At 66.1% G+C, this 55614-nt stretch carries 57 protein-coding genes, 1 tRNA gene and 1 riboswitch (2 of these 59 running past the window's edge); of the genes, 29 read left to right on the forward strand and 29 right to left on the reverse strand.

The genetic code is table 11. The annotated features are described in order from the left end of the window. The 5 genes from paaG to HNS34_RS14955 form a co-directional block, all read left to right on the forward strand. Window positions 1-421, forward strand: the 3' portion of a protein-coding gene (gene paaG / locus HNS34_RS14935; protein ID WP_172320900.1) for a 2-(1,2-epoxy-1,2-dihydrophenyl)acetyl-CoA isomerase PaaG. It extends 365 nt beyond the left edge of the window; 421 of the gene's 786 nt are visible here — the last part of the coding sequence; the start codon falls outside the window, past its left edge; the stop codon is at window positions 419-421. After that, window positions 418-846: a hydroxyphenylacetyl-CoA thioesterase PaaI gene (gene paaI / locus HNS34_RS14940; protein ID WP_172320901.1), complete on the forward strand. Its 429-nt coding sequence runs from the start codon at window positions 418-420 to the stop codon at window positions 844-846. The genes paaG and paaI overlap by 4 nt, the downstream gene beginning before the upstream one ends. Before the next feature lie 3 nt (window positions 847-849). Then, a complete protein-coding gene (gene paaK, locus HNS34_RS14945) occupies window positions 850-2160 on the forward strand; it encodes a phenylacetate--CoA ligase PaaK (RefSeq protein ID WP_172320902.1) in 1311 nt (436 codons plus the stop codon). Window positions 2161-2165: 5 nt separating this feature from the next. Beyond that, window positions 2166-2762, forward strand: a complete 597-nt coding sequence (locus HNS34_RS14950) for a TetR/AcrR family transcriptional regulator (protein WP_172320903.1) — start codon at window positions 2166-2168, stop codon at window positions 2760-2762. 69 nt (window positions 2763-2831) lie between these two features. After that, window positions 2832-3749 carry a DMT family transporter gene (locus HNS34_RS14955; RefSeq protein WP_172320904.1) on the forward strand — a complete coding sequence of 306 codons (918 nt, stop codon included), beginning with the start codon at window positions 2832-2834 and terminating at the stop codon, window positions 3747-3749. Here HNS34_RS14955 and HNS34_RS14960 read toward each other — a convergent pair. Next, window positions 3688-4077, reverse strand: a complete 390-nt coding sequence (locus tag HNS34_RS14960; protein WP_172320905.1) for a hypothetical protein — start codon at window positions 4075-4077, stop codon at window positions 3688-3690. The genes HNS34_RS14955 and HNS34_RS14960 overlap by 62 nt on opposite strands. 50 nt (window positions 4078-4127) lie before the next feature. Continuing rightward, window positions 4128-7010, reverse strand: a complete 2883-nt coding sequence (locus HNS34_RS14965; protein ID WP_172320906.1) for a Tn3 family transposase — start codon at window positions 7008-7010, stop codon at window positions 4128-4130. 120 nt (window positions 7011-7130) lie between these two features. On the opposite strand from HNS34_RS14965, the gene HNS34_RS14970 reads away from it, so the two are divergent. Next, the gene (locus HNS34_RS14970; protein WP_172320907.1) at window positions 7131-7742 is read left to right on the forward strand and encodes a recombinase family protein; all 612 of its coding nucleotides are present in this window, start codon (window positions 7131-7133) and stop codon (window positions 7740-7742) included. Here HNS34_RS14970 and HNS34_RS14975 read toward each other — a convergent pair. The 16 genes from HNS34_RS14975 to cobO form a co-directional block, all read right to left on the reverse strand. Continuing rightward, window positions 7739-8122, reverse strand: coding sequence for an alpha/beta fold hydrolase domain-containing protein (locus HNS34_RS14975; RefSeq protein ID WP_172320908.1), 384 nt, complete (start codon window positions 8120-8122; stop codon window positions 7739-7741). The genes HNS34_RS14970 and HNS34_RS14975 overlap by 4 nt on opposite strands. Before the next feature lie 5 nt (window positions 8123-8127). Further along, entirely contained in the window at window positions 8128-8721 is a 594-nt protein-coding gene (locus tag HNS34_RS14980; protein WP_172320909.1) for a GNAT family N-acetyltransferase, read from the reverse strand. A 311-nt stretch (window positions 8722-9032) separates the two neighbouring features. Further along, entirely contained in the window at window positions 9033-9785 is a 753-nt protein-coding gene (locus tag HNS34_RS14985; RefSeq protein ID WP_172320910.1) for a Phenylacetic acid catabolic protein, read from the reverse strand. Window positions 9786-9798: 13 nt separating this feature from the next. Beyond that, the gene (locus HNS34_RS14990) at window positions 9799-10866 is read right to left on the reverse strand and encodes a 2Fe-2S iron-sulfur cluster-binding protein (RefSeq protein ID WP_172320911.1); all 1068 of its coding nucleotides are present in this window, start codon (window positions 10864-10866) and stop codon (window positions 9799-9801) included. A 13-nt stretch (window positions 10867-10879) separates the two neighbouring features. After that, entirely contained in the window at window positions 10880-11341 is a 462-nt protein-coding gene (gene paaD, locus HNS34_RS14995) for a 1,2-phenylacetyl-CoA epoxidase subunit PaaD (protein ID WP_172320912.1), read from the reverse strand. Window positions 11342-11343: 2 nt separating this feature from the next. After that, window positions 11344-12105, reverse strand: coding sequence for a 1,2-phenylacetyl-CoA epoxidase subunit PaaC (gene paaC, locus HNS34_RS15000; protein ID WP_172320913.1), 762 nt, complete (start codon window positions 12103-12105; stop codon window positions 11344-11346). Next, a complete protein-coding gene (gene paaB / locus HNS34_RS15005) occupies window positions 12105-12389 on the reverse strand; it encodes a 1,2-phenylacetyl-CoA epoxidase subunit PaaB (RefSeq protein ID WP_172320914.1) in 285 nt (94 codons plus the stop codon). Before paaB ends, paaC begins: the two co-directional genes overlap by 1 nt. A gap of 12 nt (window positions 12390-12401) precedes the next feature. Beyond that, a complete protein-coding gene (paaA, locus tag HNS34_RS15010; protein WP_172320915.1) occupies window positions 12402-13394 on the reverse strand; it encodes a 1,2-phenylacetyl-CoA epoxidase subunit PaaA in 993 nt (330 codons plus the stop codon). 69 nt (window positions 13395-13463) lie between these two features. After that, window positions 13464-14666 (reverse strand): 3-oxoadipyl-CoA thiolase, encoded by a 1203-nt coding sequence (pcaF, locus tag HNS34_RS15015; RefSeq protein WP_172320916.1) that lies wholly within the window; start codon window positions 14664-14666, stop codon window positions 13464-13466. A gap of 173 nt (window positions 14667-14839) precedes the next feature. Then, a complete protein-coding gene (fahA, locus tag HNS34_RS15020; protein ID WP_172320917.1) occupies window positions 14840-16099 on the reverse strand; it encodes a fumarylacetoacetase in 1260 nt (419 codons plus the stop codon). Window positions 16100-16110: 11 nt separating this feature from the next. Then, window positions 16111-16743, reverse strand: coding sequence for a maleylacetoacetate isomerase (maiA, locus tag HNS34_RS15025; protein ID WP_172320918.1), 633 nt, complete (start codon window positions 16741-16743; stop codon window positions 16111-16113). Window positions 16744-16812: 69 nt separating this feature from the next. Continuing rightward, complete coding sequence (locus HNS34_RS15030) at window positions 16813-17334, reverse strand: DinB family protein (protein WP_235952751.1); 522 nt, start codon at window positions 17332-17334, stop codon at window positions 16813-16815. Between the two features lie 59 nt (window positions 17335-17393). Beyond that, a complete protein-coding gene (locus HNS34_RS15035) occupies window positions 17394-18839 on the reverse strand; it encodes a cobyric acid synthase (RefSeq protein ID WP_172320919.1) in 1446 nt (481 codons plus the stop codon). 136 nt (window positions 18840-18975) lie between these two features. Then, window positions 18976-19338 carry a Lin0512 family protein gene (locus HNS34_RS15040; RefSeq protein WP_172320920.1) on the reverse strand — a complete coding sequence of 121 codons (363 nt, stop codon included), beginning with the start codon at window positions 19336-19338 and terminating at the stop codon, window positions 18976-18978. Beyond that, window positions 19338-19682 carry a Lin0512 family protein gene (locus tag HNS34_RS15045; protein ID WP_172320921.1) on the reverse strand — a complete coding sequence of 115 codons (345 nt, stop codon included), beginning with the start codon at window positions 19680-19682 and terminating at the stop codon, window positions 19338-19340. The genes HNS34_RS15040 and HNS34_RS15045 overlap by 1 nt, the downstream gene beginning before the upstream one ends. A 315-nt stretch (window positions 19683-19997) precedes the next feature. After that, complete coding sequence (gene cobO, locus HNS34_RS15050; RefSeq protein ID WP_172320922.1) at window positions 19998-20618, reverse strand: cob(I)yrinic acid a,c-diamide adenosyltransferase; 621 nt, start codon at window positions 20616-20618, stop codon at window positions 19998-20000. A 42-nt stretch (window positions 20619-20660) separates the two neighbouring features. Beyond that, window positions 20661-20886: riboswitch (cobalamin riboswitch) on the forward strand. A gap of 108 nt (window positions 20887-20994) precedes the next feature. On the opposite strand from cobO, the gene HNS34_RS15055 reads away from it, so the two are divergent. From HNS34_RS15055 to cobJ, 7 genes are all read left to right on the forward strand, one after another. Beyond that, the gene (locus HNS34_RS15055; protein WP_172320923.1) at window positions 20995-21366 is read left to right on the forward strand and encodes a DUF1636 family protein; all 372 of its coding nucleotides are present in this window, start codon (window positions 20995-20997) and stop codon (window positions 21364-21366) included. Window positions 21367-21370: 4 nt separating this feature from the next. Continuing rightward, a complete protein-coding gene (gene cobW, locus HNS34_RS15060; protein WP_172320924.1) occupies window positions 21371-22405 on the forward strand; it encodes a cobalamin biosynthesis protein CobW in 1035 nt (344 codons plus the stop codon). A gap of 104 nt (window positions 22406-22509) precedes the next feature. Then, window positions 22510-25761, forward strand: coding sequence for a cobaltochelatase subunit CobN (gene cobN, locus HNS34_RS15065; protein WP_172320925.1), 3252 nt, complete (start codon window positions 22510-22512; stop codon window positions 25759-25761). Then, on the forward strand, window positions 25758-26909 hold the full coding sequence (gene cobG, locus HNS34_RS15070; RefSeq protein WP_172320926.1) for a precorrin-3B synthase: 1152 nt from the start codon (window positions 25758-25760) through the stop codon (window positions 26907-26909). The genes cobN and cobG overlap by 4 nt, the downstream gene beginning before the upstream one ends. Next, window positions 26899-27528, forward strand: coding sequence for a precorrin-8X methylmutase (locus HNS34_RS15075; RefSeq protein ID WP_172320927.1), 630 nt, complete (start codon window positions 26899-26901; stop codon window positions 27526-27528). The genes cobG and HNS34_RS15075 overlap by 11 nt, the downstream gene beginning before the upstream one ends. Continuing rightward, complete coding sequence (gene cobI, locus HNS34_RS15080) at window positions 27528-28244, forward strand: precorrin-2 C(20)-methyltransferase (RefSeq protein WP_172320928.1); 717 nt, start codon at window positions 27528-27530, stop codon at window positions 28242-28244. Before HNS34_RS15075 ends, cobI begins: the two co-directional genes overlap by 1 nt. Next, entirely contained in the window at window positions 28241-28978 is a 738-nt protein-coding gene (cobJ, locus tag HNS34_RS15085; protein ID WP_172320929.1) for a precorrin-3B C(17)-methyltransferase, read from the forward strand. Before cobI ends, cobJ begins: the two co-directional genes overlap by 4 nt. Here the strand turns inward: cobJ and HNS34_RS15090 are convergent. Beyond that, window positions 28954-29703, reverse strand: a complete 750-nt coding sequence (locus HNS34_RS15090; RefSeq protein WP_172320930.1) for a cobalt-precorrin-6A reductase — start codon at window positions 29701-29703, stop codon at window positions 28954-28956. The two genes, cobJ and HNS34_RS15090, sit on opposite strands and share 25 nt — an antisense overlap. Between HNS34_RS15090 and cbiT the strand changes: the two genes are divergently transcribed. The 7 genes from cbiT to HNS34_RS15125 all read left to right on the forward strand — a co-directional run bounded on the left by cbiT (window position 29702) and on the right by HNS34_RS15125 (window position 36246). Continuing rightward, the gene (gene cbiT / locus HNS34_RS15095; RefSeq protein ID WP_172320931.1) at window positions 29702-30889 is read left to right on the forward strand and encodes a precorrin-6Y C5,15-methyltransferase (decarboxylating) subunit CbiT; all 1188 of its coding nucleotides are present in this window, start codon (window positions 29702-29704) and stop codon (window positions 30887-30889) included. The genes HNS34_RS15090 and cbiT overlap by 2 nt on opposite strands. Next, on the forward strand, window positions 30871-31254 hold the full coding sequence (locus HNS34_RS15100) for a cobalamin biosynthesis protein (RefSeq protein ID WP_235952752.1): 384 nt from the start codon (window positions 30871-30873) through the stop codon (window positions 31252-31254). The genes cbiT and HNS34_RS15100 overlap by 19 nt, the downstream gene beginning before the upstream one ends. Next, window positions 31251-32036, forward strand: coding sequence for a precorrin-4 C(11)-methyltransferase (cobM, locus tag HNS34_RS15105; protein WP_172320932.1), 786 nt, complete (start codon window positions 31251-31253; stop codon window positions 32034-32036). Before HNS34_RS15100 ends, cobM begins: the two co-directional genes overlap by 4 nt. Further along, complete coding sequence (locus tag HNS34_RS15110) at window positions 32033-33340, forward strand: cobyrinic acid a,c-diamide synthase CobB (protein ID WP_172320933.1); 1308 nt, start codon at window positions 32033-32035, stop codon at window positions 33338-33340. Before cobM ends, HNS34_RS15110 begins: the two co-directional genes overlap by 4 nt. Next, window positions 33337-34065 carry a uroporphyrinogen-III C-methyltransferase gene (cobA, locus tag HNS34_RS15115; RefSeq protein WP_172320934.1) on the forward strand — a complete coding sequence of 243 codons (729 nt, stop codon included), beginning with the start codon at window positions 33337-33339 and terminating at the stop codon, window positions 34063-34065. The genes HNS34_RS15110 and cobA overlap by 4 nt, the downstream gene beginning before the upstream one ends. Further along, entirely contained in the window at window positions 34062-34820 is a 759-nt protein-coding gene (gene cobF, locus HNS34_RS15120; RefSeq protein WP_172320935.1) for a precorrin-6A synthase (deacetylating), read from the forward strand. Before cobA ends, cobF begins: the two co-directional genes overlap by 4 nt. A gap of 64 nt (window positions 34821-34884) precedes the next feature. Next, window positions 34885-36246: an MmgE/PrpD family protein gene (locus HNS34_RS15125; protein ID WP_172320936.1), complete on the forward strand. Its 1362-nt coding sequence runs from the start codon at window positions 34885-34887 to the stop codon at window positions 36244-36246. Here HNS34_RS15125 and HNS34_RS15130 read toward each other — a convergent pair. Together HNS34_RS15130 and HNS34_RS15135 are read right to left on the reverse strand one after the other, a co-directional pair. Continuing rightward, on the reverse strand, window positions 36243-37772 hold the full coding sequence (locus tag HNS34_RS15130) for a malonate--CoA ligase (protein WP_172320937.1): 1530 nt from the start codon (window positions 37770-37772) through the stop codon (window positions 36243-36245). The genes HNS34_RS15125 and HNS34_RS15130 overlap by 4 nt on opposite strands. Before the next feature lie 35 nt (window positions 37773-37807). Beyond that, window positions 37808-39247 (reverse strand): amidase, encoded by a 1440-nt coding sequence (locus HNS34_RS15135; RefSeq protein ID WP_172320938.1) that lies wholly within the window; start codon window positions 39245-39247, stop codon window positions 37808-37810. Between the two features lie 121 nt (window positions 39248-39368). Between HNS34_RS15135 and HNS34_RS15140 the strand changes: the two genes are divergently transcribed. From HNS34_RS15140 to brnA, 6 genes are all read left to right on the forward strand, one after another. Further along, window positions 39369-41171, forward strand: coding sequence for a sensor histidine kinase (locus HNS34_RS15140; protein ID WP_235952753.1), 1803 nt, complete (start codon window positions 39369-39371; stop codon window positions 41169-41171). Further along, window positions 41168-42505, forward strand: a complete 1338-nt coding sequence (locus tag HNS34_RS15145; RefSeq protein WP_172320940.1) for a sigma-54-dependent transcriptional regulator — start codon at window positions 41168-41170, stop codon at window positions 42503-42505. The genes HNS34_RS15140 and HNS34_RS15145 overlap by 4 nt, the downstream gene beginning before the upstream one ends. A 197-nt stretch (window positions 42506-42702) precedes the next feature. Continuing rightward, window positions 42703-43698 (forward strand): TAXI family TRAP transporter solute-binding subunit, encoded by a 996-nt coding sequence (locus HNS34_RS15150; RefSeq protein WP_172320941.1) that lies wholly within the window; start codon window positions 42703-42705, stop codon window positions 43696-43698. A gap of 116 nt (window positions 43699-43814) precedes the next feature. Continuing rightward, on the forward strand, window positions 43815-46079 hold the full coding sequence (locus HNS34_RS15155; RefSeq protein WP_172320942.1) for a TRAP transporter permease: 2265 nt from the start codon (window positions 43815-43817) through the stop codon (window positions 46077-46079). An 86-nt stretch (window positions 46080-46165) separates the two neighbouring features. Continuing rightward, window positions 46166-46435, forward strand: coding sequence for a BrnT family toxin (locus HNS34_RS15160; protein ID WP_235952754.1), 270 nt, complete (start codon window positions 46166-46168; stop codon window positions 46433-46435). Continuing rightward, window positions 46422-46637: a type II toxin-antitoxin system BrnA family antitoxin gene (gene brnA / locus HNS34_RS15165; protein ID WP_172320943.1), complete on the forward strand. Its 216-nt coding sequence runs from the start codon at window positions 46422-46424 to the stop codon at window positions 46635-46637. Before HNS34_RS15160 ends, brnA begins: the two co-directional genes overlap by 14 nt. A 72-nt stretch (window positions 46638-46709) precedes the next feature. Here the strand turns inward: brnA and HNS34_RS15170 are convergent, their stop codons facing one another. Next, a complete protein-coding gene (locus HNS34_RS15170; protein ID WP_172320944.1) occupies window positions 46710-47021 on the reverse strand; it encodes a DUF6280 family protein in 312 nt (103 codons plus the stop codon). A 212-nt stretch (window positions 47022-47233) separates the two neighbouring features. Here HNS34_RS15170 and efp point away from each other — a divergent pair, with 212 nt between their 5' ends. Continuing rightward, window positions 47234-47797 (forward strand): elongation factor P, encoded by a 564-nt coding sequence (efp, locus tag HNS34_RS15175; RefSeq protein WP_172320945.1) that lies wholly within the window; start codon window positions 47234-47236, stop codon window positions 47795-47797. A gap of 67 nt (window positions 47798-47864) precedes the next feature. On the opposite strand, the gene HNS34_RS15180 is transcribed toward efp, so the two are convergent. The 4 genes from HNS34_RS15180 to HNS34_RS15195 all read right to left on the reverse strand — a co-directional run bounded on the left by HNS34_RS15180 (window position 47865) and on the right by HNS34_RS15195 (window position 52033). Then, complete coding sequence (locus tag HNS34_RS15180; RefSeq protein WP_172320946.1) at window positions 47865-48698, reverse strand: rhomboid family intramembrane serine protease; 834 nt, start codon at window positions 48696-48698, stop codon at window positions 47865-47867. Window positions 48699-48756: 58 nt separating this feature from the next. Further along, complete coding sequence (locus HNS34_RS15185) at window positions 48757-49812, reverse strand: hypothetical protein (RefSeq protein ID WP_172320947.1); 1056 nt, start codon at window positions 49810-49812, stop codon at window positions 48757-48759. 125 nt (window positions 49813-49937) lie between these two features. Then, entirely contained in the window at window positions 49938-51323 is a 1386-nt protein-coding gene (locus HNS34_RS15190) for a TolC family outer membrane protein (protein ID WP_172320948.1), read from the reverse strand. 56 nt (window positions 51324-51379) lie between these two features. Beyond that, window positions 51380-52033 (reverse strand): protein-L-isoaspartate O-methyltransferase family protein, encoded by a 654-nt coding sequence (locus HNS34_RS15195; RefSeq protein WP_172320949.1) that lies wholly within the window; start codon window positions 52031-52033, stop codon window positions 51380-51382. 175 nt (window positions 52034-52208) lie between these two features. On the opposite strand from HNS34_RS15195, the gene HNS34_RS15200 reads away from it, so the two are divergent. Continuing rightward, window positions 52209-52282, forward strand: a tRNA-Cys gene (locus HNS34_RS15200). Window positions 52283-52487: 205 nt separating this feature from the next. Further along, window positions 52488-53414 (forward strand): hypothetical protein, encoded by a 927-nt coding sequence (locus HNS34_RS15205; RefSeq protein WP_172320950.1) that lies wholly within the window; start codon window positions 52488-52490, stop codon window positions 53412-53414. A 3-nt stretch (window positions 53415-53417) separates the two neighbouring features. On the opposite strand, the gene tnpC is transcribed toward HNS34_RS15205, so the two are convergent. The 3 genes in view from tnpC to tnpA are tightly spaced (at most 38 nt apart) and all read right to left on the reverse strand, a layout consistent with a single transcriptional unit that may run on beyond the window. Beyond that, the gene (gene tnpC / locus HNS34_RS15210) at window positions 53418-54947 is read right to left on the reverse strand and encodes an IS66 family transposase (protein ID WP_172320951.1); all 1530 of its coding nucleotides are present in this window, start codon (window positions 54945-54947) and stop codon (window positions 53418-53420) included. A gap of 38 nt (window positions 54948-54985) precedes the next feature. Next, window positions 54986-55357 (reverse strand): IS66 family insertion sequence element accessory protein TnpB, encoded by a 372-nt coding sequence (tnpB, locus tag HNS34_RS15215; protein WP_172320952.1) that lies wholly within the window; start codon window positions 55355-55357, stop codon window positions 54986-54988. Beyond that, on the reverse strand, window positions 55354-55614 hold the 3' portion of the coding sequence (tnpA, locus tag HNS34_RS15220; protein WP_172320953.1) for an IS66-like element accessory protein TnpA. The gene runs 147 nt beyond the window's last position; 261 of the gene's 408 nt are visible here — the last part of the coding sequence; its start codon lies beyond the right edge, outside the window; the stop codon is at window positions 55354-55356. Before tnpA ends, tnpB begins: the two co-directional genes overlap by 4 nt.

Genomic DNA, 55614 nt, shown 5'->3' on the forward strand with positions numbered 1-55614 from the left:
TGTGCTGGCTGCCGAGAGCGCGAAATTTATCCAGTCTTTTGCGAAGGTTGGCCTGATCCCCGATACAGGCGGAAGCTGGCATTTACCCCACCTGATCGGCGAGGCACGCGCCAAGGGCTTGGCGATGACCGCGATGCCCCTGCCCGCCCGCAAGGCCGCCGATTGGGGGCTGATCTGGGATGTTCACGCCAACGACATGCTGATGGAGGAGGCCCGCGCGCTGACCGCGAGCCTCGCCGCCGGCCCGACCTTCGGACTTGCGCAGACCAAGGCCTGCATCCAGGCCGCCGCGACCCATGACCTGTCCGATCACCTCGACATGGAGGCCGACGCCATGAAGCTCTGCGGTGAAAGCGCGGACTATGCCGAAGGGGTCAGCGCCTTCTTGCAAAAACGTCCGGCGGAGTTTCAAGGCAAATGACCCCCGAGACCCGCGCCAGCCGCGCCGCCCGTGCCATGTGGGAGGGCGATGAAGCCTCCAAGTGGTTGGGAATGAAGATCATTTCCGTCACCGAAGGCTGCGCCGAGCTGTCCCTGAGGGTCGAGCGCCACCACGCCAACGGCCACGGCATCTGTCACGGCGGCATCACCTTCGCGCTGGCCGACAGCGCCTTCGCCTTCGCCTGCAACAGCCGCAATCAATCCACCGTCGCGCAGATGAACGCCATCACCTACCTGGCCCCGGCCCATGTCGGCGACACGCTGACCGCCCATGCCCGTGAGGTCAGCCTGAGTGGGCGCAGCGGCATCTATGACGTCACCGTCACCAGCCAGGCCGGAACGAGGATCGCCGAGTTCCGCGGCCATTCCCGCGCCATTCGCGGCCAGCTTTTCGAGGAGGAATAGACCATGAAAGACCTGACCCCCGCCAAGGACAGCCTCGACGCGATCGAGATCGCCTCGCTGGACGAAATCCGCGCGCTGCAACTGGACCGGCTGCAATGGTCCCTCAACCATGCCTATGAAAACGTGGCGATGTATCGCAAACGGTTCGACGATGCGGGCGTGCATCCTGCCGACCTCAAGTCCCTGTCAGACCTTGCGAAATTCCCCTTCACCTACAAGACCGACCTGCGCGACAACTATCCCTTCGGCCTCTTCGCCGTCCCGCGTGAGCAGATCGCGCGGATCCATGCCTCCTCGGGCACGACGGGCAAGCCGACAGTGGTGGGCTATACCAGGAACGACCTCTCGAACTGGGCCGACCTCGTCGCGCGGTCGATGCGCGCCAGCGGCACGCGGCCCGGCGACATCGTGCATGTGGCCTATGGTTACGGGCTTTTCACCGGCGGGCTCGGCGCGCATTTCGGGGCCGAGCGGCTTGGCTGCACGGTGGTGCCGATCTCGGGCGGAATGACGGAACGCCAGGTCACACTGATCAACGATTTCAAGCCCGGCACGATCATGGTCACGCCCTCCTACATGCTCAATATCCTGGAAGGGTTCCGCAAGGCGGGGCTCGATCCGCGCGCGTGTTCGCTCGATGTCGGCATCTTCGGGGCCGAGCCCTGGACCAACGCGATGCGGACCGAGGTTGAGGCGGCCTTCGACATGCACGCCGTTGATATCTATGGCCTTTCCGAAATCATGGGGCCGGGTGTCGCGAATGAATGCGTCGAGACCAAGGACGGCTTGCATATCTGGGAGGATCACTTCCTGCCCGAGATCATCGACCCCGAAACCGGCGATGTCCTGCCCGATGGCGAGATGGGCGAGCTTGTCTTCACCACGCTCACCAAGGAAGGGCTGCCGATGATCCGCTACCGCACCCGCGACCTGACGCGGCTTTTGCCCGGCACGGCGCGGTCGATGCGGCGGATGGAGAAGATCACCGGACGTTCCGACGACATGATCATCCTGCGCGGCGTCAATGTCTTCCCGACCCAGATCGAGGAACAGGTGCTGGCCACCGGCGGCCTTGCCTCGCATTTCCAGATCGAGCTTTACAAGGCGGGCCGGATGGACGCGATGCGCGTCCATGTCGAGGCCACGCTGGATGCCGCCGACGAACTGAGCCGAACCGCCGCGACCCGGATGCTGGTCAAGCGGATCAAGGATGTGGTCGGCATCTCGACCGAGGTGATCGTGGGCGATCCCGGCGCGGTGGAGCGCAGCCAGGGCAAGGCCCGCCGCGTCGTCGACAACCGGGACAAGGGGTAAGCCACATGGCCCGCACCATCGCCAAGGACCATGACCAGAAGCGCGAGTTGATCCTGCAATCGGCCGCCCGCATCTTTGCGACCGACGGTTTCGACCGCGCCTCGATGGCGCAACTGGCGCGCGAATGCGGGATCTCCAAGGCCAATATCTACCACTATTACGACAGCAAGGATGCGCTGCTCTACGATATCCTGGACAATTACCTGTCCACCCTGCGCGACCGGATCCTGGGCACGAATGTCGAGGGGCTGGACCCGGAGGCGCGGCTGCATGAGGTGATCCGCCAGATCCTGCGCGCCTACCAGGGGGCCGATCACGAGCATCAGGTGCAACTGAATGCGCTCGGCGCCCTGCCCGAGGATCAGCAGGCGCAGATGCGCGGCTATCAGCGTGACATGGTGCGGTTCCTCTCCGACACCATCGCCGCAGCCGCGCCCGAGGTCCTCGCGGATGACAAGCCAAAGCTGCGCGCCACGACCATGTCCGTCTTCGGGATGCTGAACTGGTATTACATGTGGAATACCGGGGCGGGGACAGAGGCGCGCGAAGACTATGCGCGGCTGGTCACCAACCTGACCCTGCGCGGGGTCGGCGGGCTCTAGGGCTTGCGGCCCGGCCCCACAGCGGCCAAAGTCGCGCCCGCCACCCTTGCCGCACCTCGAAAGCCGCCCATGCCCCGCCTGTCCGAGATCGCCCGCCATACCGGGGCCGCCGCCATCGGCCTCGCCATCGGCGGCGCGTTCTGGGGCCTTTACTGGGTGCCGCTGCGCTGGCTGGCGGGGCTTGGCATGGGGGGCGCCTGGCCCGGCGCGGTGATCTTTGCGGGCGCGGGCGTGATCCTCTCGCCGCTGATCTGGCGCTACCGGGCGCAGATCCGGGCCAACTGGTGGGCGCTGGTCAGTTGCGGGATGCTGACGGGCGCGGCGTTCTCGCTCTTTTCTACCGCGATCCTGATGACGGATGTGATCCGCGCCATCCTGCTCTTTTATCTCACCCCGGTCTGGAGCACCGGGCTTGGCCTGCTGTTCCTGGGCGAACGCCTGACCGTGGCGCGGGGCAGCGCGCTGGCGCTTGGGCTCATGGGCCTTCTGATCATGCTCGGGCTTGGCGCGGGCTGGCCGGTGCCGAGGTCGCTTGGCGACGGGCTGGCGCTGGCCTCGGGCGTGGTCTGGGCCGTGGGGTCGCTGAGGCTCTACCAGGGGGGCCATATCGCGGTGCCGTTGCAGGTGATCGGGTTTGTGGGCGGCGGGCTGGTGGTGACGCTGGCCACAATCGCGCTTGGCGGCGCAGCGATGAACCCGCTGGCGGGGGCGGTCGCGCTGACCGCCGCGATTGGCCCCGTGCTGATCCTGTCGGCGCTGATCGTGGTGCCGGTCCTGTTCCTGACGGTCTGGCCAGCGACGGTCCTGCCGCCCGCGCGCGTCGGGCTGATCCTGATGACCGAGATCGTGGCGGGCGTCGTCACCGCGGCCCTGTTCGCGGGCGAGCCCTTTGGCTGGCGTGAAGCCATCGGCAGCGTCGTGATCGTCAGCGCGGGCCTGGTCGAGGTTTTGGGCCACCGGATTTCGGTGCGCGCAGTTCGGCCTTGAAGGGGCTGGTTGCGTTCAACCAGGCAAGGCTGAACCGCCCCTCGAAACAGGCCGCGATGATCGGGTTCAAGACGCCCGTGCGCTTGAGATGCTTCGCCACCCCGTGACCGAGATCGGAAAAGAGGACGTTCGAGATATTGGGCGCCTCGGGAAAACGCCGCCATTGCCGCCAATCCGGCCCCTTGCGCCCGGAGAAGAGGAAATACTCGGTCTCGGGCGAAAACCGGTCCTGAAGGCTGGAATAGCGCCAGTCTGAAATGGCTGCGCGGTATTCGCTCCACCGCGCCTCCTTGGGGATCACCTTGGGCCGGACGCTGAATTGCGGCACGAAGGGGTCTGATGCCGGAGAGTGCAGAATCCTACGCTAAGGCGGTTTGATCATCTTTTGGGCCATCTGTATTCGCCAGTGAGCAGGATGTGGGCCCACCCGAGGGGTGAAATATGCGCCAGAAGGTCTGGTAAGCAATTCAATCCATCGTGGCGGCGGCTGGCGACAGCCTGACCGAGGTGCTTGGTGTTCCAGTAGATGATGATGGCTGTGAGCAGGTTCAGCCCGGCCATCCTGAAATGTTGTCCTTCAGTTGTTCGGTCGCGAATTTCACCTTGGCGGCCAATGCGCAGTGCATTCTTGAGGGCATGATGTGCTTCGCCCTTGTTTAACCCGATCTGGGCGCGACGTTGCATATCGGCGTCCAGCAGCCAATCGATGATGAACAGCGTCCGTTCGACCCGTCCGATTTCGCGCAATGCGACCGCAAGCTCGTGTTGTCTGGGATAGGACGCAAATTTCCGCAAGAGTTGGCTTGGGGGCATTGCGCCCGCCACCATGGTGGCCACGCTGCGCAGGATATCTGGCCAATTTGAGCTGATAACGTGTTCCCTGACCTTGCCGCCGATCAAACCTTTCAGTTCTTTCGGGCAGGATGCTGGATCGAAGAGGTAGAGGCGCTTGGATGGCAGATCCCGGATGCGGGGGATGAACTGAAAGCCCAGAAGGGCAGTGACGGCGAATACGTGGTCGGTAAAGCCGCCGGTGTCGGCATACTGTTCGCGGATTTTCTGGCCTGCGTGTGTCATCAACAGGCCGTCCAGGATGTAAGGGGCCTCGTTCACCGTAGCCGGGATGGTCTGGGTGGCGAAAGGGCCGAACTGGTCGGAGACATGGGTATAGGCTTTCAGACCGGGTTCATTGCCGTATTTGGCGTTGATCAGGTTCATCGCCTCGCCCTGGCGCGTGGTCGGGAAGAATTGTCCGTCGCTCGAAGCGGTCTGCCCTGCGCCCCAGAACCGGGCCATCGGCAAGGCGGATTGGCCTTCGATCACCATGGCCAGGGCGCGCGCCATCGCCTCGCTTTCGACATGCCACCGCGACAGGCGCGACAGTTGGAAATAATCATGGGTATTCGTGGCCCCAGCCATCTTGCTGAGGCCGAGATTCAGCCCTTCAGCCAACAATACATTCAGCATGCCAACTCTGTCTTTGCAGGGGGCGCCGGTGCGCAGATGGGTGAAGGCCTCGGTAAAGCCGATCTCGTCATCCACTTCGAGCAGGAGGTCTGTGATCCTGATCTCCGGCAGGCGGTTGTAAAGATCGAGCACCATGGCATCGGCCTCTTCGGGGACAGCGGCCGTCAGACGGTCGATCTTGAGCACGCCATCTTCGATAGAACCTCCCGGAATGGCACCCGCCCTGGCGGCGCGGGCCAGTCGTTCCAAGCCATCCGCTAGGCGAGATTTTCGCTCCGCGAGCCAGAGCTCCGGTTCAAACGGCATGGCCAGTTTTGGCGTGGCCCTGGCAACTTCTGTCGGAACCAGCGCGTCCTTGAGATCGCCATACCGGCGGGAATGTTCGAGCCAGATGTCGCCCGCCCGGAATGCGTCGCGCAGGTGGCACAGGACCGCCACCTCCCAAAGCCGGTTCCCATCGTCGTTGTTCAAGTGCCGGTGCCATTTCGAGGTGCGGCGCAAAAAGGTCAGTGGCCGGGTAGTCGTCGTTTCCGTACCCGCAACGACACCGGCAGCGGCCAGCAACGGTTCGGCCACTGGGGCCGCCTGAATATCGAGCGCCCGGAGCATGCGCGGCGCATAGCGTCGGAAGCGATGATGCCCGTGAACAACATGTGCCAGTGGATCGGCGGCCAATGTGTCGGTCAGTTGGGCGGCGGTGGAAACAAGCCCCCTGAGCGATGACCAGCCTCCGGCGTTTTGGACGGCCTCCATCAGGGACGCCTGATCTTCATGCGCTTCCAGCAGTGCCGATCCAAAATTTGAGAAGCCCTGCAAGGTGTCTTTCAAAGCAGCCTTGGCGTCATCCGCCCGAGCATCGCGTACGCGTTTCGCCTCGCGCCACGTCTTCCCCACAATCCGGTCATGGGTCTCGACCACTGCATCGGCAATGGCACTACGCCATTCCAAAGCGCAGACTGCGAGGATGGCAAGGCGGCGGTCGCCTGAAATATCCCGCAGATCACCGGCGAAATATCGTTCCCCTTGCCGTCGGAGGCGCGCGATACGGTAGGGCGGCACACCCGACAGGACGGTGCGGTCCACGGCCATGGCCTGCAAGAATTCCAACCGGTCGAGCAGCCGGTTCATGTCGGCCGAGTTCTGGCCCACCTCAAACTGGCGCAGCCAGACAAAGCGGGTGACAGAGCCGTCCGCCGTTTCCGTCAGCAAGGCGTCAAGTTGGCTGCACATCTCATCATCCAGCCGGTCGGCAATCCGAGCGTCGATCCGTCGCTCTGCAGCGACGAGTGCATCCGCGCAAAGACGTTCGATAACCGTGATCCCCGGTAGAATGGTCTGGGCCGCCCGGCATTGTTCCACGAAACGCCGCGCCAAATCCTCGTTCGATCGGGCAGTTTCGGCTGTTGTCTCCAGCCAGGCCTTCAGGTCGCGCGATCCTCGGCCAGTGAACATCTTGTAGCCATAGAGAACCCGCAGGGCCGCCAGGTGTTCATGACGCGTTTCTTCGCGGCTTGCGTATCCAGCCAGATCGTCTGACTTCAGCCCAAGCTGCGCTGCCAGGAAACGCGTGACCTCCATTGGAATGACCTCGCCCGGGGTCAACAACCGACCGGGATAGCGCAATGCGCAAAGCTGGAGAGCGAACCCAAAACGATTGTGGGGGCGGCGGCGGGCGCGGATGATTTCCAGATCGTCGTCCGCAAGGGTGTAGTGGCGCAACATCGCCGTCTCATCGGTCGGAAGATCAAAAAGTACTGAGCGCTGACGCTCGGTGAGGATAGTACGATGCGCCATGTTTCTTTTGCTTTCTACATATGGTTTGCGTATTGATGATTAAGATACTGAATAAGGAATTGTTCGGATGGCCGAAAGCGCGTCGTTTTCCAGATCGTCTCAAACGAACGTTTGTGAAACATGCTGATCGGCTATGCACGGGTCTCGAAAGCCGACGGCAGCCAGTCCCTCGATTTACAGCGAGACGCCTTGATCGGAGCAGGGGTCGAAGAAGGCCAGATCTATTCGGACCTGGCATCTGGAAAGAAGGATGACCGATCCGGTCTTGAGGCCTGCCTCAAGGCATTGCGCAAGGGCGATGTTCTGGTCGTGTGGAAGCTCGACCGCATGGGTCGCAGCCTCCACCACCTTGTCAAAACCGTTAGCATGCTGTCCGAGCGTGGCGTCGGCCTCAAGGTTCTCACTGGGCAAGGCGCGCAGATTGACACAACGACTGCGGCAGGACGACTTTCATTCGGCATCTTTGCCGCTCTCGCCGAATTCGAAAGCGAGCTGATCCGCGAACGCACAATGGCGGGGCTCCAAGCGGCCCGCGCCCGCGGCCGAAAGGGTGGAAGGAAGTTCGCGCTGACGAAAGCGCAGGTCCGCATGGCCCAGGCCGCTATGGCTAGCCGCGACACGTCAGTTCCTGAACTCTGTAAGGAACTGGGGGTCAAACCGGTCACGCTCTACCGATATGTCGACCCAAATGGCAATCTGCGCGATTATGGGAAACGGGTTCTCAGCCCTTAGCGTAGGATTCTGCACTCTCCGGCATCAGACCCCACGAAGCCGACGACGCGCCTGATCGGCCATAACTGGGCCGCCAGCACCGCCAGGAACCCGCCCATGGAATTGCCTAGCGCATAGACCTCGCGCCCCTCCATATGCGGGGCCAGCACCGCGCCGATGGCGTCGAAATCCAGCGCGTTGCCCCAGGAGCGTGTGATATCCGTCACGAAGATCGTGTTGGCGAAGCCGTTGCCCGCGCTTGGAAATTCCGGCTTCTGCATACGGCCCACGCTCTTGCCATGGCCGATCCCGGTGAAGGACAGCAGCAGGCGGTCACCCGGCCCGTCCTCGCCGTCCCGCGTCTGGATCAACACGCTGTCATCGCTGTGAAGCTCGCGCATCCGCGTTACACCCTCGGCCGCTGCATTTCCCAACGCAGATGCGCGGAGATCATCGGCCATTCCGTGTTCAGGATCGAATAGACCACGGTGTCGCGCAGGGTGCCATTGTCCATCCGCATATGGTTGCGCAGGATGCCGTCCTGCTTCGCGCCGAGCCTCTCGATGGCGCGGCGGCTCTGCTGGTTGAGGATGTGGGTGCGGAATTCAACCGCGACGCAATCCAGCGTCTCGAAGGCATGGCGCAGCAGCAGGAACTTGGCTTCGGTGTTCAGCGGCCCGCGCTGCGCGGCGCGCGAGATCCAGGTCGATCCGATCTCCAGCCTCGGCAGGCTCGCGTCGATATTCATATAGGTCGTCATCCCCACCGCGCGACCCGCCGGGTCCAGCACAGCGAAGGGCATCATCGCGCCCGCCTTGCGCAGCGCCAGCCGCCGGTCGATCTCGGCCTCCATCCCCTCGGCATCGGGGATCGTGGTGTACCAGAGCTGGTGCAAGCCGCCTTCGCCCGCCGCCACGCGCATGCCGCCCAGGTGATCGGGGCGCAGCGGTTCCAGCGTCACGTGATCGCCGCTCAGGGTGATGTCGTCGGGCCAGGGCATTGTCGCACCTTCCGGTTTGCGTCACCCCGCAAGCAAGCACAGGACGCGACGCTTGACCAGTGCCCCGCCGCCAACCCGCGGCATCGCCGGTCAATTAGGATGGGATTAAGGTTAACGCGCCCGCGCCCTGCGCCCCCCGAACGCCCGCTTGAGGCAGTCCCTCCCGGATCAGGGCCGCCCTTCCCTTCTTTGTTCTTCAAATATCCTCGTCCATTGCCCGACAGGCGGCGGATGCGGCCGAGAGGGAAGGCTGCAGAACCGCAAGGCAGGCGGTCCGCTCGCCGAAGACGCGCAGATGCCCAGGGCACAGTCTACCCCGGCTGAATACCGACCCGGTCCAGCGCGGCAAGCGCCTTGGCTTCCCATTCCGCGCGCATCTCGTCATTGCTGCGCTGGCGCAGGCCCATCTGTTTCTGCATCTCGTAACGGGGCGAGTTGGCCTGTCCGAAACTGGCGGCCACGCGCGGGAACCAGTAGCCGATCGAGGCGACGATGGCCTCGCCCTCGCCTTCGCCCATCAGGCGTTGCAGCCCTTCCTCGGCCAGGTCCGCGTGCCGCGCCTCGACCGGCGCGATCTCGCGGAACGCCTCGGCCAGCGGCTGATAGGAGACGCTTGTGTAATCGGCCAGTTGCACGGCGACGGCGCAGCCCATCAGCAGGTTCATCACCACGGCATCGGTCCAGCCCTGAAGCGGATAGTTGAACACCGCCAGCCGCATGTCGTGATCGCCCCGCGTGGTGCCGATATCGGCGTCACGATCCAGCCGCGCGGTCCAGGGGTGGTGGTTGGCGTAGCGTTCACTGTCGACGCCGAAGCCCTCCATCACGCGCAGGACTTTCCCGGCGTGATCGGTCTTTTCCAGCACGATCCGCGCCGCCGCGATGCGTTCCTTGATCCCCGGGCCCTCGTTGATGATGTCGGCAAAGCCCGCCGCGCCCGCCAATTCGCTGTCGACGAAACTGGTCATCAGCTTCAGCAACTCCGCCCGGTAGCGCGGCGGCACATTGGTCGGGTTCGACAACACGCCGCCCTGGGCCAGGTAGTCCTCGATGCTCATATCCATGGGGTCCGGTCCTTTATTGATCGTAATCGACGATGACACGGTCGGTGACGGGGTAGGATTGGCAGGACAGGACATAGCCCTTTTCCACCTCGTAATCCTCCAGCGCGTGGTTGGCGATCATCTCGACCTCGCCCTCCAGCACCCGGCAGCGGCAGGTCGAACAGACCCCGGCCTTGCAGGCATAGGGCGCGTCGAGATGCTCGGCCAGCGCCGAGTCCAGGATGCTTACCCCCTTGGCCGCCGTGATGGTGCGGGTGGAGCCGTCGAGCGTATAGGCGATCTCGGCCTGGTTGGCGGTCTTGCCGGCCTCGCGGGCGACCGCGGGGCGCTTGGCGCGGCCCGGTTGGGCGCTGGCGAAAAGCTCGAACTTGATCTGTGCGTCGCTCAGCCCGTGGTCGCGCAGCGCGCGGGCAATGCCCAACATCATCGGCTCCGGCCCGCAGATGAAGGCGGTATCCACGCTGGCGATGTCGATCCAGCCCTTGAACAGCTCGGCGCATTTCTCTTCTGTCACCAACCCCGTGAACAGGTCGATCTCCTGCGCGTCGGTCTCGAGGATGTGGATGACATTGAACCGGCCCATATGCAGGTTCTTCAGATCCTCCAGCTCCTCGCGGAACATGATCGAGTTTACGCCCTTGTTGGCATAGACCAGCGTGAAACTGGCGCGTGGTTCCTCGGCCAGCACGGTCTTGATGATCGAGAGGACGGGCGTGATGCCCGAGCCGCCCGCGAAACCGAGGTAATTGCGCTCGGTCCCCGCATCGAGCTGCGTGAAGAAACTGCCCATCGGCGGCATGGCCTGCAGCCTGTCGCCCGGTTTCAGCTCTTCATTGGCCCAGGTGGAAAACGCGCCGCCCTCGACGCGCTTGATACCGACCTGGAGGTGGCCCTCGCCGCGCCCCGCGCAGATGGAATAGCTCCGGCGCAATTCCTCGCCGTCGAACTCGCGGCGGAAGGTCAGGTATTGGCCTTGCGTGAAATCGAAGGCCGCGGGGTCGTCGGGCTGCAACGTCACCACCACCGCATCGCGGATGGTCTTGGTCACGTCGGTAACGGTCAGGTCGTGAAATCGGGCCATCCATGCCCCTCCCTCAGATACATTTGAAATAGTCGAACGGTTCCAGGCAGGTGCGGCAGCGCCAGGACGCCTTGCAGGGGGTGGAGCCGAACTGGCTCACCCTCTCCAGATCCTCACCGCCGCATTGCGGGCAGCGCGCGGGGCCGCCTGCGGCCTGCGGCGGCGCGATGCCGTATTTCTCCAGCTTCTCGCGGCCCTTGTCCGACAGCCAATCGGTGGTCCAGGGCGGTGCGATCTGTTGCCTGAGGCGCACTTTATCGACGCCTTTGGCCCCCAGTGCCGTAACGATATCGAGGTTGATGACGCTCGTCGCGGGGCAGCCCGAATAGGTCGGCGTCACCGCGATCTCCAGCGTGTCGCCCTGCCACTCCACGCCCCGGATAATCCCCAGATCGACCAGGGAGATCACCGGGATCTCGGGGTCCGGCACCTCGTCCAGCCAGGCCCAGACCTGATCTGTCGTGGGCTTGTCCATGATCACCACGCCGCCCCCGGATAGGCGCGTTGCAGCCATTGCATCGAGGTCAGCAGGTGGCCCAGATGTTCCGTGTGCATCACCCCGCTGCGCCCGCCCTTGTGGCTGTATTTCGCGTTCGGAACGCTCAACGTCGCCTCACCCATGACGCGGCTGATCAGCACGTTGAAATCCTCCTGCAAACTGGCGGGGTCGGGCGCGATGCCGGTGTCAGCCATGGCGGCATCGACCTCGTCGCCCGTGAACATCTCGCCCACGTAAGGCCACAGATAGTCCAGCGCCGCCTGCATCCGGGCGTGGCTTTCCTCGGTCCCGTCGCCAAGGCCCACCACCGTGTCGGCGGAGCGTTCGACGTGATAGGCAACTTCCTTGGACGCCTTGGCCGCAATCGCCGCGACGCGTTCATCCGAAGAAGAGATCAGCCGCCCCAGAAGCACCGACTGATACGCATCGAACAGGAATTGCCGCATCAGCGTCTGGCCGAAATCGCCATTTGGCAGCTCGACCAGCAGCAGGTTGCGGAAATCCCAGGCATCGCGGTGAAAGGCCAGGTCGTCGGCGGAGCGTCCCTGCCCCTCGACCTCACCGGCCAGGCCAAGCCAGAACTGCGTCTGGCCGATCAGGTCCAGCGCCGTGTTGGCCAGCGCGATATCCTCCTCCAGAACCGGGGAATGGCCGCACCATTCGCTGACCCGGTGGCCGAGGATCAGCGTGTTGTCCCCCATGCGCAGGAGGAACTGAAAAAGCGCCTCGTCATGCGTCATCACATCTGCCCCGCTTCGTCGGGAATGTCGTAGAAGGTCGGGTGGCGGTAGATCTTGGCCTCGGAGGGCTCGAACATCGGGCCTTTCTCGCCCGGAGCCGTGGCCGAGATATGGCGCGCCTCGACCACCCAGATCGAGACACCTTCATTGCGCCGCGTATAGACATCGCGCGCGTTCTTGATCGCCATCTCGGCGTCGGGGGCGTGCAGGCTGCCCACGTGACGATGGCTCATGCCGTGCTGGCCACGGATGAACACTTCCCAAAGGGGCCATTCGTTTTTCATCTCGCTACTCCCTTATTCCGCCGCGACCTTGCGCGCGGCCCGTTTCTGCGCATGGGCCAGCAGCCCCTCGCGCACCCAGGCGCCATCGTCCCAGGCGCGGTTGCGCGCGGCCAGGCGTTCCACGTTGCACGGGCCGCCACCCTTCACGACGGTGAAGAACTCGTCCCAATCCGGTTCGGTGAAATCGTAGCCGCCCTTCTCCTCGTTCCATTTCAGGTCGGGGTCCGGCACCGTCAGGCCCAGATACTCGGCCTGCGGCACGGTCTGATCGACGAATTTCTGGCGCAGCTCGTCATTGGTGTTGATCTTGATCTTCCACGCCATCGACTGCGCGGAATGGACCGAGTCCTTGTCGGACGGCCCGAACATCATCAGCGACGGATACCACATGCGGTTGAGCGCATCCTGCGCCATCTTTTTCTGCGCGGGCGTGCCGTTCGCCATCTTCATCATGATGTCGTAGCCCTGCCGCTGGTGGAACGACTCCTCCTTGCAGATGCGGATCATGGCGCGACTATAGGGCCCGTAGGAGGTGCGTTGCAGCGGCACCTGGTTCATGATCGCGGCCCCGTCGACCAGCCAGCCGACCGCGCCCATATCGGCCCAGTTGAGCGTCGGGTAGTTGAAGATCGAGGAATACTTCATCTTGCCCGAGAGCAGCATCTCGGTCAGCTCATCGCGCGTCACGCCAAGCGTTTCGGCGGCGGAATAGAGGTAGAGGCCATGCCCCGCCTCATCCTGCACCTTGGCCAGCAGGATGGCCTTCCTTTCCAGCGTCGGCGCGCGGGTGATCCAGTTGCCTTCGGGCAATTGGCCGACGATCTCGGAATGGGCGTGCTGGCCGATCTGGCGGATCAGCGTGGCGCGATAGTCATCGGGCATCCAGTCGCGCGGCTCGATCTTGATGTCGGCGTCGATCTTGTCCTGAAAATCGCGTTCCTGGTCGGTCATTTCCTCGCGGGGTTTGATCCCGGTTCCGGCCGTCTTCACCATTTGGGCATACATGTTTCGTCCTCCCATTCCTGTTTTTCGCGCAACTTGATCCGAAAACCGGTTCCCACTTTTCGGGTTGCGCTACACGCGTTCCAGGATCAAGGCAGCGCCCTGTCCGACCCCCACGCACATGGTGCACAGCGCATAGCGCCCGCCGGTGCGTTTCAACTGATAGGCCGCCGTCATCACCAGGCGCGCGCCCGACATGCCAAGCGGGTGGCCAAGCGCGATGGCCCCGCCATTGGGGTTCACATGGGGGGCGTCATCGGGGATACCAAGTTCCCGCAGGCAGGCCAGGCCCTGTGCGGCGAAGGCCTCGTTCAACTCTATCACATCCATGTCGGAAATGCTCAGCCCCGTGCGCGCCAGGACCTTGCGGGTGGCGGGCACCGGGCCGATGCCCATGATGCGCGGCGCGACGCCTGCCGCCGCCATGCCGACGACGCGGGCGATGGGGGTGAGGCCGTTCGCCTCCGCCGCCGTGCCCGAGGCCATCAGCAGCGCCGCAGCCCCATCGTTGACGCCGCTGGCATTGCCTGCCGTGACGCTGAGGTCGGGGCCGTTCACGCCCTTGAGCTTGGCCAGTTTCGCCGCATCCGTGCCGGGGCGCGGGTGTTCGTCGGTATCGACCGTGATCGCCTCGCCCTTGCGCTGCGGGATCGTGACCGGGGTGATCTCATCGGCGAAAACACCTGCCTCATGTGCCGCCTGCCAACGGGCCTGGCTAAGCGCGGCGAAGGCGTCCTGATCTTCGCGGCTGACACCATACTCGGCGGCGACGTTATCGGCGGTCTGGGGCATGGAATCGGTGCCGTGTTTCGCCTGCATCCTGGGGTTCACGAAGCGCCAGCCGATGGTGGTGTCATGGACCGCGTTGGCGCGGGTGAAGGCGGTGGTGGCTTTCGGCATGACAAACGGCGCGCGGCTCATGCTTTCCACCCCGCCCGCGATGGCGAGGTCATAGTCGCCCGCCTTGATCGCGCGCGCGACCATGCCGACCGCGTCCATACCGGAGGCGCAAAGCCGGTTCACCGTGGTCCCCGGCACGTCCTGTGGCAGGCCCGCCAGCAGCGCCGCCATGCGGGCCACGTTGCGGTTGTCTTCGCCCGCCTGGTTGGCATCGCCATAGATCACGTCATCGACGCTGGCCCAATCCACCTGCCTGTTGCGCGCCATCAGCGCGGCGATGGGATGGGCCGCCAGATCGTCGGCCCGGACCGAGGACAAGGCCCCGCCATAGCGCCCGATCGGCGTGCGTGTGGCGTCGCAGATGAATGCATCCATTGGCGTCGGACTCCCCTTGGCTCGCGCGGTCAATAGCTGACCGCACGGTCGGGATATGGGCTTTGCCGATTCGACGCAAGGGAAATGTTACGACATCCGGCGCACATCGGTTTCGGCTGTAACACGCGATGTCGACATCGCGTGGGCGCGGCCCGTCGATGGGCCGCATCCCTTCACCGCGCGTAAGGATCCTTCAACGCGGGCAGCAGCTTGCCCTCGCAAGGGCCAAACCCGATCCGGTAACCGTCGCCCTTCGCCACGCCATGCAGCTCCAGCGTATCGCCATCTTCCAGGAAACTCCGCTCCTCGCCGGTCTCCAGCGTCACCGGCTCCTTGCCGCCCCAACTCAGCTCCAACAGCGACCCGCGCTGCGATGTCTCGGGGCCGGAGATGGTGCCGGAGCCCAGAAGATCGCCCACCCGCATCGGGCAACCGCTTGTCGTGTGATGGGCCAGTTGCTGCGCGGCGGAGTAATACATCTGGCTGTAATTGGTGCGCGCGATGGTGCTGGCCGCCTTGCCCTCGGGGGCGAGCGTCACGGCGAGGTCGATGTCATAGAGCATCGGGCCCGCGTCCTTCAGATGCGGCAACAACTCCTTCTCGCGCGCGGGCGTGTCGCAGCGGAAGGGTTCCAGAGCCGCCGCCGTGACGATCCAGGGGCTGATCGTGGTCGCCGTCGCCTTGGCCTGGAACGGCCCCAGAGGCTGGTATTCCCAGGCCTGGATGTCGCGGGCCGACCAATCGTTGAGCAGCACGTAGCCGAAGATCATCGCATCGGCCTCGGCGACCGTCACCGGCCCTTGCGAGGGCGTGCCGACAATCGCGCCCATCTCAAGCTCAAGGTCGAAGCGTTTGCAGGGCGCCCAGATAGGGGCCTCCATGTCGGGGCCTTTCAACTGGCCCCAGGGGCGGCGCACATCGGTGCCCGACACAACGACCGAGGACGCGCGCCCGTTATAGCCGATGGGGATATGCAGCCAGTTCGGCGGCAGCGCGTTTTCCGCGCCCCGAAACATCGTGCCGACATTCACCGCGTGGTTCTTGCCTGCGTAGAAGTCGGTGTATTCGCTCACGTCAAAGGGCATGTGCATCGTGGCATCCGCCATCGGCACCAGGAAGGGCTCGGCCCGGCGATCCATGCCGGTCTTCTCGCTCAACAGCACGATCAGCGCCTGCCGAAAGCCCTGCCAAGCCTCGGACCCGAGTGCCATGAAGGCGTTCCACGAGGGCTTGGTGAAGACCGGCGGATCGCCCGCCGACAGCACGCCCTCGGCCTCCAGCGCCTGCACGTCGAGGATGAAATCGCCAATGGCCACGCCGCAGCGCGGCCCCTTGCCCTCGGTGGAGAACACGCCATAGGGCAGGTTGTTCAGCGGAAAGTCGCAGTCGGGCGCATTCGCGCTCTCGACCCAGGAACGGCGCAGGTCACTCATCGGTTTCTCCTTCAGTCGGCATCAGGCTGGTTTTCGGGCCGCGCGGCGTCGAAGGCCGACAGGGCCAGCGCGCGGGATTCGATCTCGGTCAGGCGGGTCAGCGGGGCCAGGTCGACGCCCCACCGATGCGCGTTGTAAAGCTGAGGGATCAGGCAGATATCGGCCCAGCTCGGGCGGTCGCCGAAGCAGAAATCACCCGTCGGCGCGATCATCTGCTGAAACGCGGCCAGGTTTCGCGTCATGAAATGCACCATCCAGGCGATCCCGCCCTCGGCATCCGCGCCGTATTCCCGTTTCAGGTGAACGACGACGCCCACATTCGTCACCGGCTGCGTATCCATCGCGATGACATGGGCGGCAGCCAGCATCCGGGCGCGCGCCAGCGGCTCCTCCGGGACCAGCGCGGGGCTCGGATAGGTCGCCTCCAGCCAATCCAGGATCGCCATGGATTGCGTCAGTTCGGTGCCATCCTCCAACACCAGCACCGGCACGAAGCCCGAGGGGTTATGCACCAGGTAATCCGGCGCGCCCTGTTCGCCCCTGACGAGGTGGACGGGGATGCTCTCCCACGCCAACCCTTTCAGGCCCAGCGCGATACGCACCCGGTAGGAACAGGAAGATCGCCAATAGGTATAGAGTTTCATCGGTCCCGATCCCGTCACGTTTCGCCGCAGCTTACCCAAGCCATGGGGCCGGGTCGAACGGCTTTTCCGTCACCCACCCCAATAGGCCCGCGCCGAGGGAACGCGGCCAAACTGAAGGTGGAAATCATCCAGTTGCGGCGGGTCGATCCCGGCCTCCAGCACCATGGTATGGGCCTGCCCGCGATGGTGGATCTGGTGCTGCACCAGATGCAGGATCAGCGCGCCGACCTCCTCCTGCACGGGTCCGTCCTGCCGCTCCGTGATGCGGGTCTGGGTCAGGGTCTCCTCGGTCAGGTCGCTGCAGAACCGCGCGAACCGCAGATCGACATCGGCCTGCGCGCGGGCCAGGTCCGCGACCTGCGCGATCTCCTCCCGCTCATAGACCGACCGCCCGCGCCCGCCCGCCTCCAGCGCATCGACATAGTAGAGGTCGACCTCGTGGATATGGTTAAGCGTTTCGCGCAGCGACGGGAAGAAACCGGGGCGCGGCGCGGCGAACTCGGCCGCACTCATCCCCGCGATGGCCCCATAGAGCGTCGCGTTGGCCCAGGCATTGTTCAACGCCATGGTTCGGTAGGGGTTCGGTGTCATCGGCGCGGATCCTCAACTTCGTGGCGCTTATCCGCTCCGATTTTGTAACCGTCAACCGATCAGCGGGCGGTGGCCAGGATCGCGTCGAGGTCCAGGTGCCGCGCCATGTGCTCGGCCAGATCGTCCAGCACCGCATCGACGCCTGCGCCGTAGCTGGCCGCGCCCGCAACCGCGCCGAACCCTTCCAGGTAGGCCCGCCGGAACGTATCGCTTGCGAAAAGCCCGTGCAGATAGGTGCCCTGAATCTCCCCGTAGAGGGTCGAGGCCCCCTCGGGCCGGTCACCCACATGCGCGAAGGGCCGCGCCCGATCAGGGCCGTCGCTCTGCCCGATATGGATCTCGTAGCCCGAGACCTCGTGCCCGGTGAAGACATGCCGCGCCGTCACCCGTTCCAGGCTCTTGTCGCGCGACATCACCGTTTCGATGCCGAGAAGCCCGAGCCCTTCGGTGCTGCCCGGCGGCCCCTCGATCCCTTCGGGGTCGTGAATGGCGGTGCCGAGCATCTGGTAGCCGCCGCAAAGCCCGAGCACCTGCCCCCCCCGCCTGATATGGGCGGCAAGGTCCACATCCCACCCCTCGATGCGCAGGTAAGCCAGGTCGGCGCGGGTGGATTTCGTGCCCGGCAGGATCACGAGGTCGGTATCGCCGGGGATGGCCTGCCCCGCCCGGATCATCGTCAGCGACACGCCCGGCTCCTGCGCCAGCGGGTCGAGATCGTCGAAATTCGCGATGCGCTCGAAGGTCAGGCAGGCGATCTTGAGGCCTTGCCCCGCGCTCCTGCCCCTTATGTCCAGCGCATCTTCGGCGGGCAGCCTGGCGGCATCCGCGAAAAAGGGCAGGACACCGAAGCCGCGCCAGCCGGTGCGCGCCTCGATCAGTCTGTATCCGTCGTCGAAAAGGCTCACATCGCCGCGAAACTTGTTGATGAGGAAGCCCGCGATCATGTCGGCATCGCCCGGATCCAGCACCGCCTGGGTGCCGACGATCTGCGCGATCACCCCGCCCCGGTCGATATCGCCCGCCAGGATAACGGGGACATCCGCGGCCCGCGCAAAGCCCATATTGGCGATGTCGCCCGCCCGCAGGTTGACCTCCGCCGGACTGCCAGCGCCTTCGACGATCACCAGGTCATGCGCCGCCTTGAGGCGTCTGAAGCTCTCCAGCACGCGGGGCAACAGTCGCGGCTTGAGATCGGCATAGCCGCGCGCCTTCACCGTGGTCAGCCGTAGCCCATGCACCACGACCTGCGCGCCGATCTCCGATTCGGGCTTGAGCAGGATCGGGTTCATATCCGTCACCGGCTCCAGCCCCGCCGCCTGCGCCTGCAAAGCCTGCGCGCGCCCGATCTCGCCGCCATCTACCGTGACGGCGGCATTGTTCGACATGTTCTGCGGCTTGAACGGGGCCACCGACAGCCCCCGCCTGCGCGCGGCCCTGCAGAGCCCCGCCACCAGCAGCGACTTGCCCACATTCGAGCCCGCCCCCTGGATCATCAGGGCCGTCACCTTGCACACCCCGCTCGGCCCCGAGAGGGCGGGGTAAGCGCGGCGGCAAGAGCGCGGGAACCAGAACCAGCCCCGCAGGATCGAGGTTGACAGGAAATGATGAACAAATCCCTACCATCTTCCTGGTGACAAATACTCAAGCCCCGCCCCCCGCCGCGCGCAAGAGATCGGCGGGCAGGAACGCCTCCACAGCCGCGCTCGCGATCACCGTAATCGAGCCACTGTCCGGGTTGGTGACGTTCAGTCCCCCACGGACGGCCCGCACCGAGACCTCGCCCCGCGGCAACCCCGCCCGCAACGCGTCACAATCCACCTCACCCGGCACCTGCACGCCAACCGTGACCCGCACCTCCATCGCCGCATGGTCGATCCCGAGCGCCTCGAATAGCGGGATCGAGGAGTGCCGGATCGCATCCTCGATCGCACGGGCCGCCGCCTTGGTGTAGTCCCGCCCGTAGAGATCGTTGCCCATCCCCATCTCGATGATGAACCGCTGCATCACGCGCCCTCCCGGTCGAAGGAGACCGAGATCGCGGCATTGGCGATCACCGTCGGGGCGCCATCCGGACGCGGCACGTCCAGCCCGCCCTCGACGATGCGCAGATCGACATGGCCATATGGAAACACCGCCGCGACCCGGTCCCGATCGACACGCGACGGCGCAGCGACACCGATCTCGACGGTGATCCGCATCTCGGATTTCTCGCGCCCGAACAGGCCGGCGAGGTTGATCGAGTTGTGCCACAGCGCATCCCGAACCGCCCGAATGGCGGCTTCGGTGTAATCCTGTCGGCGCAGGCTGGTACCCATGCCGAACTCGGTCAGAAGCCGCGGACCGGTCATGAAAGGACTCGCAGCAGAGGACAAAGGCACAATCTTGGAGGCAGCCCCCGTGACAGATGTCGGAGCCTCCGGCGGAGGTATTTCGAGCAAAATGAAAGCATGGATGCACAAGAGACACGCCACGCCCAGTGCTGACAGATCAGGTTAGGCGCGGCGCTTTCACTTTGCGCGGTCATCGGGACCTCTCCCTGTACCGCTTCACCACCCTGGCAGGCAAATCCTAACAAACCATTGCTTTCATTTTGCCGAAAATACCTCGGGGTCCGGGGCAGAGCCCCGGCGGGTCGGATTGCCGAAGGCAATTCGAGGCCAAAGTCAAAACTCCACCCCCTTCTGCCCCTTTATCCCGGACCGGAACGGGTGCTTGACCAATGTCATCTCGGTCACAAGGTCAGCCAGGTCGATCAGGTCGTCCTTGGCGTTCCGACCGGTCAGCACCACATGCGTCATCTCGGGTTTTTCCTCCGCGAGGAACCGCACGACCTCGGCCAGATCGAGGTAGTCATAACGCAGCGCGATGTTGATCTCGTCCAGCAGCACCATCCGAATCGCGGGATCGCGGATCAGCTCCTTCGCCTTCTCCCACCCTTTCTCCGCCATCTCGATATCGCGGGTCTTGTCCTGGGTTTCCCAGGTGAAGCCCTCGCCCATCGCGTGAAACTGGCACAGATCGCTGAAATTGCCCTCCAGCAGCCGCCGCTCGCCGGTATCCCAGGCCCCCTTGATGAACTGCACCACGGCGCAGGGCATCCCATGCGCGATGCAGCGCAGGATCATGCCGAACCCGGAGGAGGACTTGCCCTTGCCCGGTCCGGTATGCACGATGATCAGCCCCTTCTCACCCTCCTTCTTCGCCATGATCTTGTCGCGCGCGGCTTTCTTCTTGGCCATCTTCTGCGCATGGCGGTCTTCGTCGGAAAGCGGTGTGTCGGTCATCTGGCGTCATCCTCATGCTTGACAAAGGGCTCGGTGATGGAGCAGGTGCGTAGCCGTGCTGGTTCCTGTCTTAGGACAGGCGAAGAGGGAATGCGACAGGCTTTGCGACCGATCACCGGTGGAAAGCCGCAAGCGCAGCCGCCCCCGCGACCGTGACCGGAGAATGGCCCCCGTATCCCACTGGCATCGACCGGGAAGGGTGAGGGGTCGCCGGGGCATCGCTCCGATATCCGCAAGCCGGGAGACCTGCCAGCACGGGACGGATGGATGAAGACCGCGCGAACGGGGTGTTTCGGGCTGGCTTTGGGGGCATGTGGCCAATTCGCCCCCGGCTGGCTTTTCCCCTTTTCCCGCATCGACCAAAGGGGGCCCGCGCATGGCTCAGGTGACACTCACGGTCTGCACGACCTGCCGCAAGACGGTGGATGGCACCCGCGTGGCCGAGGAGCCGCGCCCGGGCCTGCGCCTCTATGAGGCCCTCCGCGCAGCCGACCTGCCCGACGGCGTGCGCGTGATCGGCAATGAATGCCTCTCCGCCTGCGACAATGGCTGCTCGCTGGTGCTCTCCGGCGGGCCGGAGCGCTGGACCTATATCTACAGCCATCTCGATCCCGACACCCATGTCGATGAGATCCTCAAGGGCGCCGCCGCCTATGCCGCCACCGATGACGGCATCGTCCCCTGGCGCGACCGTCCCGTCATCTTCCGCAAGCAGAGCCTTGCCCGTATCCCCCCGCAAAAGGACTGAGCCGATGTCTGAGCTTTCCAAGATCCCCGTCACCGTCATCACCGGCTTTCTGGGCGCGGGCAAGACCACGCTCATCCGCCACCTGATGGCGAACCCGCAGGGCAAGCGTCTGGCGGTCCTGGTCAACGAATTCGGCACGGCGGGCGTCGATGGCGATATCCTGAAATCCTGCGCCGATGAAAACTGCCCCGAGAATAACATCGTGGAGCTTGCCAATGGCTGCATCTGCTGCACCGTGGCCGATGATTTCATCCCCACGATCCAGGCGCTGATGGCCCTGCCGGAGACGCCCGAGCACATCCTTATCGAGACGAGCGGTTTGGCCCTGCCCAAACCGCTGCTCAAGGCCTTCGACTGGCCCGCGATCCGCAGCCGCATCACCGTCGACGGCGTCATCGCGCTGGCCGATGCCGAGGCCGTGGCGGCGGGCCGCTTCGCCCCGGATGTGGACGCCGTGCAAAAGCAGCGTGAGGCCGATGACAGCCTCGATCACGACACACCGCTTGGCGAGGTGTTCGAGGATCAGATCTCCTGCGCCGATATCATCCTGCTCTCCAAGGCCGATCTGGCCGGCGCGGACGGGCTGGCCAAGGCGAAAGCCGTGATCGAAGCCGAGATGCCGCGCAAGGTGCCGCTGATCGCCATGACGGAAGGCGTCATCGACCCGCGCGTCGTGCTTGGCCTGGGCGCGGCGGCCGAGGACGATCTGGATGCCCGCCCAAGCCATCATGACGGCGCGGATGACCATGAACATGACGATTTCGACAGCGTCGTGATCGAGCTGGATGAGGTAGAGAACCCCAAGGCGCTTGAGGCCGCGATCCTGCGGCTGGCGCGCGAGCAAGGGGCGCTCAGGGTCAAGGGGTATATCGCGGTGACAGGCAAACCGATGCGGATGTTGGTGCAAGCCGTGGGGGAGAGGTTGCGCACGCAGTATGACCGGCCCTGGGGCGAGACGCCCCGCCGCTCGCAGCTGGTGGTGATCGGCGAGCATGACAATATCGACGCCGCAAGGATTCGCGCTGTTCTGGAGGGCTAGATAGTGCCACACCGTTTGCCCCACGCGCCCAAAACGATGCGTCGACGCATCGTTGTCACCGGGCGTCGATGCCCGGTCGCGCGCCAGGCGATGGGGCTGCGCTAATGCACGTCGTCTTTCGCGAAAGCCATGGGTTGGAGGAGACCGACACGCCGCAGGATCTGGGCCAGAGCCCGGCCGATCTGGTGGTGCTGTCCTTCTCCGATTCCGACCTCGGGGCTTTCGCGGCAGGTTATCACCGGGCGCGAGCCAATGGGTTCGACCCCACGCTGCGCCTGGCCAACCTGGTGGCGCTGAAACACCCCCTTTCGGTCGATACCTATGCCGAACAGACCCTGGCCGGGGCCAAGGCGGTCCTCGTCAAGCTTATCGGCGGCGAGAGCTACTGGCCCTACGGCCTGGCCACCCTGCGCGAGATCGCCGACACCACCGGAATGGCGCTGGCGGTGCTGCCCGCCGATGGCAGGCCGGATGCGCGGCTGGACGAGATCTCCACCCTGCCCGTCTCCACCCTGCGGCGGCTGCAGCATCTTTGCGACGCGGGCGGCGCGATTGCGGCCCATGCGGCGCTGGCGCAGCTGGCACTGGCGGGCGGCATGTATTGCGGGCCGGTGATCGGTGAGAAGACCGTGCCGGATTTCGGGTATTACCACCCGGACACGGGCGCCACCCAGACCGCCCCCGCATCGGACCGGCCGCGCGTTCTCGTCAGTTTCTACCGCTCCTACCTGACCGCCGCCGATACCGAGCCGGTCGATGCCCTGATCCGCGCGCTTGAGGCCGGGGGCTTTGACGCCATCGGCCTCTTTGCCAATTCACTGAAGAACCCCGCCGCCGCCGACTGGATCCGCGCGCAGGCCGCCGACCACGCCCCGGCGGCCATCGTCAACGCCACCGCCTTTTCCGCGCAAGGTGCCGATGGCGCGCCTTCGCCGCTCAATGCCAGCGGCTGCCCGGTCTTCCAGGTCGCGCTGTCCACCGCGCGGCGCAAGGAATGGGTCCAGGCCGAGCGGGGGCTGTCGCCTGCCGATCTCGCCATGCATGTGGTGCTGCCCGAGGTCGATGGCCGGATCTTCGCCGGTGTCGCCAGTTTCAAACAGCCGGGGCGCAAGGATCCCGAGCTGGAATACTCCCGCTTCGCCCACCGCGCCGATGCAGGGCGGATCGCGGCGGTGGTGGCGCGTGTGGCCGCCTGGCACCGCCTTGCCACGACAGCGCCCGAGGAGAAACGCCTCGCCGTGGTTCTCTCGACCTATCCCGGCCGCGAATGGAACCTGGCCCATGCCGTCGGTCTGGATGCCTTGGCCTCGACCGACGCGTTGCTGAACGCGCTGGCGGAGGAGGGTCATGACACCGGCACCCGCCCCGATCTGGGCAAGGCCCTGCTGGACAGGTACATGTCCTGGCCCGTCGCGGAATACCGGGCGGCCCTCGCCCGTCTGCCGGACGCCATGCGCGAAGACCTCAGCGCCGCCTGGGGCGCCCCGGAAACCGATCCGGCCTGCAAGGACGGCGCGTTCCACTTCGCTGCGCTGCAAAGCGGCAAGACCACCATCGCCCTGCAACCCGAACGCGGCGATGTGGCGGCCCGCGACGATGAGTACCACGACCTCGCCCGCACGCCCTGCCATGGCTATGTCGCCTTCTACCTGTGGCTGACCGCGCGCACCGACGCCCTCATCCATGTCGGCGCGCATGGCACGCTGGAATGGCTGCCGGGCAAATCCGTGGCCCTCAGCGACACCTGCTGGCCCGAGGCCCTGACCGGCCCGCTTCCCGTGATCTACCCTTTCATCGTCAACGATCCCGGCGAGGCCGCGCAGGCCAAGCGCCGCGTCGGCGCGGTCACCATCGGCCACCTGCCGCCGCCCCTGGCCGAGACCACCCTGCCCGCGAACATGGGACGTCTCGAACATTTGCTTGACGAATACTCCACCGCCGACGGGCTGGACCCCGCCCGCCGCGACCGGCTGATCGAAGACATCCGCGACGAGGCGCGCGGCACGGGGGTCGAGTCCGATCTGGGGCTCGATGCCGCCGCCTGCCCGGCAGAGGCCATCACCCGCATCGACCGTTTCGTCTGCGACATCAAGGAAAGCCAGTATGGCGACGGGCTGCACATCTTCGGCACCGGCGATTGCGGGGCTGAGGAACGCGCCGGGTTGCGCGCCGCGCTGATGGGCCGGCTGGTCGCCCCCGGCCCCTCCGGCTCACCCTACCGGGGCCGTTCGGATGTGCTGCCCACCGGGCGCAACCTCTTCACCACCGACCCGCGCGCCGTGCCGTCGCGCGCCGCCCATGCGCAAGGTGTGAAGCTGGCCGAGGAGCTTCTGCGCCGCCACCTGCAGGATAACGGCGATTGGCCGCGCGGTCTGGTCGTGGACCTCTGGGGCTCGGCCACGATGCGCACGGCGGGCGAGGAATTTGCCATGGCGCTGCATCTGGCGGGGCTGAAGCCGGTCTGGGACGAGGGATCGGAGCGCGTAAGCGGCTTCGAGGTGATCCCGCTGGCGCTGCTCGCACGCCCCCGGATCGACGTGACCTTGCGGGTCTCGGGCCTCTTCCGCGACGTGTTTCCAGGGTTGGCGCAGATGTTCGAGGCCGCCGCAAGCGCCCTGTCCGGGCGGGAAGAACCCGCTGAAGACAACCCCTACCTGACGCAAACCCCACGCGTTTTCGGACCGAAACCGGGCCTCTACGGCGTCGGCATGACCGCCCATCTGGACGACTATTCCGACGCCGCGCGGCATGCGGCGGGCGAGGCCTGGCTTGCGGCCTCAAGCTTCGCCATCGACGCGCAAGGCGCGAGCCACGAGGCCCGCGCCGCGCTGGAGTCCCGCGTGAAATCCGCCGACAGCTTCGTCCACCTGCAAGACCTGCCCGAAACCGACCTGCTGATGGCCTCGGACAACGCCGCGCATGAGGCCGGGTTCGCCGCCGCCGTGGCGCGCCTGGGGGGGGACAAACCTGCCCTCTACCACATGGACGCGACCCGCCCCGACGCGCCCAGGGCCCGCGACCTGACCGAGGAGATCGCCCGTGTCACCCGCGCCCGCGCGGCCAATCCCGATTGGGCGACGGGGATGATGCGCCACGGCTTCCGGGGGGCGGCCGAGATCGCGGCGACGCTCGATCACCTCGCGGCCTTCGCGCATCTCGCCGCCGCCGTGCCGCCGCATCTCTTTGATCTCTATCATGACGCCACGCTTGGCCGCGACGACCTGGTGGCGTTCATGGAAGAGGCCAACCCGCGGGCGCTGGCCGCGCTGCGCGCGCGCTTTCAGGCATTGCATGAGGCGGGACTGTGGGCAACGCGGCGCAACTCCATCGCCGCCACGTTGCAGGTGGCGCAATGAGCGCGCCGGTCGTGCGCGGCTGGTGCCCCGGCGCGCTGCGTCCGATGATGTCGGGCGACGGGCTGGTGGTGCGGCTGCGCGCGCCCTTGGGGCGCTTCTCGCCCCGGCAGGCGGCAGGCGTGGCGGAATTGTCGCGCCTTTATGGCAACGGGCTGCTGGACCTGTCGGCGCGAGCCAATCTGCAAATCCGTGGCGTGGCGGAGGCCGATCACGCCGCGCTGATAGAGCGGCTGGCCACACTCGGGCTGGTCGATGAGGACGCCGAGACCGAGGCACGCCGCAATGTCGTGGTGCAGCCGTTCTGGCAGGCGGGCGATGAGACCGCGCGCATATCGCAGGCGCTGAACGACGCGCTGCGCGGCACGAGCGCACCGCAGACCCCCGGCAAATTCGGTTACGCGGTGGATTGCGGCGCATTGCCCTTTTTGCGAAACATCTCTGCCGATATCCGCATCGAACGCGCTGAGGGCGGGATGATCTGCCGTGCCGATGGAGCTGACACCGGGGCGCGCGTGACGGACGAAACAGCGGCAGAGGTCGCCTTGGACCTTGCCGACTGGTTCCTGGAGACAGGCGGCGCGCCCGAGGGGCGGGGCCGAATGGCGGCGCATCTGAAACGCACGCCGCTGCCGGAAAACTTCCGTCAAATCAATTCCATGCCGGAGACTTCTCAAGCCCCCACACCCGGCACAACCCCGCAAGGCCGCCTCGTCGCGCTTGAATTCGGCCAGATCGGCGCGGCGACCCTCGCGGCCCTTTCCACCATCGCCCCGCTCCGCCTGACACCCTGGCGGATGCTGCTGCTGGAGGGCACTGATCACGCCCCCGACCTGCCCGGCCTGATCCATGACGCGGCCGATCCGCGCCTCCGCATCCATGTCTGCACCGGCGCGCCGGGATGCCCGCAGGGGCTGTCTGAAACCCGCCCCCTCGCCCGCGCCCTCGCCCCACATCTGTCCGCCGATCAGCGCCTGCATATCTCGGGCTGCGCAAAGGGCTGCGCCCATCCCGGCGCCACGCCGCTGACCCTGACCGCGACCGCGCCGGAGCGGTTCGACCTGATCCGCAATGGCCGCGCGGGCACCCCCCCCGATGCCCGCGATCTCACCCCAGATGCCCTCACGAAAGCCCTGCAAGATGCCCCATAGCTACGAGACCAACGGTGCCGCGATCTACGAGGAGAGCTTTCGCACCATCCGCGCCGAGGCCGACCTCGCCCGGTTCGGACCCGATGAGGAAGGCGTCGTCGTGCGCATGATCCACGCGGCGGGTCTGGTCGGGCTGGAACGCGACGTGCAGTTTTCCCCCGGCATGGCGACCGCTGCCCGCAAGGCGCTGGCGGATGGCGCGCCGATCCTCTGCGATGCCTATATGGTCAGCGAAGGGATCACCCGGCCACGGCTGCCCGCGAAGAACGAGGTGATCTGCACCCTGCGCGACCCCCGCGTGCCGGATATGGCAAAGGAGATGTCGAACACGCGCTCCGCTGCCGCGCTGGAGCTGTGGCGGCCACATCTGGCGGGCGCGCTGGTCGCCATTGGCAACGCGCCCACGGCGCTGTTTCACCTGCTCAACATGCTCGAAGACCCCGCCTGCCCGCGCCCCGCCGCGATCATCGGTTGCCCGGTCGGCTTTGTCGGCGCTGCGGAGTCGAAAGACGCGCTGATGGCCGATCTGCCGGTGCCCGCGATGATCGTGCGCGGGCGGCTTGGCGGCTCGGCGATCACGGTCGCGGCCGTGAACGCCCTGGCGTCGAAGGCGGAATGATGGGCAAGGTGATCTGCACCGGCCTCGGCCCCGGCGACCCCGAGTTGATGAGCGTGCGCTCGGACCGCCTGATCCGGGGGGCGCGCCATGTCGCCTATTTCCGCAAGGCGGGCCGCAAGGGGCAGGCACGCCAGATCGTCGAGGGCATGCTGCGCGAGGATGTCACCGAACACGCGATGGAATACCCGGTAACAACCGAGATTGCCGTCAGCGACCCCGAATACAACCGCATCCTCTCCGCCTTCTACGCGGATTGGGCCGACCGGCTTGAGGCGCTGGCCGCTGAGGCGGACGTGGTCGTGCTCTGCGAGGGCGACCCGTTTTTCTACGGCTCCTTCATGCACCTGCACAGCCGGTTGCAAACCCGCGTCGAGGTCGAGATCGTCCCCGGCATCACCGGCATGTCGGGCTGCTGGACCGCGACGGATCTGCCGATCACCTGGGGCGATGACGTGATGACCGTGGCGATGGCGACCCTGCCCGAGGCGGAACTGGCGCGGCGGCTCAAGGATACCGACGCCGCCGTCGTGATGAAGATCGGGCGCAACCTCGGGAAACTGAAACGCGCGCTGGAGACCGCCGGACGGCTCGACGATGCCTGGCTGGTCGAACGCGGCACGATGCCGGCACAATCCGTGCAGAAGCTGTGCGATTTCAATGGCGAGGCCCCCTATTTCGCCATTTGCCTGCTGCACGGGAAAGGGCGCAGGCCATGACCGGGTGGGTGGCGGTTGGAGGGCTCGGCCCCGGGCGCAATGACCTCGTGACGCCCGAGGTGCAGGCAGCCCTTGGCGAGGCCACCGATATTGTCGGCTACATCCCCTATGTTCGTCGGGTTGCCAACCGCCCCGGCCTCACGAAACACGAAAGTGACAACCGGCTGGAGCTGGACCGCGCCGCCCATGCCTTGCAAATGGCCGCAGAGGGCGCGCGCGTCGTTGTCGTCTCCTCGGGTGATCCCGGCGTCTTCGCCATGGCCTCGGCCCTGTTCGAGGCGCTGGAGGCTGGCCCGCGCGACTGGCTGGACCTCGATATCCGCATCCTGCCCGGCATCACCGCGATGCTGGCCGCCGCCGCGCGTCTCGGTGCGCCTTTGGGGCACGACTTCGCGGCGATCAACCTCAGCGACAACCTCAAGCCGTGGTCGCTGATCGAGACACGACTGCGCGCGGCGGGCGAGGCCGGGTTCGCAATGGCCTTCTACAACCCACGCTCCAGGTCACGCCCGCATCAGTTCGCCCGCGCGCTGGAAATCCTGCGCGAGGCCTGCGGCGGCGAGACGCTGATTTCCTTCGCCCGCGCGGTCAGCACGCAAGAGGAGAGCATCACCACCGTCCCGCTGAACGAGGCGACGCAAGAGATGGCCGACATGCGCACCATGGTGATCGTCGGCAACCGCGACACGCGCCGCATCGGGCGCTTTGTCTACACGCCCCGGTCGGCCCCATGATCGAGCCAGTCCAGCACCGCGCCGACGCTGTCCAGCACCCGCCGCGCGGGGGTGGCGGGCCGGTCGATCATCACCACCGGCAGGGCCAATGCACGCGCCGCCGTCAGCTTGGCCTCGGCCCCCGCCCCGCCGCTGTTCTTGGCCACGATATGGGTGATGCCATGCGCCTCCATCAGGGCTTCGTCGCTGGCTACGTCGAAGGGTCCGCGCGCGATCTCGATGGCGCAATCGGGGAAGGGCAAGGGCGTTTCCGGCGGATCGACCAGGCGCAGGAGGTAGAAATTTCCGGGCTTGGCGGTGAAGCCGTCGACATGCTGTTTGCCGATGGCCAGGAACACCCGCGCGCCGGAATCGGGCAGCGCCGCCACCGCGCCGGCAATATCGGGAACGCGGGTCCAATCGTCGCCCTTGCCCGCCCGCCATTCGGGCCGCTCCAGCGCCGCCAGGGCGACCCCGGCCCGGTCACAGGCCGCTATGGCATTGGCGCTCATCCCCGCGGCAAAGGGATGGGTCGCATCGACGACATGGGTGATGGCCTCGGCCCGCAGATACTCCACCAGCCCCGCGACCCCGCCAAATCCCCCCACCCGCGTGGGCAGCGGCTGCGCCACGGGAGTGCCGGTGCGCCCGGCATAGGAGAAGATCGCGTCATCCCCCCGTTCGGCCAAGGCGCGCGCCAGCGCCGAGGCCTCGGATGTGCCGCCGAGCAGAAGGATGCGTGTCATGGCTGACCCCTGGCTGACCATCATCGGATTGGGCGAGGATGGCCTGAATGGCCTGCCGCCCGCAAGCCGTGCCGCGCTGGACGCGGCCGAGATCGTCTTCGGCGCGCCGCGTCATCTGCAATTGGCGGAGGTCGGGGATCGGGGCCGCGCCTGGCCGGTGCCCTTCGACATTGCGCCGGTGCTGGCGGAACGGGGCCGCAAGGTCGCCGTGCTGGCCTCGGGCGATCCGTTCTGGCATGGCGCTGGCGGGTCGTTGGCGGGGCAACTGTCGCCGGATGACTACATCACCCACCCCGCGCCGTCCTGCTTTTCGCTGGCCGCTGCCGCGATGGGGTGGCGAATCGAGGGGGTGCTCTGCCTCGGCCTGCACGCCGCGCCGTTCACCCGGCTGACCCCGGTTCTGGCGAAGGGCGTGCGCGTTCTCTGCACCCTGCGCGACGGCGCGGCGGTCGGCGATCTGTCGGCGTGGCTGACCGGACAGGGGTTCGGCCCCTCACGCCTCACCGTGTTGGAGGCGCTCGGCGGGCCGCGCCAGCGTATCCGCGAAACCACGGCGGCGGGGGGCGACATCGGCGACATTGCCCATCCCGTCTTACTGGCGATCGAGGCCGACGGCGCGCCGGGACTGCCGCGCGCTTCGGGCCTGCCCGACGACCTCTTCACCCATGATGGCCAGATCACCAAGCGGCCCGTGCGGGCACTGACCCTTTCGGCACTTGCCCCCCGTCCCGGCACCCACCTCTGGGATCTCGGCGCCGGGTCGGGCTCCATCTCGGTCGAGTTCTGCCTCGCCGCCCCCGGTGCGACCGCCAGCGCCATTGAGGCCCGCGCCGACCGGGCCGCGACTATCCGCGACAACGCGGCGCGGTTCGGGCTGGAGCATCGCATCTCGGTGACGGAAGGACGGACGCCGGACGCGCTGACCGGCCTGCCCGCGCCCGATGTGGTCTTCATCGGCGGTGGCGCGTCCGAGGCGCTTTTGCAGGCCCTGTGGGACAGGATACCGCAAGGAGCGCGGCTGGTCGTCAACGCGGTGACGCTGGAGACCGAGGCCCTGCTGATGGCGTGGCACGGCGCGAAGGGCGGGCATCTGCTGCGCGTGGAACTGGCCGAGGCCGCGCCGCTTGGCACGATGCGCGGATGGGACCGCGCGCGCCCCGTCATTCAATGGAGCGTGACGCGATGATCGTGGCAGGCATAGGCTTGCGGGCGGCGGCCACGGCCGAGGCGCTGGATGCGGCCTTGACCGCCACGGGCCAAGCCCCGGACACGCTGGCCTGCCTTGAGACCAAGGCCACGCCCGCGCTGCGCGACATGGCCCGCGCCCGCGCCCTGCCCCTCACGCTTCTGACCGAGGCCGAGATCGCCGGGATCGAGACGCCCACGCGCTCCGCCCGCATCCTCGCCCGCTTTGCCACCGGCAGCGTCGCAGAGGCGGCGGCCCTTGCGGCACTGCGCAAAACCGGCCATGAGGCACGGATCATCGCGCCCCGCGTGACTTCGCCCTGCGGCAGGGTCACGGTGGCATTGGCACAAGGGAGGCCGATATGAGTGTCCATTTCATCGGTGCCGGACCCGGTGCGGCGGACCTGATCACCCTGCGCGGGCGCGACCTGATCGCGGCCTGCCCGGTCTGCCTCTATGCCGGGTCGCTGGTGCCCGAGGCGCTGCTGGCGCATTGTCCCGATGGCGCGCGCATCGTGAACACCGCGCCCCTCAGCCTGGATGAGATCATGGCCGAGATCCGGGCGGCCCATGCGGCAGGCCAGGACGTGGCGCGGCTGCATTCCGGTGACCTCTCGGTCTGGTCGGCCATGGGCGAGCAATTGCGCCGACTGCGCGCGGAAAACATCCCCTATGACGTGACGCCGGGCGTGCCGAGCTTCGCCGCCGCCGCCGCCGCATTGGGCGCGGAACTGACCCTGCCGGGGGTGGCGCAATCGCTGGTGCTGACGCGGACATCGGGTCGCGCCAGCGCGATGCCGGAGCGCGAGACGCTGGAGAATTTCGCCGCCACCGGCGCGACGCTGGCCATCCATCTTTCCGTGCATGTGCTGGAGGACGTGGTCGAGCAACTGACGCCGCATTACGGCGCGGATTGCCCCGTCGCCGTGATCTGGCGCGCGACCTGGCCCGATCAACGCATCGTCAAGGCGACGCTGGCGACGCTGGAAGAGGCGACCGGCGGCGAACGCGGGCGCACCGCGCTGATCCTTGTGGGGCACGCCCTGGGGGCGGAGAATTTCGACGAAAGCTGTCTCTATGCGGGCGATTACGACCGCCGCTTCCGCCCCGTCGGCACCAGCCCCCGCTTTCCGGAGGACGCGTCATGATCCCCCCCGGCCTGCTGATTTCCGCGCCTGCATCCGGCACCGGCAAGACGACGCTGATGCTGGGGCTTCTCGCCGCCTTCAAGGCGCGCGGCACCCGGGTTCAGCCCTTCAAATGCGGCCCCGACTATATCGACCCGGGCCTGCACCGGGCGGCGTCGGGGCAATTCTCGGTCAACCTCGACACCTGGGCGATGGGGCGCGAGATGCTGGCGGGGCTGATCGCGGGCGCGCAAGGGGCGGAGCTGATCCTGGCGGAGGGCTCGATGGGCCTTTTCGATGGCGTCGTGAAATCGGGGGCCTGCGGCACCGGGGCCAGCGCCCATGTCGCGGCCCTGACCGGCTGGCCGGTGGTGCTTGTACTGGATTGCTCGGGCCAGGCGCAATCGGCCGCCGCAGTGGCGCTTGGCTTTGCCTCCATGCGGGCCGATGTGCGGCTGGCGGGCGTGGTGCTGAACAAGGTCGCCTCACCCCGGCACGAGGCCATGCTGCGCGCCGGAATGGCCGAGGTGGGGATCGAGGTTCTGGGGGCCTTGCCGCGCCAGAAGGATGTCGAAATGCCCGCCCGTCACCTCGGGCTCGTGCAGGCCGAGGATCAGGGGGATCTGGCGCGGATCCTGCACGCCGCGGGCGATTTCGTGGCCGAGCATGTCGATCTCGACCGCCTCCTCGCCGTCGCGGGCGACACCCGGCTGGTCGGCGCGACCACGGGGATCACGCCGCCGGGGCAGCGGATCGCACTGGCCCGCGACGCCGCGTTTTCCTTCGTCTATCCGCATCAACTGGATGGCTGGCGCGCGGCGGGGGCGGAGATCACGCTGTTCTCGCCCTTGAACGACGAGGCCCCCGATCCCGGTGCCGATATCTGCTGGCTGCCCGGCGGCTATCCCGAGCTTCACGCAGAAAAACTCGCCGCCGCCGACACCTTCCGCACGGGCCTGCGCGACTTCGCCCAAACCCGGCCCGTGCATGGCGAATGCGGCGGCTACATGGCGATGGGGGCGGCCCTGATCGACAAGGAGGGCACGCGCCACGAGATGGCGGGGCTTCTGGGGCTCGTGACCTCCTACGCCAAGCGCAAGATGCACCTGGGCTACCGGCTGGCCACATTCGCGGAACCGATGCCGGGGCTGGCGGCGGGGGCCAGGGCGCGCGGGCATGAGTTCCATTACTCGACCATCCTGGAACAACCCGACACGGCCTTGGCCCATGTGGTGGACGCGAATGGCGATGCGGTGCCGGAAACCGGATCGCGGCGCGCAAACGCCACCGGCACCTTCTTTCACATGATCGCGGAGGCGGCATGAGCGGCGTTGTCAGCTTCGTCTCCTCCGGCCCCGGCGATCCGGAATTGCTGACGCTCAAGGCCGTCGACCGCCTCACGCGCGCCGATGCGGTTCTGTTCGACGATCTGTCTTCCGGCCCCATCCTGACCCATGCCCGCGCCGGTGCCGACCTTGTGGGCGTCGGCAAACGGGCGGGCCGCCCTTCGCCCAAGCAGGACCATGTCAGCCGGTTGCTGGTCGATTACGCCCGCACCGGCCAGCGCGTGGTGCGGCTGAAATCCGGCGATTGCGGCATCTTCGGACGGCTGGAGGAGGAGGTGATCGCCCTGCGCGCGGCGGGCATCGCGTATGAGATCGTCCCCGGCGTCACCTCGGCCTCGGCCGCTGCTGCCGCCGCCGGTATCCCGCTGACGCGCCGCCTGACCGCGCGGCGGGTGCAGTTCGTCACCGGCCATGACGTGACCGGCGCGCTGCCCGAGGGTCTGGACCTGAAGGCGCTGGCCGATCCCGGTGCAACCACCGTCGTCTACATGGGCAAGCGCACCTTCGCGGGGCTGGTGGCGCGCCTGGTGATGGAGGGGCTGCCCGCCGACACGCCCGCGATGCTGGCCGAAGCCGTCACCACCCCCGACCAGCGGCTGACGCGGGCGACGATCACCGACCTGGCCGCACAGCTTGCCCAATCGGACAGCAAACTGCCGGGTCTGATCCTTTATGGTCCGCTGGCGGAGGGCGACGGCGGATGATCCATCTCGACCTCATCGGCATCGGCACTGGCAACCCGAAACACCTGACCTTGCAGGCGGTGGAAGCGATGAACGCCGCCGACCTGATCCTGATCCCGCACAAGGGCGCGCAGAAGGACGACCTGGCGGCGCTGCGGTACCGGATCTGCCGCGACGTGCTGACGGGCGAAACGAAGATCGTGCAGTTCGATCTGCCCGCGCGCGACCCCGCAATCCCCGATTACACCGCGCGGGTCGAGGCCTGGCACGACGCGATTGCCGCGATCTGGGTTGGGGCCATCCGCGAACATCTGGGCGATACGGGCCGCGTTGCGTTCCTGGTCTGGGGCGACCCGTCGCTCTATGACAGCACGTTGCGGATTGCCGAGCGCGTCGCGCGGAACCTGCCGCTCAGGCCCTGCGTCATTCCCGGCATCACCTCGATCCAGGCTTTGACCGCCGCGCATGCGGTTCCGCTCAACCGCCTCAATGCGCCGGTGACGATCACCACGGGGCGCAGGCTGCGGGATGAGGGCTGGCCGCACGGGGCCGACAGTCTGGTGATCATGCTGGACGGCGAGTGCAGTTTCCGCGCGCTCGACCCCGACGGCCTGCATATCTGGTGGAGCGCCTATGCCGGGATGGCGGAGGAGATCACCCTCTCCGGCCCGGTTGCGGAGGTGACGGAGAAGATCGTGGACACCCGCGCCAAGGCCCGCGCACGCCACGGATGGATCATGGACATCTACCTGCTGCGCTACGACACCCCGGCCTGAAACCGACGCGAATGCCGTCGCGGATGGGCGGTTACAGAGCTGTCCCGGCGGTAGGCTTCAAGCCATGACACTCGCCATCCCCGCCCCTTCGCCGGTCTTTCAGCGCATAGCGCGGTTCACGCTGGACCAGTCTGCCCGCGACATTCCCGAGGCAACGCGGGCGCACGCCGCCCTTCTGCTGCTCGACACGCTCGGCATCTGCGCGGCGGCGGCCCCGATGGAGGCGGGCCGCATCGCGCGCAATATCGCGGTGGCGCTTTATGGCGCGGGCACGCCCGACCTTTCCGCGCCGATCCTCTTCGACGGTCGCCGCGCCAGCCTGGCCGGGGCCGGGTTCGCTGCCGCCAGCCAGATCGACAACCTCGACGGGCATGACGGCTACAACCCGACCAAGGGCCATATCGGGGTGGCGGTGGTGCCCGCGCTGGCCGCTTTGGCCCAAGCGCGCCCCGATCTGAGCGGCACGGATGCCCTCGCCGCGCTAGTGATCTCTTATGAGATCGCGGGCCGGGCGGGGATCGCCTTGCACGCCACGGTCAGCGACTACCATACCTCGGGCGCCTGGAACGGGCTTGGCGTCGTGGCGCTGGCGGCGCGGCTGCGGGGCCACAGCGCGGATCAGTTGCGCCACGGATTCGGCATCGCCGAATATCACGGCCCCCGCAGCCAGATGATGCGCGAGATCGCCAATCCGACCATGCTGCATGACGGGTCAGGCATGGGGGCGCTGGTCGGACTTTCGGCGGCGATCATGGCCGAGCAGGGCTTTACCGGCGCACCCGCGATCACGCTGGAGGGGGAAGAGGCCGCCCCCCATTGGGACGATCTGGGCACGCTCTGGCAGACCGATCTGCAATATATCAAGCCCTACCCGATCTGCCGGTGGGCGCATGCCCCGATCGATGCAGCACAGATGCTGCGGCCCGGACTGGACCCCACCCGGATCAGCGCCATCACCATCCGCAGCTTCGCCAATGCCGTGGCCCTCTTTCCGGACATGCCGGAGACGACCAGCCAGGCGCAATATTCCCTGCCCTTCGCGGTCGCCACGATGCTGGTGCATGGCGAGATCGGAGTGCCGCATATCTCGGGCGCGGGCCTGCGCGATGCGGATGTCGCCCGCCTGGTTGCGCGCACGCAGCTTGATGTCGCACCCGAGCACGAGGCGCGCTTTCCCGAGGGGCGATGGGCCGATCTCTCGATCACGCTGGAGGATGGCGAGGTGCTGCAATCGGGCGAGGTTCACGCGCGCGGCGGGCCCGAGCATCCATTCTCCGAGGCCGATATCTGCGCCAAGTTCATGGACTTCGCAGCACCTGTCCTTGGCCCGCTCCGCGCCGGTGCCATTCGTGACGCAACGCTGGCGCTGGCCTGCGAGGATGTCCCCTTCTCGACCTTGACAGACCTGCTGACAGATCCGCCCTAGGCGCTGGCGAACAGCCCCGCGTGGTCCTCTCGCAGGGCGTTCTTCTGCACCTTGCCCATCGTATTGCGCGGCAGGTCATCGGCGATGATCACCCGGCGCGGCTGCTTGAAGCGGGCAAGCTCGCCCTCCAGCCCCGCCAATACCTGCGCCTCCATCAGGCCGCGCCCCTCTTGCGGCACCACCACGGCCACCACCGCCTCGCCCATATCGGGATGCGGCACGCCGATCACGGCGCTTTCCAACACGCCGGGCAGATCGTCGATCACGGCCTCGACCTCTTTCGGATAGATGTTGAACCCGCCCGAAATGATCAGATCCTTGCCGCGCCCGACAATATGGACATAGCCATCTTCATCGACCCGCCCCAGATCGCCGGTGAGGAAGAAGCCGTTCTCGCGCAACTCCTCCGCCGTCTTTTCCGGCATGTTCCAATAGCCCGAAAAGACGTTTGGTCCCCGCACTTCCAGCATTCCGATCTCGCCCCGCGGCAGCTCCGCCCCGGTCTTGGGCTCGCAGATTTTCAACTCCACCCCCGGCAGCGGAAAGCCCACCGTGCCCGCGCGGCGTTCGCCGTCATAGGGGTTGGAGGTGTTCATGTTGGTCTCGGTCATGCCGTAGCGTTCAAGGATCGCATGGCCGGTGACCTCCTGCCATCTGGCGTGGGTCTCGGCCAGAAGCGGCGCGGAGCCGGAGATGAAGAGCCGCATGTTGCGCGCGGCATAGGCCAGCCCGAACTGCCGGAGCAGCCGCGTGTAGAAGGTCGGCACGCCCATCAACGCGGTGGCCTGCGGCATCACGTCGAGGATCGCGCCCTCGTCGAAGCCTTGCAGGAACAGGCAGGAGCCGCCCGCCATCAGGGTGATGTTGGTGGCGACGAAGAGGCCATGCGTGTGAAAGATCGGCAGCGCATGGATCAAGACGTCATCGCTGGTGAAGTGCCAATAGTCGCGCAAGGTCTCGGAGTTCGAGGCCAGCGCCCCATGGCTCAACATCGCGCCCTTCGAGCGGCCCGTCGTGCCGGAGGTGTAGAGGATCGCGGCCAGATCGTCGGCGTTACGCGGGACGGGGTCGAACCCGGGCCGTTCCGCATCGCGCGCGTCCGCGAGGGTGCCGGTCTCATCCGCCGCGATGGTCATGAGGTTCGGCACGGCGCAGTTGCGCGCGAGCCCTTCAAGCGCCGCATGTTTCTGCGCATCGCAGACCAGCAGCGTGGGCGTCGCGTCGCCCAGGAAATAGCGCAGCTCGCTTTCCGTGTAGGCGGGGTTCAGCGGCAGGAACACCGCACCGGAGAGGACACAGCCGAGATAAAGCTCCAGCATGGTTTGCGTCTTGGGGGCCTGCACCGCCACCCGGTCGCCGACGTGAACGCCCATGCGCCGCAGCGCGTTGGCGATCCGCTCGGCATTGGCGAAGAAATCACCATAACTGGTAACGCGGTCGGTGCCGACATGGCGCAGGAACGGCGCGTCCTCGCGCCCGACCGAGGCGGCGCGCAGGCGGTGGGCAAGATGGTTGGCGTCATACATCGGGCAAACGGGCCTTTCCGTGGTGGGTTTTCGGGTCAACCATGCGTCACCACCGGATCAATCGGCCCGAGCGGCCCGCCCATCGCCATCTCGACCGCGCGCGCGACCTGCAACAGGCGTGCCTCGCCGCGCGGGGGGCCGATCAGTTGCAGGCCCACGGGAACGCCGTGCCGGTCGCGTCCGACGGGCACCGACAGCGCGGGCAGACCGGCGGTCGCGGCCAGGAAGGAAAACCGCAGCCAGTCGATGTAGTCGGTCAGCGTCTGCCCCTCGATCTCGGTCGGGAACTCTTCCTCCACCGGGCCGGGCATCAGGCCGACGACGGGGCAGGCCAGCACGTCGAAATGTTTGAGGAAGGCGACCATGCGGTCGAAGATGTCGGATTTGGCGCGGCCCGCCGTGACGATGTCATCAAGGCTCAACTCACGCCCCTGCTGGATGTTCTGCCGCAGGCTGGCCTTGAACTGCGCCTGCACGGTCTCGGGCAGTGCGCCCGCGCCGTTGGCCCAGAGAAGCGCCCGCGCGGTGCGGTAAGCATGGTCGAGGCCGGTCACGTTCGGGCAATCCTCGGAGATCATGGCGCCCGCGCGTTCGACCTGACCCAGGGCGCGGCGCAGATGGGTCTCGACCTCCGGCGCGCAAGGAGCAAACCCGCCCAGATCGGGGGTGAAGGCGATGCGCACATGGGGGTCGGCCTCGGCCACCGCCTGCTGATAGGAGGTCTGGGGCGGCGGAAAAGAAATTGCCCAATCGGGGTTGAACCCCGCCATCGCGTCGAGGAACAGCGCGCAATCCCGCACCGAGCGCGCCATCGGACCCTGCACCGCCTCAAGGTGGAACCCGTTGCCCGCCGGCCCCGGCCCCGCGATACCCGGCGAGGGGCGCATACCCACGACACCGCAGAAGGCTGCCGGCGTGCGGCAGGAGCCCGCGAGGTCCGAGCCGTGGCTGAGCCAGACCTCGCCGGTGGCCAGCGACACCGCCGCCCCGCCCGACGATCCGCCCGCGTTCAGCGACGTGTCCCAGGGATTGCGGGTCATGCCGAAGACCGCGTTGAAGGTGTTGGCGCCCGCCCCCATCTCGGGCGTGTTGGTCTTGCCCAGGACGACGCCACCGCGCGCCTCCAGCCGCAACACCAGCGGCCCGCTTTCCTCGGGCACGAAATTGGCCAGGCCCGGCGTGCCCCAGGTGGTGCGCACGCCCGCGACGGGCGTCAGGTCCTTGATGCCGATGGGCAGCCCGGCCAGGTATCCGGGGTGATCGACCTGCGAACCGTCCAGCTCCGCCTTGCGCGCGCGGGTCTCGCAGAGCGTCGGCATGGCGTTGACATCGGGCTCAACCGTGCCAATCCGCGTGATCGCGACGTCGATCAACTCATCCCGGCTGACCTCGCCCTTTTTCAACAGCGCGACAGCCTCATGGGCCTGCAATGCGCAAAGCTCGGGCCCGGTGAATGGGGGCATTTCTGGTGTCATGGCACTCCTCCGTCAGGGCCGAACATGGCCCATCCCTCCCCCCTAGGCAATCGCCGCCGCGCCGATCATACTCGGCCCCATGACAGTGACCCCGCCCCGACCCCGGCCAATGCGAACGGCGATGCGCAATCTTGCGCTGCTGGTCTTGCTGGCCATCGGTCTGGCGCTGGCCGCCCTGCCAAGGATCGAGCGTTATTTCATCGCCGAGACGGCGGCGCGCGAAGAGGCGACGCTGCGCCTGGCCACCGCGTCCCTGCGCGGCGCGCTGGCCCGGTCCGAGGCGCTGCCCGCGCTGCTGGCCGAACGCCCGATCCTATCCGAGATCCTGCGCGACCCGGACAACGAGGGCCTCTTGCCCTTTGCCAATGAACAATTGCGCCAGACCGCGCTGACGCTGGAGCTGGCCGACATCTTCGTCATGGACCTGCGCGGCAACACCATCGCGGCCAGCAATTACCGGCGCGAGGCGTCCTTCGTCGGACGCAACTTCGCCTACCGGCCCTATTTCACGGACGCGCTGTCGCTCGGGCGCGGGCGGTTTCACGCGCTTGGCGTCACCTCCGGGCAGCGCGGCTACTATTTCGCCGCCCCGATCATCGACAATACCGAACTTCTGGGCGTGGTCGCGGTCAAGATCCATCTCGACACGTTCGAGCAGACCTGGCGCGACGGCGACAACACCATCATCGTGATGGATTCGAGCAATGTGATCTTCCTGTCGGACCGGGAGGAATGGCATTTCAACACGCTCGGGCCGATCCCCGATGGCGCGCGGGGCCGGATCGCGGCGACCCGGCAATATCCGCTGGACCAGTTGACCCCCCTGCCCGCCACGCGCGAGCCGCTTGGCCCCACGACCGAACTGCTGCGCATCGGAGCCGAGGAATATGTCACCAATATCGGCCTCATCGCTGCCGCGGGCTGGCGCGTCTGGGTGCTGACGCCGACCCGCCACGCGATCTTGCAGGCACGTCAGGCGCTGGCCTCGATCATCCTCGTCATCCTCTTTGCGGGGCTGGTCGGCGCGCTCTTCATCCAGCGCCGCGCGCGGCTTCTGGAACGCTTCGACCAGCAACGCCACCACAGTGAAGTTCTGGAGGCCCGCGTCACGGAACGCACCGCCGACCTGCATGACGCCAACGCGCAGCTGCGCCAGGAGGTCGAGGAACGCCGCCTGACCGAGGCGCGGCTGCGCAAGACCCAGACAGACCTGGTGCAGGCGGGCAAGCTGGCCGCATTGGGGCAGATGTCGGCAGCCCTCAGCCATGAGTTCAACCAGCCGCTTGCCGCCGTGAAATCCTATGCCGACAACGCCGCCACCTTCCTCGACCGCGACCGGCCCGAGGAAGCACGCCAGAATATCGGACTGATCAGCCAGATGGCCGACCGGATGGCCGCGATCTCGAAACACCTGCGCAACTTCGCCCGCCGTCCGCAGGAGAAAATCGGGCCGGTGCCGCTGCTGCCCGTTCTCGACGACGCGCTGGCACTGATGCGGGCGCGGCTGGCCGAGGTGGGGGCCGAAATCAGCTATGACCGGCCGGAAGAGGAGATCACCGTCATGGGCGGCCAGGTGCGGCTGCAACAGGTGCTGGTGAACCTTCTCTCCAACGCCATCGACGCGATGGAGGATCAGGAGGTGCCGGTCATCGAGATCAGCGTCGAGACCCGCGGCGGGCGCTGGCAGGTTTCGGTGCGCGACCACGGGCCGGGCCTGTCGGAGACCTCGCTGGCGCAGCTATTCGACCCGTTCTTCACCACGAAGAGCCCCGGCAAGGGGCTCGGGCTCGGCCTGTCGATCTCCTACAATATCGTGCGCGATTTCGGTGGCAGGCTGGCCGCGCATAACCATGAAGGCGGCGGCGCGGTCTTTACCGTCGATCTTGCCCCCGCCAGCGATGAGACGGAGATCGCCGCGCAATGACGTCCGAGACCATCCTCTTTGTCGATGACGAGGATCACCTGCGCCTGGCCGCCGAGCAGAGCCTGCAGCTTGAGGATCTGGACGTGACGACCTTCGCCGATGCCGCAACGGCGCTGTCCCATGTCGCGCGCGATTTCGCCGGAATCCTGGTGACCGACATAAGGATGCCCGGCATGGACGGGCAGGAATTGATGGCCCGCGCGCTGGAGATCGACCCGGAATTTCCCGTGATCCTGGTCACCGGGCATGGCGATGTCGAACTGGCGGTTCGGACGATGCGCGACGGGGCCTATGATTTCCTGGAAAAACCCTATGCCCCCGCAAGGCTGGTCTCGACCGTGCGCCGCGCGCTGGACAAGCGGCGGCTGACGCTGGAAAACCGCGCCCTGCGCAGCCAGGTCGGCGGGCGCGACGCGATCGAGGCGCGGCTGACGGGACGCTCGGACGTGATGATCAGGCTGCGCGGCCAGATCCGCGCCATCGCCGAGACCGGCGCCGACGTGCTGATCGAGGGCGCGACCGGAACCGGCAAGGAGGTCGCGGCCCGCGCGCTGCACCGCGCCTCGTCCCGCGCGGCAAGGCCCTTCGTGCATATCAACTGCGCCGCCCTGCCCGCCGACCTCATTGAAAGCGAGCTTTTCGGGCATGAGGCCGGGGCCTTTCCCGGCGCCACGCGACCGCGCTACGGGCGCTTTGAACATGCGCGCGGCGGCACCGTGTTCCTCGATGAGATCGAAAGCATGACGCAGCCCGTGCAGGCCAAGCTGCTGGACGCGATCCAGAACCGGGTGGTGACGCGGCTCGGCTCGAACGATCCGGTGGAACTGGACGTGCGTTTCATCGCCGCCAGCAAGCAGGACCTCAAGGCCGCCGCCGCCGCCGGTCAGTTTCGCGCCGATCTGCTCTACCGGCTGAATGTCGTGACGCTGCGGATGCCGGACCTGACCGAACGGCGCGAGGATGTGCCGCGCCTCTTCACGCAACTGGTCCATGAGGCCGCCGCCCGATACAAGCGCCCCTCCCCTCCCATCCCCGGTGCGGTCCTGACCGCCGTTGCCGCCCGCGACTGGCCCGGCAATGTGCGCGAATTGCGCAATGCCGCCGACCGCTTTGCCCTGGGCCTCGACCTCGATATCGGCGAGGCGGCGCCGCAGGAGGCCCGCAGCCTGAGCGAGGCGATGGCCGCGCATGAGAGATCCCTCATCGCGGCCAGCCTGACCAGCCATGGCGGCAGCCTCAAGGAGACCTACGAGGCGCTCGGCCTGTCGCGCAAGGCGCTCTACGAGAAGATGCAGAAATACGGGCTGGACCGGGACGCGTTCCGCCGGGACTGACCGCGATGGGCGGATTTCGACACATGATTGCGACGCCATGGGGCCCGACCGACCCATCGGGCCAGGAAATGTCGCGTCGATGCCCCTTGCGGCCCTCAGCGCCCTTGCCCTGGGGGAAGCCGCGCCCGCATGAGGGGGGTTGAGCGGATCGGGGCCTTGTGTCCCTTGCCGCCAATTCCAAAGGGAGAGGAAAACACATGACCTTCAAGAAACTCACCGCGCTTGCCATGACCAGCGCCCTTGCGAGCACCGCCGCCTTTGCGGAAAGCCACGAGGACCGCAGCGACTGGCCCGAGAGCTTCACCGTCGGCACCGCAAGCCAGGGCGGCACCTATTTCGCCTATGGCTCCGGTTGGGCCAACCTTGTGGCGGAAGAGCTTGGCCTGACCGGCGGCGGCGAAGTGACCGGCGGCCCGATGCAGAACATGGCGCTGGTCCATACCGGCGAGGCACAGTTCGGCATGACCACGATGGGCCCGGCGGCGGAAAGCCTGCAAGGCACCAACCCGATCGCGCCCGGTCTGCAAATGACCAATGCCTGCGCCATGTTCCCGATGTACCAGACGCCGTTCTCGATCACCGCGCTGTCGTCGTCGGGCATCATGTCGGTCGCGGATATTCCCGATGGCGCGCGCATCGGCTTTGGCCCCGCGGGTTCCACCTCGGACACCTATTTCCCGCGCATGATGGAAGAGCTCGGCGTCAACTTCGAGCGCCGCAATGGCGGCTGGTCCGACCTTGGCGGGCAGTTGCAGGATGGCCTTCTGGACGTGATCGCCTTTGCCGCCGGTGTGCCGGTTCCGGCTGTCAGCCAGCTTGAGGTGCAGACGGATGTGAACATCATCGAGTTCACCGAGGAAGAGCAGGCCGCGATCATGGAAGCCTTCCCGGTTTCCGCCTTCGAGATCTCGGCCGATATCTACACCACGCTGGAAGAGCCCGCGCGCTCGGTCTCGATGTGGAACTTCGCCATCGCCAATTGCGACCTGCCGGAAAGCTTCGTCTATGCCGTGGTCGATGTCGTGATGTCGGACAATGAGCGGATGATGAATATCCACCGCGCCGCACGTTCCACCCTGCCCGAGAACTGGGACAAGAACACCGTCATGATGTGGCACCCCGGTGCGGCCCGCTGGTTCACGGAAAACGCAGGCGCCGAGATTGCCGCCGACATGATCTACGGCGACATGTGATCGAAACCGGGCCAGTGGCCTGACACAGACGCCGCGTCCGGCTATGCTCGGGCGCGGCATTTTTTCAAACACCGGGGGAATCCCCGTGCGACACGCGCGGGGAAGCGGAGGGGACAATGACCACCAACACAAACGAGATCGACGAGATCGTGCTCGCCGAAGGCGTCGATGAGGAGCCGGTCGAGAAGAACCGCCGCCTCTTCACCGGGCCGTCCTTTGTCTTTATCGCCACCTTCTCGGCGCTCTATGCGGGCTTTCACATGCTGGCGCTCAACGGCGTGTCGATCAGCGACTGGACCGGGATCGAGATCCCCTTCCTGCCGACATTCCCGATGGAAACCTGGAATTTCCGCATTGTCCACGTCTCCGGCGCTTTGGCGCTCGGGTTCCTGCTATTCGCCGCGCGGCTGTTTCCCGATGACGAAAAGCCCGAAACCCGGACCCTGTCGCTGATCGGATACCTGCTGCTGATCCCGGCGCTTCTGGCCGGCTACATGGCCGTGAAATTCGCCTTTGTTATCAACAGCGGCACCTTGCCCGAAATGGGCGGGCTGACCACATGGGCCGCCTTCCCCGGCACCGAGATCTACGCGCAGGAAGTGCGCTGGTTCGGCATTCCGCTGCTCGTCGCCACCGGCGGCGCGATCGTTCTGGGTTGGTTCGAGAACACCCATCGCACCCGCTTTTCCACCTCGGATGTCGTGCTGGCGGTCTGCGGGGTCGTCGTCGCGCTCTACCTTGTGCCGATCTACTCCACCGCCGCGCGCAACTCGGTCGGGACCACCTTCGTGCCGATTGGCGTGGCATTTGCCGCCACCGCCGGCACCGCGCTGATCCTTGAGCTGACGCGCCGGGTCGCGGGGCTGGCGCTGGTCATCATCACCGGTGTCTTCCTGATCTACACCTTCACCGCGCATCTGCTGCCCGGCATCCTGGCCGTGCAGACGCCCTATAACTGGCAGCGCTTCTTCGGCTTCGTCTACACGGATGCGGGTATCCTGGGGCCGACCACGGCCGTCTCTTCGACCTATATCATCCTCTTCATCATCTTCGCGGCCTTCCTTCAGGCGTCGAAGGTGGGCGATTACTTCGTCAACTTCGCCTTCGCCGCGGCGGGGCGCGCGCGGGGCGGGCCCGCAAAAGTGGCGATCTTCGCCTCCGGCCTGATGGGCATGATCAACGGCACATCCGCGGGCAACGTCGTGGCCACAGGCTCGCTGACCATCCCGCTGATGAAGAAGGTCGGCTATCACAAGAAGACCGCCGGCGCGATCGAGGCCGCGGCCAGTACCGGCGGGCAGATCATGCCGCCGATCATGGGCGCGGGCGCCTTCATCATGGCCGAGATCACCGGTATCCCCTATACCGAGATCGCCATCGCGGCGATCATCCCCGCCGTGCTCTACTTCGCGTCGATCTACTTCATGGTCGACCTCGAGGCCGCCAAGCTGGGAATGCGCGGAATGCGCGAGGACGAGCTGCCCAAGTTCAAGCAGCTTGTGCGCCAGGTCTACCTGTTCATCCCGATCATCATCCTGATCGTGGCGCTGTTCATGGGCTATTCGGTGATCCGGGCGGGCACACTCGCGACCGTCGCCGCCGCCGTGGTCAGTTGGCTGACGCCGCACCGGATGGGCCTGCGCGCCATTATCAAGGCGTTCGAGCTGGCGGGTGTCATGTCGATCCAGATCATCACGGTCTGCGCCTGCGCCGGTATCATCGTGGGCGTGATCTCCCTCACCGGGGTCGGCGCGCGGTTCTCGTCCTTGCTGCTTGGCCTGGCCGAGGCCAGCCAGCTTCTGGCGCTGTTCTTCGCCATGTGTATCGCCATCCTTCTAGGGATGGGGATGCCCACCACGGCGGCCTATGCGGTGGCGGCCTCGGTCGTGGCGCCGGGCCTGGTGCAGCTTGGCATTCCGGCCCTGACGGCGCATTTCTTCGTCTTCTACTTCGCCGTCGTTTCGGCGATCACGCCCCCCGTGGCGCTGGCCAGTTACGCGGCGGCGGGGATATCGGGGTCGAACCCGATGGAGACCTCGATGGCGTCCTTCAAGATCGGCATCTCGGCCTTCGTCGTGCCCTTCATGTTCTTTTACAACTCGGCGATCCTGATGGACGGCACCTGGTTCGAGATCATCCGCGCCGCCGCAACCGCGACCGTGGGCGTGTTCCTGTTGTCCTCGGGCGTCCAGGGCTGGTTCATGGGAGGCCGCATGGCCTGGTTCATGCGGGTGGCGATCATCGCCGCGGCGCTGTTCCTGATCGAGGGCGGTTGGGTCTCGGACGTGATCGGGATCGGCGGGGCCGTGGCGGTCTTCTTCATCCAGAAGCTGTTCCACCCCGCCCCAGACGCCACCTTCGACGTGCGCGGCGCGGACTGACGATTGCGCGCAGAGATGAGATAGGGCCGTCCCGGATGCGGGGCGGCCCTATCTCTTATTGAAAATGGAGAGTTACTATACCATATTTGGGTATTAGGTTTGAGTTTGACCCGGCCAAGAGCGCCTCGAACATGGAAAAGCACGGCATCGATTTCGAGACCGCGCAGGCGATCTGGGACGATCCGTGGATGCTGGAGGTGCCAGCCCGAACCGAGGATGAGCCGCGCGTTCTGTCAATCGGCGCAATCGACGGTCGGCATTGGTCAGCCATCTGGACCCCGAGGGGCGACGCGGTGCGGATCATCTCGGTCCGGCGCGCCAGGAAAGAGGAGATCGCGTATTATGAAGGCCACTGATTTCGACGAGGCATTCGATGCGGGCGAGGATGTCGGCGGCAGCCTGGACTGGTCCAAAGCCCGCCGTCCGAATGACCAACCCCGGCGCGTGAACGTAGATTTCCCGGCCTGGGTCGTCGAAGCGCTGGACAAGCAGGCCCGCCACCTGGGCGTCACGCGGCAATCCCTGATCAAGCTGTGGATCGCCGAACGCCTGCAATAGACTGCGCGTCCCAAAGAAAAACGCGCCCCGGTCAGGGGGCGCGGCTTTCAGGGCAGCAGTATTCGTGTCAGCTCAGGCGGCTTCGGCCTGGCTGCGGCGTTCGCTTTCCTCACGGCTGAGCGCGACAGAGGTGCGCACACCGTTCGAGACAAAGGCCATCAGCCCCGTCACGACACGCTCGTTCGGGTCGATCCCGGCACAGGACAGCACTTCGCGGCCATCGCGCGAGCGTGCCCAACGGGCGATCTGATCGGGCCCGTTGCCGTATTTCTTGTCATCTGCAATGGCGTCATCCAAAGCGGCGAGGACCACGGCGGCAAAAAGCTTGCGCGACCGTTGGCCCTGTTCGAAGTTGAATGCCGTTCCATCAACGAAATCTCTCATTCCGTCGTCCTTTTATTGCTCTTGCATTTCCGGCGGTCCACCCGTTATGCCCAATCAAAGCCGATTCGTGTGTGCAACTTTTGCATATGTGCCATGCGCACCCCGCATGGCTCAGCTCGAATTCGCGCTATTTCCGGTGTCTTGCCACCCTACCAAGCGGCAGATATAGGTCCGGTCAACGAAATCTCAACCTTTTGCCACGGAAATGACACATGCCAAAAATCAACGGCAATGAAATTCGCCCCGGAAACGTGCTGGAGCATAATGGCGGCCTCTGGGCCGCGGTGAAGGTCGATCACGTCAAGCCCGGCAAGGGCGGCGCCTTCGCCCAGGTCGAGATGAAGAACCTGCGCAACGGCTCGAAATTGAACGAGCGCTTCCGCTCGGCGGACAAGGTCGAACGGGTGCGGCTGGAGCAGAAGGATCAGCAGTTTCTCTATGAAACCGACGGCATGCTGGTCTTCATGGACACCGAAACCTACGAGCAGATCGAACTGCCCGCCGACCTTCTGGGCGACCGCCGCCCGTTCCTGCAGGACGGCATGACAATCGTGGTGGAATTCCACGAAAGCGAGGCGCTGAACGCATCCCTGCCGCAAAAAGTGACCTGCAAGATCGTCGAGACCGAGCCCGTGGTGAAGGGCCAGACCGCCGCCAACAGTTTCAAGCCCGCGGTGCTGGACAACGGCGTCAAGGTCATGGTGCCGCCTTTCGTGGGCCAGGACGAGATGATCGTCGTCAACACCGAGACCATGGAATACTCCGAACGCGCGTGACGAAAATCCTTGTCCAAGGGTTTTCACGCCCGAAGAGGTTTTTTGAAAACTCTTCCGACCGCGAACGCTAGCGCCGCCCGCCCCAGGGCGATGACGGCGGCGGCCTGCGCCCCTGTCCGGTACGGGGGATGCGCGTTGTTGCGGTCGGCTCCACCTCGCGGGGGCGCGCGCGGCGCGGTCGGGAAACGGCCCGGTCGTCAAACGCTTCTTCATGCGGCGGGTGGCCGTGGGTCGCATTCCAGAAGGCCGGCCCGCCCCGCCGCAACCAGACCGGCACCGCCAGCACGACACCGGCGATGAAGCCACCGGCATGGGCCCAATAGGCGACCCCGCCGGTCAGCGTGTCGGCCGCCGCGCCATTGACCAACTGCATCCCGAACCACAGCCCCAGCATCAGCCAGGCGGGGACCGTGATGACCCGGAAAAAGACAAACAGGATCAGCAGGAAATCGACCCGCGCACGGGGGAACATCAACAAATATCCGCCCATCACGCCCGCAATCGCGCCCGAGGCCCCCACCATGGGAACCGGCGAATAGGGGTTGGCGATCATCTGCCCGAAGGCCGCCGCCACGCCCGCCGCGAGGTAGAAGACCAGGTAGCCCAGATGGCCCATCTGATCCTCGAGATTGTCACCGAAGATCCACAGGAACAGCATGTTGCCCGCCAGGTGCATCCAGCCGCCATGCAGGAACATCGAGGTGAAGATCGTGTAGGTCTGGTCGCCCTGGCTGACCTGCGCGGGCACCAGCGCCCAATCGGCGTAGAACGCCATCAACAGGCGCGGGGCCTCACCGATCGAGGGGAAATAGCTGAGGAAAACGCCGATATTGATCGTGATCAGAACCCAGGTGACAAAGGGCTTTCGTTCCGACGGGTTGTGATCGCGCAGGGGCAGCATGGGGTTCAGATTGCCCTTCTGCCGGTCCCGGTCAAGGGGGCGTCAGCGCGGGCTGCGCTCAATCCTCCAGGTCGTCGGCGGCCAGCGCGAGGCGAATCTCGCGGCGCACCAGTTTGCGCACATTGCGCGTGATGCGCTGGCCCAACTCGCCCTGCAACTCCTCGCGCACGACCTCGGCGACGATCTCGCGCAGGGTTTCCTCGTCCACGAAACCGGCATCCTCATCGGGGAAGGTAAAGGGCCCCTCGCCCAGATCCTCGACCTCCGAGCGGTCACGCGGCTCCGGCTCAGGCTCAAGATCGGCCGCCAGGTCCGGGGCGGGGTCTTCCGGGGCAACCTCCTCGGGCACCTCCTCCGTCACCGCGTCCTGCGGCTCGGTCTCCACCTCATCCGGCGCCGATGCGTCCTCCTCGCCCTCATCTTCCCGCGCACCCTTGCTGATCACGGCAGAGAGCACACCCGAGACGGCCATCTGGGCGGCCCGCGCCTCGGCCAGTTCGCGCGCGGCGAAGGGCGGTGCCTCGTCGGGGGAGGAAAAGGCCCCCTCCTCCGGCTCATACTCGGCCAGCGAACTGGACCGGCGAATGAAGGAGATCGGCGGGCTGTCGTCAGGCGCGTCCACCGCGTCATCCTCCGCCATGTCATTGGCGAGTTCCGCGGTCTCGGGGGCCTCCCGTGCGTCCGTGGCCTCATCCTCGGGGGGCGCGTCGTCGTCCGGCTCCGGCATGTCAGCCACATCCGCCATATCCGCCTCGGGCTCTGCATCCGTCAGGGGCGGGGAATCGTCGAACGCGACCGGCTCCGCCGGGTCCGCGTCATCGCCCGCGTCAGCATCCTCGACCGGCTCGCCCCACAATTCCTGCGCCCAATCCGTCCCCTCATCGCGGGACGGGTCGGGGTCGTCGCCACGCGGCGTGATCGGCACCCAGGGGTCCTCGGGGTCGGTCACACGCAAGGCGGGCGTCAGCACCAGCTTGTCCGGCGCGGTGGCATCCCCACCCTCGCCGGCCGGGGGCACGGCCTGCGTCCCCTCCGCCGGGTGATGTTCCGAGACAAGCCTGCGGATCGACGACAGGACATCCTCGATCTCATCGGATTTCATTGGGTCTGCCATGTCCTCACCACTCCGGTTTGGCTGCACCTGCCTCATGCGCGCGCCATCATTTTCACGCAAAGATACAGCCACAGGCCCGTTCGCACAATGGATAGGTAAATTTGCAGCGATTTCAGCCTGTCGGCTCAGTCCCGCCCGAGCCGGTCCAGCACCGCATCCAGCCGCTCGCCGCGCACCGTGGGCGTATGGATGGGTGCACGGTTGACCGCGTCGTAATAGGCCGTGGGATCGTATTCCGGCACGTCCAGGTTCAGATGCTCGACCGTCAGCAGGCCCATCGCCGCCAACAGGCCATAGCTGGCCTGGTAAAGCGATGTCTGCGCCTCGATCAGCCCGATCCGGGCATCCAGCAGATCCTGTTCGGCGTCCAGCACATCCAGCGTCGTGCGCGCCCCGAGCGAGGCCTCCTCCCGGACGCCTTCAAACGCCAGCCGGTTGGCGCGGATCTGCTGCTGCGAGGCCTGGATCGAGGCCGAGGCGATGCGGATCTGGGCGAAGGCATTGCCGATGCTCTGGTTGACCCGGCGCACGGTCTGGTTCAGCTCGGCCATGCTGGCATGCAGCGTGGCCAGCGCGATCCGCTCGGACGAGGCCAGCCGCCCGCCATTGTAGATCGGCTGCGAGAGGCTCAGGGTCAGCGAGGCGCTGGCGGAATCCTCGAACCATTCGCTGCGATCGGCGGGATCGACGGAACCCTCGGCGCGCAGGCTGAGGCTGGGGCCGTAATCGGTGCGCGCGGCGGCCAGGTTCAACTCGTCGGCGCGCTGGCCGTGTCTTCCGGCCTGAATCGAGGGGTGGTTCTGGCGCCCGATCTCCAGCGCCTCCTCCTGGCTGTCGGGCAGCGAGGGGATCACGCCCGGGCCGCTCAACGCACCGGGGCGGCGACCGACTGCCAGCAGGAACAGTTCGGAATCGATCATCAGCGCGCCCTGCGCCGAGACCAGCGCCCGCCGCGCCTCGGCCAGGCGCGCCTCGGCCAGCGCCACATCGGTGCGGGTATCCTCGCCGACCTCGAACCGGTCGCGCGCGGCACGCAACTGCTGCGTGATCACGCGCAGATTGCTTTCGCGGACGCTGACGACCTGCGCATCGCGCCAGACCTGCAGATAGGCGGTCACGGCGTCCAGCAACACCTGCTGCTCTAGGCCGATCAGCGATTGCCGCGTCGCCAGCACGGTTTCCCGCGCCGCGTCGCGCAAGAGTCTGCGCCCGCCACCATCATAGAGCAGCATCTCGGCGGTCAGCGTCAGCCGGTCGGTCTGGCGCGTGGTCGGCGTCTGCCACCGCGACGACGCGATGAAGGTGATCACCGGGCGCAAACCCGCCACCTGCTGTGCCACGCCTTCATCCTGTAGCCGCAGAAGATAGCGGTTCTGTTCCAGCACGTCGGAATTGCGATAGGCGGCCGCCAGCGTGTCGGCCAGGGTTTCGGCCCGCGCCACCTGACCGAGACCGATGATGGACAGCATCAGGACCGCCAGGAAGGAGGACAATATTCTTGTGAAACGCATCGACTGTCGCCCCTGTTCAACCTGATACCCCGCCCCGGAATGATCGGCGCCCTGCCTCAAAACACGAATTCTTCGGCGCGGCGAAATCCGGGCAATACCGGGGCTGTGGCGTTGAACGACATGCGCCAGAAGACCCGTCCATCCAGCTTGTGGCCGATCCGGGCCTCGCCAAGCGCACCCGTCATGAAGATCGCCGCGATCCGTCCGCCTTCCTTGAGCTGGTCCAGCAGGGCCGGCGGCACCTCTTCCACGCCGCCCTCGATGACGATCGCATCATAGGGCCCGTGCTTGACGCTGCCCTCGGCCAGGGGCCCTTCGATCACAGCGACATTGTCGACACCCTGCGCGGCCAGGATATCCTGCGCCTCGGCGGCCAGGTCCGGCACATCCTCAATGGCGATGACGGCCTCGGCCAGATGCGCCAGCACTGCGGCGGAATAGCCAAGCCCGCAGCCCAGATCCAGCACCAGGTCGCCCGGCTGAATATCCAGCGCGTCCAGGATCTTGCCCATCGTGCGCGGCTCCAGCACCACGCGGCCGCCTTCCAGGGTCACGTTCTCGCCGACATAGGCCACGTCGCGCAGGCTGTCGGGCAGGTAGGCCTCGCGCGCGACGTCGAGCATGGCCTCGATGATGTTGAACTTGGTGACATCCTGCGGGCGCACCTGCGTATCAACCATCATGGTGCGGAGAGCGGTGAAATCCTGCATGATCACATCCAGCGGCTTGTTATCGTTTCGCCCGTCTTGCCACAGGTGTCCCGGCAGGGCAACGCAGGAAGGACGCCTGCCGCGAAGGCAAGGGCGAAACGTGGCACGAAAGCCCCGCGAACCTGCTTGCACCCCGCCCCGCTTTGAGGCAAAACCAGCGCCAGACCACAAGCGCGGCGAGTTGGCGGAGTGGTGACGCAGCGGATTGCAAATCCGTGTACACCGGTTCGATTCCGGTACTCGCCTCCATTTCATTCTAAATCATAGGGTTAGCGGCTGAACGGTCGGGTGTGACACAAAGTGGGACACACGCCCTATGATGCTGTCATCCTATCTAAGCCCCTCAAGACACGGGATTTACTACTTCCGCTGGCCTATCCCTCCGTCCTCAGACGGAAAGCGGACCACGGTTCGCATCTCCCTGCGGACCCGTTGCCCGGATCGGGCTGGTGATTTGGCCCGCCATCTTGCATCCTGCGGACGAATACTGCGCGAGAACAATGCATTGGCGGGACTGAGACAAAGCGAGATACGCGAGAAGGTGCAAGCCTACTTCAAGGCGCAACTGGACCAGTACCTTGACTGGTTGGACCGGCGCGGCTTGTCGAAGAATGCCTTGGCCGATGCCCGCGAAGAAATGCTGGACCATGACAGCATGGTCGATCTTGAAAGCGTCCATCCTCAATACCTGCCAATCGCCCGCTTCAAGACGAAGATGGAAGTCTCGGACGCCGATTGGGACGCAAGTCTGCCCCGCATCGCCATTGAACTACGCAAGGGTCGCCGGGACATGCTAAGGCGCGTTCTGGAAGCCGCTGAGCGCCTTGAGCATTATTCCTATGACGATGCCCCAGCCATCGCTCCTGCCGCTCCTGCGCCCGCTCTGCCAGCGTCATCGCCCTTGGGTGCGGCGGTAGATGATTTCATCGCTGAGCATTCGCGCCAATGGGCTGACAAGACCATCGGCCAGAACCGGGCATACCTGAATATCCTTGTCGAATACTTCGGCCCTGATCGGCTGCTTGCCACGATCACCAAGCAGGATGCGAGCGAGGTCAAGAAAGTGTTGCAGGCGCTACCGGCCAGCCGGAACACGAAGCCCAAGTTGAAGGCCATGCCGTTGATGCAGGTCATCAAGGAACCGGGGCACAAGAATATCGCGGCCAAGACGATCAACAGCCACATCCAAATGTTCAAGATGTTCTTCGACTGGGCAGAACGTCATGGACATTCACCGCACACGCTCTTTGAAGGCATGAAGGTGGCTAAAGAGAAGAACGCGGAAACCACTGTAAAGCCCTACACGCCGGACCAGACAGCCCTGATTTTCAGGGAGTTGACTGACAACCCCTCTGTATCCGTCCGGCGTGACCGCCGTTGACAATCAAGTTGCCTGCCAATTCCAGGGTGCCAGTTCGTCGAGGCGGTTGATCTTGTGATCGGCGATGTGTGTCAGCACCCAGGTGAGCCAGGCTTCCGGATTGACGCGGTTCATGCGGGCTGTCTCGACGAGGGTGTAGGCGATGGCCGCGGCCTTGCCGCCGCCTTCCGATCCCATGAACAGATAATTCTTCCGCCCGAGAGTCAGCGGCCGGATTGACCGCTCGCAGATGTTGTTATCCAACTCCAACTGGCCATCTTCGAGATAGGCCCGTGCTTTGGGCATGCGACCGAGGGCGTAGCGAATGGCCTCGGCCAGTTTGGTTTTTCCGGAGATTTTCGGCAGCTGAAGTTTCAGCCAGTTCTCCAGGTCGTCGAAGATGGGTTTGGCCTTGGCCTGTCGCAGGGCGACGCGTTCTTCGGGCGGCTTGTACCGCGCCTCCTTTTCGACGGCATAGAGCCCGGCGATGCGCTCGATGGTTTCCCGGGCGATGGTGGAGCCGTTTCGCTCAAAGACGTCCACGAACTTGCGGCGGACATGCACCATGCAGGCCTGTTCCGCGGCCAGACCCTCGCCGAACAACCCGTTGAAGCCGGTAAATCCGTCAGCATGCACGATGCCCTTGTAACCCGCGAGATGCGCGGCGGGATGTTTGCCCTTGCGGTCCACGCTGAACTGGTACCACGCGCAAGGCGGGGCCTGGCCACACCACGGTCGTTCATCGCGGACATAGCTCCACATCCGCGCGGTCTGGGCTTTGCCGGTCTTGCCCTTTGTCTGCATCTTGACCGGGGTATCGTCGGCGAAGAGCGCGGGCCCCGCGCGCACGAGCTTGCCGATGTGATCGGCCAAAGGCTCCAGAAGCGCGGTGGAACGCCCGACCCAATCGGTCAGCGTCGACCGGTGCAGATCGACCTTCTCGCGGGCGTAAATTTCGGACTGCCGGTAGAGCGGCAGATGATCGCAATACTTGCCGACCAATACGTGCGCCAACAGACCGGGGCCTGCGCGGCCACGTTCGATCGGGCGGCTCGGCAGCGGCGTTTGAGCGAACGTCTCGCAGCAGGAGCAGGCCATGCGCGGGCGAATGATTTCGCGGACAACAAAGTGGCCGGGGACGTATTCCAGTTCTTGCGTTACATCCTCGCCAAGGGTCCGCAGGGCTCCGCCGCAGTCGGCGCAGGTCTCGCCGGGGGAGAGAACCTCGGATTGTCGCTCCAGGTGATCAGGCAGCGGAGCCCGGCTGTGTTTCCGTTTGGTGGGTTTATCGTCATCGACCGTTTCGTCGTACTGATCGATTTCATCCAGCTGAGCCGCCGCGGCTTCAGCAATCTCGGTGTCTTCCTGCAGATCGAACGCCAACTGGTCGAGGCTTTCGGATTTGGAGCCGAACCGCGCCTTGCGATGACCGGCCAGTTGATGTTCGAGCTTCTCGATCTTCAGCGCCTGGGACCTGGCCAGATCGTGCAGCTGTGCCGCGACGGCGCGGAGCTCGTCGGGATCGGATGGCAGGGTTTGAGGCGTCTCCAGCATTGCCGGAAGAGTACTGTTTCGCCGTGCGCAAGTGAAGCTTAGGTTGCTGGATTCTCTCGCAAATTGCCGGTCGTCAGAGGCCGCCACGTCTTCTGCGGCATGCGCCAGTCAATCCCTTCCAGAAGCATCGACAATTGCGACGGACTGAGGCTGATTTTGCCGTCCTTGGCGGCGGGCCAGACAAAGCGCCCGCGCTCCAGACGTTTCGAGAACAGGCACGCGCCCTGTGCGTCCCACCAGATGATCTTCAACAGGTCGCCCCGGCGCCCGCGGAACACGAACAGGTGGCCCGAATAGGGGTCTTCCTCGAGCGTCTTCTCGGCCTGCGCTGCAAGCGTGTTGAACCCCCGCCGCATGTCCGTGACCCCGGCGGCAAGCCAGACTCGCGTGTTGCTCGGCACCGGGATCATGCCATCAGGCCCTGGACGAGACCGACCACCGCCGACAACGCCGTCGGTCCTTCAACGACGATCCTCCGCCCGTCCGAGAGCGTGATGTCGACGCGATTGGCCATGACGGCCCCGTCGGTCAAATCGGCCCCCGCCACACTCGCTGCAACCATTTGATCGTCAATCGCCGGACCGGAAATCTCCACCGGCAGGAAGACGTCGCCGTCCTCCGGCCCGCAGTTCTCTTCCTTCGGTCCGGGCGCGTAGCGCGGGTCCCG

Origin of the sequence: Alterinioella nitratireducens (assembly GCF_013155465.1) — a bacterium.
GTDB classification, from domain to species: Bacteria; Pseudomonadota; Alphaproteobacteria; order Rhodobacterales; family Rhodobacteraceae; genus Alterinioella; species Alterinioella nitratireducens.

Excerpts from the sequence above, each read along its gene's own strand:
- paaA (WP_172320915.1), bottom strand. The coding sequence starts at position 13,394 with ATGTATGCCCAAATGGTGAAGACGGCCGGAACCGGGATCAAACCCCGC.
- HNS34_RS15180 (WP_172320946.1), bottom strand. The coding sequence starts at position 48,698 with ATGCTGCCCCTGCGCGATCACAACCCGTCGGAACGAAAGCCCTTTGTC.
- HNS34_RS15135 (WP_172320938.1), bottom strand. The coding sequence starts at position 39,247 with ATGACACCAGAAATGCCCCCATTCACCGGGCCCGAGCTTTGCGCATTG.
- cobO (WP_172320922.1), bottom strand. The coding sequence starts at position 20,618 with ATGACCGACACACCGCTTTCCGACGAAGACCGCCATGCGCAGAAGATG.
- pcaF (WP_172320916.1), bottom strand. The coding sequence starts at position 14,666 with ATGGATGCATTCATCTGCGACGCCACACGCACGCCGATCGGGCGCTAT.
- cobG (WP_172320926.1), top strand. The coding sequence starts at position 25,758 with ATGAGCGCGCCGGTCGTGCGCGGCTGGTGCCCCGGCGCGCTGCGTCCG.
- HNS34_RS15110 (WP_172320933.1), top strand. The coding sequence starts at position 32,033 with ATGATCCCCCCCGGCCTGCTGATTTCCGCGCCTGCATCCGGCACCGGC.
- HNS34_RS14970 (WP_172320907.1), top strand. The coding sequence starts at position 7,131 with ATGCTGATCGGCTATGCACGGGTCTCGAAAGCCGACGGCAGCCAGTCC.
- cobJ (WP_172320929.1), top strand. The coding sequence starts at position 28,241 with ATGACCGGGTGGGTGGCGGTTGGAGGGCTCGGCCCCGGGCGCAATGAC.
- HNS34_RS15100 (WP_235952752.1), top strand. The coding sequence starts at position 30,871 with ATGGAGCGTGACGCGATGATCGTGGCAGGCATAGGCTTGCGGGCGGCG.
- paaI (WP_172320901.1), top strand. The coding sequence starts at position 418 with ATGACCCCCGAGACCCGCGCCAGCCGCGCCGCCCGTGCCATGTGGGAG.
- cobA (WP_172320934.1), top strand. The coding sequence starts at position 33,337 with ATGAGCGGCGTTGTCAGCTTCGTCTCCTCCGGCCCCGGCGATCCGGAA.
- HNS34_RS15140 (WP_235952753.1), top strand. The coding sequence starts at position 39,369 with ATGCGCAATCTTGCGCTGCTGGTCTTGCTGGCCATCGGTCTGGCGCTG.
- paaK (WP_172320902.1), top strand. The coding sequence starts at position 850 with ATGAAAGACCTGACCCCCGCCAAGGACAGCCTCGACGCGATCGAGATC.
- HNS34_RS15195 (WP_172320949.1), bottom strand. The coding sequence starts at position 52,033 with ATGCAGGATTTCACCGCTCTCCGCACCATGATGGTTGATACGCAGGTG.
- HNS34_RS15075 (WP_172320927.1), top strand. The coding sequence starts at position 26,899 with ATGCCCCATAGCTACGAGACCAACGGTGCCGCGATCTACGAGGAGAGC.
- paaB (WP_172320914.1), bottom strand. The coding sequence starts at position 12,389 with ATGAAAAACGAATGGCCCCTTTGGGAAGTGTTCATCCGTGGCCAGCAC.
- HNS34_RS15125 (WP_172320936.1), top strand. The coding sequence starts at position 34,885 with ATGACACTCGCCATCCCCGCCCCTTCGCCGGTCTTTCAGCGCATAGCG.
- HNS34_RS14950 (WP_172320903.1), top strand. The coding sequence starts at position 2,166 with ATGGCCCGCACCATCGCCAAGGACCATGACCAGAAGCGCGAGTTGATC.
- HNS34_RS15030 (WP_235952751.1), bottom strand. The coding sequence starts at position 17,334 with ATGACACCGAACCCCTACCGAACCATGGCGTTGAACAATGCCTGGGCC.
- HNS34_RS14980 (WP_172320909.1), bottom strand. The coding sequence starts at position 8,721 with ATGCCCTGGCCCGACGACATCACCCTGAGCGGCGATCACGTGACGCTG.
- efp (WP_172320945.1), top strand. The coding sequence starts at position 47,234 with ATGCCAAAAATCAACGGCAATGAAATTCGCCCCGGAAACGTGCTGGAG.
- HNS34_RS15155 (WP_172320942.1), top strand. The coding sequence starts at position 43,815 with ATGACCACCAACACAAACGAGATCGACGAGATCGTGCTCGCCGAAGGC.
- cobW (WP_172320924.1), top strand. The coding sequence starts at position 21,371 with ATGTCTGAGCTTTCCAAGATCCCCGTCACCGTCATCACCGGCTTTCTG.
- HNS34_RS15055 (WP_172320923.1), top strand. The coding sequence starts at position 20,995 with ATGGCTCAGGTGACACTCACGGTCTGCACGACCTGCCGCAAGACGGTG.
- HNS34_RS14985 (WP_172320910.1), bottom strand. The coding sequence starts at position 9,785 with ATGGATATGAGCATCGAGGACTACCTGGCCCAGGGCGGCGTGTTGTCG.
- HNS34_RS15145 (WP_172320940.1), top strand. The coding sequence starts at position 41,168 with ATGACGTCCGAGACCATCCTCTTTGTCGATGACGAGGATCACCTGCGC.
- paaC (WP_172320913.1), bottom strand. The coding sequence starts at position 12,105 with ATGACGCATGACGAGGCGCTTTTTCAGTTCCTCCTGCGCATGGGGGAC.
- HNS34_RS14955 (WP_172320904.1), top strand. The coding sequence starts at position 2,832 with ATGCCCCGCCTGTCCGAGATCGCCCGCCATACCGGGGCCGCCGCCATC.
- cobI (WP_172320928.1), top strand. The coding sequence starts at position 27,528 with ATGGGCAAGGTGATCTGCACCGGCCTCGGCCCCGGCGACCCCGAGTTG.
- HNS34_RS14965 (WP_172320906.1), bottom strand. The coding sequence starts at position 7,010 with ATGGCGCATCGTACTATCCTCACCGAGCGTCAGCGCTCAGTACTTTTT.
- tnpB (WP_172320952.1), bottom strand. The coding sequence starts at position 55,357 with ATGATCCCGGTGCCGAGCAACACGCGAGTCTGGCTTGCCGCCGGGGTC.
- HNS34_RS15190 (WP_172320948.1), bottom strand. The coding sequence starts at position 51,323 with ATGCGTTTCACAAGAATATTGTCCTCCTTCCTGGCGGTCCTGATGCTG.
- HNS34_RS15150 (WP_172320941.1), top strand. The coding sequence starts at position 42,703 with ATGACCTTCAAGAAACTCACCGCGCTTGCCATGACCAGCGCCCTTGCG.
- HNS34_RS15170 (WP_172320944.1), bottom strand. The coding sequence starts at position 47,021 with ATGAGAGATTTCGTTGATGGAACGGCATTCAACTTCGAACAGGGCCAA.
- tnpC (WP_172320951.1), bottom strand. The coding sequence starts at position 54,947 with ATGCTGGAGACGCCTCAAACCCTGCCATCCGATCCCGACGAGCTCCGC.
- fahA (WP_172320917.1), bottom strand. The coding sequence starts at position 16,099 with ATGAGTGACCTGCGCCGTTCCTGGGTCGAGAGCGCGAATGCGCCCGAC.
- HNS34_RS15045 (WP_172320921.1), bottom strand. The coding sequence starts at position 19,682 with ATGACCGGTCCGCGGCTTCTGACCGAGTTCGGCATGGGTACCAGCCTG.
- HNS34_RS15130 (WP_172320937.1), bottom strand. The coding sequence starts at position 37,772 with ATGTATGACGCCAACCATCTTGCCCACCGCCTGCGCGCCGCCTCGGTC.
- brnA (WP_172320943.1), top strand. The coding sequence starts at position 46,422 with ATGAAGGCCACTGATTTCGACGAGGCATTCGATGCGGGCGAGGATGTC.
- cobF (WP_172320935.1), top strand. The coding sequence starts at position 34,062 with ATGATCCATCTCGACCTCATCGGCATCGGCACTGGCAACCCGAAACAC.
- maiA (WP_172320918.1), bottom strand. The coding sequence starts at position 16,743 with ATGAAACTCTATACCTATTGGCGATCTTCCTGTTCCTACCGGGTGCGT.
- HNS34_RS15040 (WP_172320920.1), bottom strand. The coding sequence starts at position 19,338 with ATGCAGCGGTTCATCATCGAGATGGGGATGGGCAACGATCTCTACGGG.
- cobN (WP_172320925.1), top strand. The coding sequence starts at position 22,510 with ATGCACGTCGTCTTTCGCGAAAGCCATGGGTTGGAGGAGACCGACACG.
- paaD (WP_172320912.1), bottom strand. The coding sequence starts at position 11,341 with ATGGACAAGCCCACGACAGATCAGGTCTGGGCCTGGCTGGACGAGGTG.
- HNS34_RS15090 (WP_172320930.1), bottom strand. The coding sequence starts at position 29,703 with ATGACACGCATCCTTCTGCTCGGCGGCACATCCGAGGCCTCGGCGCTG.
- cbiT (WP_172320931.1), top strand. The coding sequence starts at position 29,702 with ATGGCTGACCCCTGGCTGACCATCATCGGATTGGGCGAGGATGGCCTG.
- HNS34_RS14990 (WP_172320911.1), bottom strand. The coding sequence starts at position 10,866 with ATGGCCCGATTTCACGACCTGACCGTTACCGACGTGACCAAGACCATC.
- HNS34_RS15185 (WP_172320947.1), bottom strand. The coding sequence starts at position 49,812 with ATGGCAGACCCAATGAAATCCGATGAGATCGAGGATGTCCTGTCGTCG.
- HNS34_RS14975 (WP_172320908.1), bottom strand. The coding sequence starts at position 8,122 with ATGCGCGAGCTTCACAGCGATGACAGCGTGTTGATCCAGACGCGGGAC.
- cobM (WP_172320932.1), top strand. The coding sequence starts at position 31,251 with ATGAGTGTCCATTTCATCGGTGCCGGACCCGGTGCGGCGGACCTGATC.